Below are 57,671 nucleotides of genomic sequence, written 5' to 3' on the forward strand. Positions count from 1 at the left end.
TGCTGCACTAGTGTTTATTCCCATTTGTCTATGAGAGTTCATTGCGTTTAAATTGTGATTAATTATCATTATAAATTCCTCCTTGATTTTTACCATGCGCTTCCTTGCACATTATTTTAATATTGTAATTATTAGATTAAAATTAATAATTATCTAAGAAGTTGTAGTACTCCTTGTGGCTGCTGATTAGCTTGTGCAAGCATTGCTTGAGATGCTTGTTGTAAAATATTATTTTTAGAGAAATTCATCATTTCCTTAGCCATATCTACATCTCTTATTCTACTTTCTGCTGCTTGTAGGTTTTCAGATGAGTTATCTAAGTTTTTAATTGTATGTTCCAATCTGTTTTGATATGCACCTAGTTTTGCTCTTTCTGTTGATACGGTATTTATGGCTTTATTTACTGTATCTATTGCACCATCTGCACCTGTTTGTGAAGAAATATCAATAGTACTAATACCTATACCATTTGTCAACATTGAGCTTATTGTAAGTGTTATACTTTGACCTTTATCTGCACCTATGTGGAATTTATATCCATTAGTTGCAACTGCAGCATCCCCATTTAAAAGCGATTTTCCATTGAATTTTGTATCACTTCCAATTCTATCAACTTCTTTTAATAATTGACCAACTTCAGCTTGAAGTGCTTTTCTATCCACTCCATCATCATTTGTATCATTGGCTGATTGTACTGCTAATTCTCTCATTCTTTGAAGAATAGCATGAGTTTCATTTAACCCACCTTCTGCTGTTTGAATTAATGATATTCCATCTTGTGCATTTCTTGATGCTTGGTCTAGTCCTCTTACCTGTGCTCTCATCTTTTCAGAAATTGCAAGTCCTGCAGCGTCATCTCCAGCTCTGTTAATTCTTAAACCTGAGCTTAATTTTTCCATAGCCTTTCCTGCTGCATTATTGTTTATTCCCATTTGTCTATGAGAGTTCATTGCGTTTAAATTGTGATTAATTATCATTATAAATTCCTCCTTGATTTTTACGGACATCCTTGTCCTATTTTTTATTTAGAAACATTACCCTTAGGTAATAGATTTCCCTATATATAGTTTTTGCTTAAGCCTTATAATTAAATAATCGAATAACTTAATTATAACTTTATAATATCTATTTAATTTATTTATCGAAAAAAATATTACTTACTTTATACTTCCTTATTAATAAAATTAATGTTTTTAAAGTTAACTCCATAAGTTTTAGCTGCATTACGATTATTATTCAAGTTAAAAATCTCTTCTTTAATTTTATTCTTCTCAGCATTAAGTAATTTAGAAGCTCTTTCTTCCAACGTGATTAACTCTAAGTCTTTGGAAATTTCCGCAAATTCCTCTTTATCAAAATCCTTGGTTTTCAATTCACTTAGTAGAGTTTCTCTTTTGCTTAAAAGTTTATTTCCTTGAAGTTCATAGTTTTCTTCTTCCATAACTTTAATAAATTCTTCAGTAATTCCTTTATATTTTAATAACAACTCTTTTAATTCCATAGTCTACGCCATTCCTAATTGAGACATTAGATAGCTTTGTTGAGAATTTAATTTATTCATCATACTTTCTATAGTTGCCCACTTTGAGTATAATTGCTGTTCTCTTCTTGAAAAATCTTTCTCCATATCTATCATCTTTTTCTCATACTTTTCTATAGATTTTGTTAACTCATTATTAGCTACAGAGGCAGAACCTTCTATTCCAGCTTTTTTAATTAATAATGAAGAAACAGTTATAGTTTCATTATATAGTGTAGATTTTAATCTTTGGACAACGCCTGTTTTATTATATTTTTCTTGTTCCGTTAGTCCTTCTGTTGAAGGTGGGATACTTATAAAAAACTTCATTACTTCCTCTGAATTATTTTCTAATGCTTCTGTAAGTTTATATTCATCAATTACAAATGTCCCATTTTTAGTACCTTGATAATCTGCAACTGGTTTGATGCCAAACTTTTCTAAGTTTCCATCTACACCTTCTACAAGTCCCCTCATTGCACTTTTCATAGAATTTGCTATTCTTGATACATCAGAATCCTTATATAGCTGTCCTTTTTTAACTCTTTCATCCCAAAGTTTTATTTCGTTTTCAGACATTTCCTTCTTTTGCTCGTCAGTTAATGGCATGTAGTTTCTATTTCTTTTTTCTGTAGTTAGAGTATTTAGTTTTTCCATAAGTTTATTATAATCATTAATAAAATTTACAACCTTGTCTTTTACTGCTGTAACATCATTTTTACCATTTACACTTATACCCTCTGATGGTATTTCCCCTGTAAATTTAAAGGTTACTCCATCTAAAGTTAAAGTATTAGAAATACCAGTGTGAGTGTATACTCCACCTTTATCATCTTTTATTGTCATAGCTGCATCTATACCTTGTGATGGAATTATTGATCCACTATTTAGAATACTAATATCAACTTTACCATTGGCTCCTGCAACATTAGATTTGAATGTAATCTTATTATCTGCACCTATCTTTGCTGTTACACTTATATTTTGCTCTTTTAATAAATTGTTTAAATACTCTTCATCTTTGCCGGGTTCAGCTTTTGAGAAATCAACATTAAAGGCTTTACCGTTAATTGAAATTGTTTTACTATCTATTCCACCTATTTGGCTTTTATCTAATGTATTAGTAGCACTCTTAGCATTTTCACCATTCTTAAATATACCAGCTTTTTCATTTACTTCTAAAGAAAATTTAGCATTATCACCTAATTCACCCAGTACAGTGCTTTTAAAAGTTATTTCTCCAGACTCGCTAACTTCAGCTGATAACTTATACTCTTTTAATTTCTCATTTAATACAGTCTTTAATTTTTCACTATCAACTACATTATCAGTTTCTTCACTACCGTCTTTTTTAATACTCGCACCACTAATATCAACTGAAATCGACTTACCATCTACAGTTAAGGTTATTGTATTATTGGCGTCATATTTAAAATCACTTACTGAAAATTCCGTTACAGTTGCAGCCGTTGCATCTATTCCATCTACTATAGTTCCTACTAATGAACTTGTCCCCCCTATTGTAAAGGTACTATCCTTACCTAAAACTGTAGATTCAAAGATAAACCCACTTTGGTTACCAGTTGTTGTAGTTCCTGCAAAGTCACTATATCTAACAGCTACATTCATTCCTGCTGATTTTAATTCTTTATTTAAATTTTCAGCCCTTGCTTTTGCTGTATCACCTCGTAGAGTAAATTCTTTTCCATTAATTAAAAATGTGTTACCTACATCCAATCCATCTGTCACTACAGCTTTAGCTGCCGTAGCTGTATTTCCTGTTACTGTATAATTTCCTGGTTTTGCATCACTGCTACTAGTAACAGTTAATACATTTTCATTAGATGAAGTAAATTTTGCCGTTGACCAATTCTTACTTAAAAGTAAGCTATCTGTTTTAGCCACATCAAAATACTTATTGTAAAGCTCCCTAGATTCATTAATTACATCTCTGTAGAGTTGTTGCTTTATCTCAGTTATTTCCTTTTGTTGCTGTTGTTGCTGAATTTTAATTCTATAGGGTTGCATAGTTTCTTTAACTATTTGATCCATATCCATCCCTGTGGCAAGTCCTGTTATTCTCATACTTAGTCCTCCTTATCTTATTCCTTTTGAAACCTCATAAGCCTCCTGCCATGTGTTTCGTACTTCTTCTATAAGAGGCATAACTTCATCAAGAACTTTTACATCCTTTTTTAAATTTGCCTCAAAAAGTTTTTCCTTTATAAAATCATATATTTTATACATATTTACAGCCCATTCACCAGCATTTTGATCTATAGTAATCATTAACTCTGTGAATATATCCTGAGTCTTTATAAGATTCTCATGACTACTTTTTACATCATTATCTAATATAGCTTGTCTAGCCATTTTAGCAAATTTTACAGCTCCATCTAAAAGCATTAAAAGTAATTGCTCCTTAGAAGCATAATTCACACTATTATTTTTGTACGCGTTATATGCATTAGCACCTGCATTATACATTTTATCTCCTCCAGTTTAGGCCTTTTTGTCTACAAGTATCCCCACCATTTCACACATTTTAGCAACCATGTCTAGGATTTTTTTTGGTGGTACTTCCAGTAATACATCCTTGGTTTTATTATCTACTATTTTTATCATTATTTGGTTAAATTTATCATGCACCTCATACTCTGCATGGATATCTTCGTCTTCCATAAATTTATTAAGTTTATCAACAGCCTTATGAACCTCTTCTAATTTATAATTTTGATTTTTATCTATAGCTTCCTGTGTCGTTGCATTATTTTCTGAAACATGTTGAACTTCTCTTGCTGGAGTTACACCTTCCATGGTTCTTCCAACATTAACTCTACTAACTTCCATATTAATTCCCCCAAATTATAATATTTTATAATAAATGTTTCGGTAAATTATATTAATTATCTTCCCTGATATATATATAAACAGAGTTCTTAGCTTCTATGAAGCTTTAGAAATCGTTATCCAGGGACGTAGCAGCTCTTTGCTCCCACTTCGAAGAAGATGGAGTATTAGAGCTGGTAGTCATCGGACAAACCTCTCAACCCCGCACTATGACAACAACTAGTTAACTATTTAACTAGTTATATAGCTATATAGTTTTATATTTATATAGCTAACTATTTATATAGTCATATAGTTAAAAATATTTAACCATTTGGGGGTTATGTACAAAATTATTTTTTTATTTTAGGTAATAGCTCCATGTTTATTTTAGAAGCATTGATGTTTTCTTCTCCTACTTCTTTGTAAAGTTCACTTCTTAATATTTTAACTTCCTTAGGTGCATTGATAGATACCTTAACAGAGTTATCGTCAATTTTAACTATAGTTATCTCTACATCGTCTCCAATTTTAATTCCTTCACCTGGTTTTCTTGTTACCACTAGCATACTATCACTCCTTTATTAAGGGATGTTTAATGCTATAGTTTTCCCTATCTAGAATCATTTGATACCCTAAGTTATTTTTTGAATTTATTATAATAGGAGCCTTTAAATTAGTAGTTATCTTCTTAACATCACTATTAAGAGTAACCGTATTTAAAATCAAAACATCTTCAGGAGCTTCTATCTTAAGAGAATTTATAACAGCCTCCGTTAACTTAACTTCATAATCCACTTTAAAATCAAAGGGAACTATAGTAACAAAGCCAATATTCTCATCCTCTGTAGACTTAAGTGTCTTAAAAGGCTCTGACCCTTCTATCTCCTCGAGAACAAAAGTTTTTAAACTCTCAAACCCCGGCAACCCATTATTAAAGGTAATAACATTCTTATCTTTTTCCTCTGCAGTCATCATAACACCTCTTATCTTTTTTAGAGTCTCTTAATGTAAAATTTTGCTTCAAGCACTTATCCGATCACGGAAAATAATTTTCAATCCTATAAAAAGTCCAGAATTGATGGCTGAAGGACTTTGGAGCTAGTTTGTAGGGATGCTACGTAGATGGTTCTTGCTACAGCCATCTCCATACTCTTTTCCATGAAATCTATATCTTCATTTCCAGATAGTATTTCTGTAAGGTTTTCATTTTGTGCTGTATTTAGATCCTTAGCACTTTCCATCCTATTTTGCACAGTACCAACCTTAGCACTTATACTAAGCATATTATTTATAACCTTATCAATCTGATCTAAATTTTCTCCTACAACCTTAGACTTACCGTTTACATCACTCAAGTTATTTAGAAGGTCATCAAAGAATTTCATTACATCCATTTCCCCTGTTGGCACTCCGGCACCATCTACCACATTTCCATTACCATCTTTATCCGTAAACTTTAAAACTTCTACAGCATTTACATTGTAATCCACTGTAACCCCAGAAGATATCTCTACTTTTAGAGATTTATTTATAATATTTTCATCTCCTGCAATATCTATGGAATTTAGTCCTGTTCCATTATCTAAATTTACTTCTACTGGTTTTGAAGCTCCATCTTTACCACCAAAGATATACTTTCCATCAAAGCTAGTATTTAAGATTTGTCCAAATTCTGCTACTCTCTCATTTATCTCTTCTTTAATGGCAGTAAGTTCTGATGAACCATAGGCAGCATTTCCTGCGGATACCATAAGTTCTCGTATTCTTTGAAGACATTTAGTACCATTACTTAGTGCTGTGTCTGTGGTATCCATCCAGTTTATAGTATCCTTTATATTAGTGTTATATTGCTTATTAGCATTTATTTCTGAATACATCTGCATGGATCTTGCTACTTTAAAAGGGTCATCTGAAGGTTTTGAAAATACCTTACCAGTATTTAATTGCTTTTGTATTTTGTTTAAGCTATTTAAGTTAGTATTCATATCACCTAAAAAGCCACTAACCATTACACCATGAGTTATTCTCATTTTATCACCTCTATATCTTCACTATTTCTATCTAACTAGACCAATTACTACATCAAGGAGTTGATCTACCGTTGTTATTACCTTTGCATTAGCTTGGAAGGCATGTTGGAATTGCACAAGATTTATAGCTTCCTCATCAAGGGATACTCCTGAAGTTGAAAGTCTTCTTTCAAGAAGCCCCTTTAATAAAGTATTTTGGTTTTTAACAATTCTAGTAGCTTCCTCAGACTGAACTCCCAGTTTATTTATAGTATTCTTAAAGAAGCCTTCTACCTTAACTCCTCCATCTATAGTATTAAACTTTGGTACATCACCTTCAGCTGTAATGCCTAGATGTTCTTCTACAAAAGCGTCATAGTCATATACTGAACCATCCTTCTTTTTACCACTTTGAATACTATCTATATTAAGTCCAAAGTCTCTTAGGCTAGCCAATGCTAATGCTCTATCTCCATCAGTAGAACCTGAAACTTTACTTGCTCCAGCCTGAATTAGCATAACATTTTTTAGGATATCTGAATTCATTGTGATATTTCCTGCTGTAATACCATCATAATCAAGAGGGTCATTTCCTGAATTAACAAAGAAGGCATACTGTTCACCTGCTGGAATCCCCTCTGTATGAATTGCATTTACTGCAAATGCTAAAGTTTTTGCTAAGGTATTAGCTTGTTCAATGTAACTTTCAGCATCTTCATGAATTGATTGAAGTCCACCTAGTCTTCCTGAGGATGGATTAAATATTTGATCATTATTTAATGCTCCACCTGTAAGATTTACACTTCCATCTTCTTCAGTAACAAGTACTCTTCCATTATTTAAATTTTCATATTGCTCATCAGAAAGGGTAACTCCTGTTAAAGTAACCTTATTCTTATCTGAAGTCATATCTCCATTTTTATAGTATTCTATATCATAACTTCCATCTGGATTTTTTGTTAGTTTATTTACAAATCCTAATTTATTAATATCTTGAGAATCTTTATTTCTTATTAGATTCATAGAGTCATTATCTTCTGGCTTACAAGTAATTCCATTAAGTATTTGATTTCTAGTATCAATACCAAACTTTGTACTTAGCTCATCTAAAAGTAAATCTCTGCTATCTAATAAGTCATTAGGATTGTTCCCTGCAATGGTAACAGTTATTATTTCTTTATTTATAGAATTTAATTGATCAAGAATAGTGTTTACTTCAAAAAGGTTGCTCTGTATTTCTTTAGCTGCATTATCCTTAGTATCATTTAACTTCTTATAAGTATGATTTAGTTCATCTGCTAAAGCTTTTGCCTTTTGAGCTACTACTGTTCTAGCATCAGACTTTTCTGGATTCTTAGAAAGAGTTTGCCAGGCATCAAAAAATTCTGACATAAGCTCTGATATTCCTGTATCAGAAGGTTCATTAAAAATACCTTCAATTTCTGATAAGTAGTCTTGTCTAACACCATAATTACCAAGAAGTGAGCTTTCTTTTCTTATTTGATAGTCAAGAAACTGATTTCTTGTTCTTTCAATAGAGCTAACTGTTACACCTGTACCAATTTGACCTGCTCCCCCTGCTATGGTTTGCGGTCTTGCTGTTTGAAGTACAATATGTTGTCTTGAGAACCCTTCTGTATTGGCATTTGAAATATTATGGCTAGTTACATTAATATATTGCTGTTGAGCAAACATACCGCCCTTTGATGTATTTAATGTTGCAAATAATCCTGACATAATCTTCTCCTTATCTCTTTATTTTTCCATATCCATTATAAACTACCGGCTCTTTTTTAGGACTTATCATAGCTAACATAGAATTAGTATAGCTAAGACTTTGTTTTATTAGTAGTTCATTAGTTTCCTTTTGAATTACTAAAGCGTTAATAGCTTTAACCATTTCATCATATATATGGGTAATTTCCTTTTCATCTACTTCTTCTACTATTTTTTTAATAGATTCTTTTCCTGTTAAGCTTCTTCTCAAACCTTCAGCTCTTGCTAAGTTTCTACTACAATCATCTATATCTTTAGTTATAGCTTCTAATTTAAACACATCTTGAAGAACCAATAGTTCATGTTGAGCTTCTAAAATATCTGTAAGAGCCTTTATTGCCTTTAGCTCTTCTTCTAATATTCCTTTAAGCTGGTTTTTCATCTATTGTCCACCTTTCCCGTATGCCATCATAGCCTTAGCCAAAACCTGTGAATCCACAGTATAGGTTCCTTTAGAAACTCTACTTTTTATCTTTTCTACTTCTTTATCACTGATACCAACACTTTCTTCTTCTAATGCTAATTTATTCAAGCTCTTTCCTAAAGTTGAAAGCTGACAAGTATCCTTAACCATATCCTTGTTTGATTTAGTATTTTCTACTTTAGCATTTTCTTTAGTATTATAGCTATTTACATATAGAGCGTGAATATTTCCATTATTAATTTTCATGTTTTCACTCCCAACTATTTCTCTCTACCTTTATACTCGAACCTATTTAATTAAAGTTTATAGGGTTTTTTAGTAAATTTTTTACAAACTTGTTATTGTCTCATTAATAGAAAAAAAGTCTTTACTTAGAAAGACTTTTTACTCTATCTTCTCCACTAGCAATTTCAGTAATTTTAACACCAAAGTTTTCATCTACTACAACTACTTCACCATGGGCAATTCTTTTACCGTTGATAAAAATGTCTACTGGTTCCTCTGCTAGTTTGTTTAATTCAATTAAAGAACCTCTAGTAAGAGCTAGAATATCTCTTATATTCTTCTTTGTTCTACCAAGCTCTACTGATAATTCTAATGGAACATCTAATATTAAGTCTATATTTTTAGGCATTTCTGCACCTCTAATTTCTTCTAGTTGTCCAAAGGATGCTTGCTTCACATTAACAGGTTCTTCATGATTTTCTACAATCCCTTGACCTTGAACACTGTAATTATTATCATTTTTATAAATGTCTTTTGAAGCTATTTCATTAGCTACAACTTCATTATTCATAGAAATTTCTTTAGGCTCAGCTACAACTTTCACTTCAGTTGATGCCTTTGTAGATTCTGATACTGGTGCATCTTCCTCAGTTCCCATCATAATACTTACAATCTTCTTTGCTGTAGCAATTGGTAATATTTGAACAATATTACTATCTACTAGGTCACCTATGGTCATTCTAAAAGAAACATTCACTATTTCTTCGTCTGCAGATATATCTGTAGATATTTCCTCTGAATTTTCATCACAAACAGAAGATATAGGAGGTGATATATTTACCTCTCTACTGAACATAGTTGCCATGGAAGTTGCTGCTGAACCTATCATTTGGTTCATAGCCTCCTGAACAGCACTTATTTCTAATTCAGAAAGTTCACTTGGTGGCTCTACAACTCCATCTCCACCCATCATTAAGTTTGCTATAACAGCTGAATCTTCAATATTTATTATAAATAGGTTACCCCCAACTATTCCACTGACAAATTGAACATCTAATACTATATTAGGTGTTTTAAAGCTCTTTTTCAGCTTATTTAATGTACTAAGAGTTATAGTTGGAGTTGTAATATTTACAGGTTTACCAACTACAGCTGAAAGCGCTGTGGCTGCAGTACCCATAGATATATTTCCCACTTCACCTAATAAATCCTTTTCTAAATCTGATAATTCCTCAGCTGGTTCATTAACTGGTTCAACTTCAGAAGAACCACCATCTCCATTTAGAAGTGCATCTATTTCCTCTTGTGAAAGAAACGAATTATCCATCATTCTCAACTCCCTTGTCAATATATTCAATTATTTGAACTGCCTTATTCTTACCCTTTAATCCTGGTTTAGCTTTAAATAGAAGTTCATCTTCAACATAAATATCAACTGTGCTATCATAACTTCTATCTAGGGTAACAATGTCTCCTGTGAATAAATTCAAGAAGTCATTTACGGAAATCTTCGTTTCTCCAAGGACAGCCTTCATTGCTACGTCTACATTTTTTATAGTTTTGTTTATATTTGCTTTTACCTCTTCACCTTGTTCATTATCTGTGGTGCTGAACCAATTTTTTATAACCAAGTTGTCTAAAACTTTTTCTATGCTTAGATACGGAATACATATATTTATAAGTAAACTTGTATCAAACATATCTACACTAAAAGTTACTAATGCTACAGGCTCATTAGGAGCTAGAATTTGATTCAATGCTGGATTAGTTTCTATACTATCTAGAATTGGCTCTACTTCCATTACATCTTCCCAAGCTAACTTTAACTTAGAAATCATCTCCTGATTAACATGCTTAATAATGTTTTTTTCTATATCTGTGAGTTCCTTAAATTTAGGCTTTTTGTCTCCACTTCCTCCTGCTAGAACATCAAATATTCTAAGGACAAATTCCTCGTTAGTCTCTAATATTATTTGACCATCAAGGGGAGGCATTCTAAACAAGTTAAGCACAGTAGTGCTTGGAATAGAATGTATAAATTCTTCATAGGTTATTTGTTCTACACTTTCTATCTTCACCTTAACATTACTTCTAAGCTGAGCTGTTAAGTAGTTAGATACTATCCTCGCATAATTATCGTGGATAACTTCTACTGCTCTAATAACATCCTTAGAAAACTTTTGTGGTCTTTTAAAATCATAATTTTTAATTTTAACGTTTTCTTCATCTTTTTCAATGTCACTTGGTTCTAAGTCACCAGAAGACAAGGCAGATAAAAGTGCATCTATTTCACTTTGCGATAAGGTTTCTGCCATATTCTACCTCTTTCTACCCAGTGGGTCTATTGTAGTAGTTTATCAATATCAATCATAGTTAATATTCTATTTTCAAGATTAATAAGTCCTTTTATAAAAGGCTTATTTTTATCTTCATGAACTCTTTTAATCATATCTTCTTCTACATTCATGACTTCTTCTACATGGTCTACAGTTATTCCAACCTGCTCACCATCTAACTCTAAAACTATAATGTTATTATTGTTTTCATCACTTACATTCATACCTAAAAGAAGATTAATATCTAATACGGAAAGTATACTTCCCCTTAGATTTATAAGTCCTTTAATATATTTTTCCGCTTTGGGAACCTTTGTGATTTTCATTAGTCCGTTTATTCCTTGAACTTTGCTTGTCTCTACTGCGAATTCTTCGTCACCTATTTTAAAAACCACAACTTGCACTAAAATCCCCCCCATATTATCCTAATACTTTTTTTATAGCTTCAAGCACCCTGTCTGCTTGGAATGGTTTAACTATAAAATCCTTTGCTCCAGCTTTTATAGCATCCATAACCATGCTTTGTTGTCCCATTGCACTACACATAACAATTTTAGCACTTGGGTCAAATGCTTTTATTTGTTTAACTGCTTCTATTCCATCCATCTCAGGCATTGTAATATCCATGGTCACTATATCTGGTTTTTCTGCTTTATAGATCTCCACTGCCTTAATTCCGTTATTAGCTTCTCCAATAACTTCATATCCATTCTTCTCTAAAATATCCTTAACCATCATTCTCATAAAAGTCGCATCGTCTACTATTAATACTCTTGCCATTTTCTACATAACCTCCGTTAATTTAATCCTAATGATTCTAATATTCTTTCCAAAGACCCTGGCGCTGGGATAAAATAAAAATCACCTTTTAAGTCTTCATTCTCCTGAGAAAATCCTGTTTCTATATCTAATACATAGTCATTAAATTGACCAGATTCAATGAAAGTTGTGGAAAGCACTGCTGTAAGCATGTCCTTTGTTACCGCTGGTACCGATGGGAATAACCTTAAATTAGTCATTTGACTTATGGCATTCATATAGGTTGCAAATATTATGTTACCTATTTCTCCAAGGGCTGAATAACCTAGTTCATTTAACTCTTCTCCCTCTTGCTTTCCAACTAGCATTTCTGCAATCTTCATCATGGTAGCTGTATCAAACATAAATAATATATTTCCTGGGGCTTCACCAAGAACTCTTGCAATTACTGCATAAACTACAGTTTCTTCATCTACCCTTTCAAAAATATCCTCTAAGGAAATAACATTTACCCTGGGAACTGATATTTGTATCTCTTTCCCTAAGATTTGCGCCATGGCTGTAGCTGCATTTCCAAGACCTATATTGCCTATCTCTCTCAATGCATCTATTTGTAACTCGGTAAACTCCATAGCTCTCCTCCTAAATAAGTGCTGCTACATCTAAAATTAAGGTCACTAATCCATCACCTAATATGGTAGCTCCAATGTATTCTTTTGTGGATTTTAGTATATTTCCAAAGGTTTTAATAACTATTTCCTTTTGTCCTAATAATGAATCAACTACTAAGGCAACTTCATTTTCGCCAACCTTTGCAAGTATTACGTATTTTTTTCCATAATCCTTACTTTCTATATCTAATTTATCATTAATTCTTACTAATTTAAACACCTTATCATTATATACTACAATTTCTTTATTGTTTGTTCTTTTAATTTCCTCTGGATTATATTCCATAACTCTATCGATAAATCCTAAGGATATAGCCATAGTCTCTGTTCCAATCTTAACAAGTAAGGATTGAATTATTTGTAGAGTTAAAGGTAACTTTATTATAAAGGAGGTTCCTTTTCCTTCTTCACTGAATACATCTACGGTTCCTCCAAGGCTTGAAATTTTTGTTTTTACAACATCCATTCCAACTCCTCTTCCTGATATATCAGTAACTACTTCATTAGTACTAAACCCTTGAGAGAAAATAAGATTTTTTATATCATTATCACTCATCCCTTCAGTATTAATACCAACTTTCTCTGCCTTAGCCTTAACCTTTTCTACATTGATACCACTACCATCATCTTCTACCTTTATAACAGCCTTGGTACCTTCAGAATAGGCAATTAATTTTATCTTTCCTGCTGCTGGCTTACCTTGACTAATTCTTTTTTCTGCTGACTCAACTCCATGGTCTGCAGCATTTCTAAGTAAATGTATTAAAGGTTCACCTATCTCTTCAATTACAGTTCTATCAAGCTCTGTATCCTGTCCTTGAATTTCAAAATCAATCTCTTTATTTAGTTCCATTGATAAATCTCTTATCATTCTTGGGAATCTATTAAACACTACATCTAAAGGTAACATTCTAATCTTCATAACTAAATCTTGAAGATCAGTAGTAGTTCTCGCTACTTCTTCTAAGGTTTCATTTAATTCCACAATCTTATGATTAGCACTTATTTGCTCTAATCTAGTTCTATGAATTACTAGCTCAGATACCATATTCATAAAGTTATCTAATCTTTCTAAATCCACTCTAACAGATTGTCCAACACCTTTATTTTTGTGTTTTACTGGTTGTTTTTTATTTTCTTCTTTGGAACTAGGTGCTGTTTCTACAGTTTTTGCCTTAAGATTATTTTTTGAATCCTTTAGCTCTACTACTTTGTTAGAACTTTCTTTGTCTTTAGTAATTTCAGTAGTATTTGCAGCCTTAGTACTAGTAGCTAAAGCTGTGGCAGCAACTTCATTAGCTCCTTTATCATCGCTAACACTATTCCCATTTTTAACCAAGCCACTTATATCTCTTACATCAACTTGCCTTATTTCAGATATTCCATTAATAGAATTTCTTATTATGTCCTGAGATGCTTCTGTTACAAATACTAAATCAATATCAAAATCAAAATTTTCACTTTCTAAATCTTCAAGCTTTGGATTTGATTTTAGGATTTCTCCATTCTCCTCTAAAGTCTGAAATAAAATAAATGCTCTAGCAGATTTTAAAATAGTTTTTTCATCAAGTCCAACATGAACATGGAAGGTATTGAAATTATTCTTTAAAGCTTCCTTTAAGGTATCAATATCGTATTCATCAAGACCTAAGTCTACAATCTCCTCACTGCCCATTATATCTTGTACTACTTCTTTATCTTTATTCTGAATTACCTCTGATGAATTTTCTTCCTTTGGGATGTTTTCATTTCCCTCTGCTATCTTTACTAGTTGAGTTACAATGTTATTAATCTCTAAGTCTCCATCACCTCCATCAGTAATATCCCCTACCATGGATTCTAAAATATCTAAACAATTAAACAATACTGTTACCACTTCATGGGTTACTTTAAGTTGTCCCTCTCTAAACTTAGAAAGTACATCCTCCATCTTATGGGTAAGTTCTGCCATTTTAGTATAACCCATAGTAGCAGCCATTCCTTTAATGGTATGTGCAACTCTGAAAATCTGATTTAATATTTCCATATCTTCCGAATCATTTTCTAATATAAGTAATGATTCATTTAATAGTTGTAGATTATCACTTGACTCTTCTAAAAACATAGATAGATATTGAGAAGTGTCCATGTTACCCCTCCTTAAATTTTCTTATAGATAAATGTTGAAAGTTTCTCAAAACCAAAATTCTTATATCCATATATACTTTCTGTAGCACCTATAAATAATAAACCTCCTGGATTTAATGCTTTAGAAAACTTTTCATAAATTTTTTCTTTTACTTCATTAGTAAAATATATAACCACATTTCTACATACAATTATGTCAAAGCCACCTTCATAGCTATCTAATATAAGATCATGTTTTTTAAAGGTTACTAGATCTTTTACTTCCTGGTTAATTATAAATTTTTCCCCCTCATGTTTAAAATACTTATGAAGTTGGGTTTTAGGTATGTTTTTAATATCTCCACTTACATACTCTCCCGCTTTTGCTCTTATTAAGATGTTAGTATCTATATCCGTAGCTAATATCTTATGCCTAACACTAGGAGTCATCTCCTTTAGCATCATAGATATAGAATAAGGTTCTGCCCCAATAGAGCAAGCTGCACTCCATATTTTTAGTGGTCTGTTATAGGATAATTCACTTTTTATAAAATTTTCAAGTTCCTGAAATATTTGTGGGTTTCTATAGAACTCTGTTACATTTATCGTAACATAATCCAAAAACTTTTCCCTTATGACCTTATCTTTTTTTATTAATATCATATATTCATCTAAATCTTTAGCTCCAGCTCTAGACATAATAGTAAGTATTCTTCTATGTAACTGAGCTGATTTATAGCCAGACAAATCTAAATTAAACTCTCTTAATATAAAACTTTCAAACTTTGTAAAATCCATTAATTCTTCACATCCCCCAGTACTATATTAGCTATTCTTTTACTAATATCATAAAGTGGAATAACTTCGTCTATCATATTAGTGTCATAAGCTGCTTTAGGCATTCCATATATTATACAAGTAGACTCATCTTCTGATATAGTGGCTCCACCTGCTTTTTTAACTTCTATAATTCCATCAGCCCCATCTCTTCCCATACCAGTGAGGATAATCCCTAATAAATTCTCCCCATATACCTTAGCTCCTGATATAAACAGCTTGTCTACAGCCGGCCTTACTCCCCACATTGGAGGTTCTAAATTTAAGGTTATAGTTTTACTTCTACTTATCTCCATATGTTTACCACCAGGTGCTATATATACAACATCCTTTTCTATGGACATACCTTCCCTGGCTTCCACCACCTTAACCTTAGAAAATTTATCAAGTCTTTCAGCAAACGCTTTTGTAAAGCCTTCTGGCATATGCTGAACCACTAATATAGGAACTCCTAATTTTTCTGGAAGGTTTGTAATGACATTAAATAATGCCTTAGGACCACCTGTAGATGCCCCCATTACAATTGCTGAGATCTTTTTATTACCTATTCCTTTACTTCTTATAGCTTTAGGCATTGAGTCTCTTTCTCTTATTTTCAATACTGTAGAAACTCTATGTATTTCTCTTGTTTTATCTTCTTTAATGTCAACATCTTTTGTGTTACTAATGGAAGAAGTCTTTCTAACAAATCTGATGCCTCTTATTTTTGAAATTAAAATTTCTCTAACTACATTAATGTTTAAAGAAATTGAACCTGATGGTTTTGGTACAAAATCTATAGCTCCATTTTCTAAACATTCCATAGTTTCCTCGGCACCATCTTGTGTTAAACTACTTATCATAATAACTTTAGTAGGTATCTTTAACTCCATTATTTTCTTTAAAGCTTCTATCCCATTCATCTTTGGCATTTCAATATCTAAAGTGATAACATCTGGAACCTGCTTTTTTAACTTTTCTAAAAGATCTTCTCCATTTCTTGCAATGGCTATCACTTCCATGTCATCTTCCATATTTATCATGTCTGATATCATCTTTCGCATTAAAGCGGAGTCATCTACAACCATAACTGAAACCTTTTGTACCATATGTAATCACTCCAATCATTAATTTCTATATAATTTTAATACCTTCTCCTACAGTTTTTACATATAGCTCCCCTGTTACTGTATCAAAGGTTATTGTTCTTCCTTTAGTTCCTCCAATTTCTTCACTATCTATAGGTATTTTTTTAGCCTTTAATATATCCTTAACTGCTAGGCTATTTCTAGCACCTATATCCATATTAACCTTACTGTCTGCAAAGTTAAACATAGATGCCCCACCAGCAATCTTGGCTCTTAGATCCTTTTCTTTTGCACCATTTTCTATCATTTCTTTAATCAGAATAGGTATTGCAAGATTAGCAAACTTTATTTCATTTGCTATCTTATTAAACTTTTCACTGTCTGGAAGCATAATATGGGCAAGGCCTCCAATTCCACTTTTTTTATCTATTATGGCAATACCAATACAAGAACCTAGCCCAATTGTCATAAGTCTATCTGGACATTTGGCTATTTTATAATCTGCAATGCCTACTTTTATCTCCTTGTATTCCATAGCTTACCTTTCTATTTTCTCCTTTTCATCCTTTGAAAGAAGTTCATTTAAATTTAAAAGTAAAATAATAGTATTTTTGTTCTTGTCTTTTATTATCCCCTTCACATATCTCTTAGATATATTAGAAGATATATCTGGTGTGGGTTCTAAATCCTCAACTTTCCTAGATATAACTTCATTAACAGCTTCTACTATAACTCCCATGGCACCATCTTCGTTTCTAGCAACGATTATTGAACCATCCTTTTCTTTATCTTCCAGGTTATATATTCCAAATTTTTTAGCTAAACTAATAACTGGTAATATTCCATCTTGATAATTTATAACTCCCTGTAAAAAATCTTGTGAATCTGGAATTTTTGTTGGCTCTTCATAGTTTAGAATACGTTCTACCTCTCTAATATCTGCTGCAAAGCACTGGTCTCCTAATCTAAACACAAGTAATTTAAATTCCTCTGCCACTTTTACCCCTCCTAAATTTTAAACTTATCAACAATTAAATCTCTATTTTTATCTATATATACATGAACATTTTTGCATGTTTCATCCATTATAGTTTCCATATTTCCAACTATAAACTTAGTATTTAAGTAAGCAACATCACAATAAATATGCCCTTCCTTACCTACTACGACCTCTGTCATAACCCCCGAAGGTGAACCTACTACCTTAGCCTTAATTTCACTTTCCGCCTTAACTTTTCCACCTCGAAGCTCGCATTGACCTTCTCCTGTAAAATATATACCCTTTTCTGCATAAACATTGGATTTATAAATACCTTTTCCATTTATTGTCAAGCTCCCAGAGCAAAATACTGTACAATCTTGAATGTACCCTATTGTAGCATCTGAATTAATATCTTTCATAGCTTCTATGGCCTTTATTTTCTCTTCTGCCAAAGTCTTAACCTTAATTAGTTCTTCTACACCACTTATTAACATGTAGTTCTTATTAGCATATTTAATCTTTAATACCCTAAATAATTCATTGTTATTATCATTAATTTCAACCATTGTATTTAATACTTTATTAATTATCTTCGTTATCAAAGGAAATTTACTCTTTATAACAAGGCCTATAATATCACAATCTCTTATATTCCCCTTTATATCTCCACTTTCCTTAACAGCTATTACAGCCTTATACAAGCTATGAAAACTATCCACTATGGCAGATAACTCTTCTAAATATCCTTTAAACTCAGAGAACTCACTTCTAATCTTTATGGTAGATGAAATTGCACTACCAATAATTTGCATATCTCCCTCTGACCAAAGACTACATCTTACTGCATTTCCCTTTATAATTATGGCATTTCCTGATTTAACCTTCATACCTTCTTTAACATCAGCATTTATAATTACATCGCCTATAAAATTAATATCCCCTGTAGTTATATCTACATCACTAAGAACCTCATGAACATTATTAACCTGAAAAATGCATCCCTTTACTTGAGGTTTTCCCTCCATTGTTGACACTATAGTATCTTTATCCTTAAATTTACATCCTGATTTCACCATCATATCCTTAACTTTTCTTTTCTTTGGTTGGATAGGTTGTGAAAATAGGTTAATACCTATGGTACCTTCTTTTCCTACAGTACGCTTTGCAAGGATATCATCTTTCTTCACACTTGTTATACTACCTATAGATTTGAAATCTACATTACCACTTTGGTCACTTTTAAATCCTTTATGAGTACTAGTATCAAAATATACTTCTAATACATCATCTATAGGTTCAATCGGTTCCTTTCCCCTAGCAACTACAACATTTTCTATCTTGTCCATATTTTTTATGTCATCTAACATCTTATTGTCAATCCCATAAACTATGTTCTTATCTTTAAGTTCTTTTAATAATTCATCTCTTGTATATTTAGGTGGAAACTTCTCTCCTTTTACCTTTGCATTTAATGTAATCATAGGTGCATCTGGTGTATCTTCTAAAGTGTAAATAACTTCCGGACTATAGTTTATTGATATACTAGCTATCATTTTATCTTCACTAATATTTATATTCAATTCTCTTATTGCCTTAGATTCATTAAAAATTATATCTATCTTACTTTCAGAGCTAACTCTAGCTCTTCCCTTTACTTCTTGTTCATCTACAAATAAACTAACATCCTTGCCCTTTACAATCCAAGGACCTTCAGAAATATTTTCTTCATCAGTAATAATCAGTTTGCCATCAAGTACTTTTGCAGTTCCCCTTAATGTCTTATTTTCCACATTATCACCCCTAATACATAATACAGATCATTTCCTTCTAAAATACAAAAACAATACTATAATATATTATCGTATTGTTTTTGACATACTTTACTATTTACTTGTTTTATAATTCTTTAAGTTTCTTGTAATTAATTCTTCAAACTTATCTTTTATATCATAAATTCTTTGATAAATTTTATCATATTTTATAATACCTTCAACTTCATTTATAGGTAGCACCTTAGGAGAAGTTCCAGATATAAATAATCCATCTAAATTTTTTATATGTTCATAATGAATATTTTCTTCTCTTACCCTTAAGCCCAGTTCTTCACAAGCCTTTATTATCTCACTTCTAGTTATTCCTGGAAGTACCCCTTCTACTGGAGCTGTAATTATTTCATCACCTTTGATCATAAATATATTGGACTTGCTTCCCTCTGTAATGTACCCTTTACTATTTACTAAAATAGCTTCATAACTACCACTAGCATCTATTTTTTCATTAACTTTTCCCCTAAAGGAATTATCTATAACCTTTGCATTAGGATTATGTCTTTCTCCAAAATAAAGAATAGTCTTTACTCCCTTACTATACATATCCTTAGTTGGATAAGAATGCTTTATAAAAAATATAAATAGATTATCCATATTTATTACAAGCTTTAAATTACCATTGTCAACTCTATTTAGAGTTATTAACTTTCCTATGTACTCCTTTATCTTATCCATAGATATAAGTTCTTCTTTTTTTTCTAACTTTAAAGAATTTTCAAGCCTAGCTAAATGTTCATCTAAAAATAGAGGAGCTCCATCTATAACCCTTATAACTTCATATATGCACTTACCTTCTACCACATATATATCTTGAAATTCCTCCCTTTCATAAGCTTCATCATTTTTTATAAAGTAATCATTTATACAATTCTCCATAATTATCGCCACCTTAAAATCTCTAATTCATGATTCTTCTTATAATTTATTAAATATCCCTTGCCCACTAACTTTAAAAGAGGTAAATCCGAAAGAGAATCAGAAAACATATAGGAATTTTTAAAATCCACTTCTATATTGTCTTTTTTTAGTTCCTCCATTAATCTTTTTACCTTTGCTTCACCTTTGCAATTTTCCCCTAAAATTTTAGGATTAAATTTTCCCTCATCAATATGAAACTTAGTTCCAATAACCTTATCTACTTCTTTTATACTATAAAATTCATTAACATAAAACTCAGGAGAGGCAGAAATTAAATATATCTTATAGCCCTTTTCCTTAAAGTCCTTAATTGCTTTAATTGCATCTTCATACAATATACTCTCTATCTTTTCCTTATAAAAGCTTTTCACTAGCTTCTTTAAGTCTTCCTCACTGGTTCCTGCTAAAAATCTTAAAAAATTCTCCTTAGTTCTTCCAGCATTATAAACCTTTAAACCATAAAAAATACCAGTTATTATATGTGATGGTAAATACCTAAGTAACTTCCTATCCTTCTTAAGCATATATTTATATAATTCTATAGAAGTCTCCTTTTTAGTTAATGTATAATCAATATCAAATATAGCTAGTTTTTCCATGTGAAATTGACCTACTTTCATGTTATTCTTAACCCTTGATCATCCATTCCATATCCTTCTTAATATATTGTTTCCATAGGAGAATATGGAGTAGCTAAGCATAAAAGCCGCTATATAAATAGCGGCTCTTAAAAGTTTAATTAGTTTTCACTATTTTCATTTGCAAGTAATTCTTCGTAATATGCTTTTGCTGCATCATACTCTGAATCTTCTGGTACAACAAGTTCTCCTACTTCATCATCACCAACTACTTTAAATAAGTATATTGAACCATCATCTGGATTTTGTACTAAGGCATATTCATTTTCTTCAAATAAAAATCCATCAACTATTTCACATTGAGTTACATTTCCTTCTTCATCTTCTAACTCAACGAACATTGCTTCGTGCTCTCCGCAACCACAACCACACTCTTCGTGATCATGTTCATGGTCGTGTCCTCCACAACAGCATTCATGACTTTCTTGCTCATGTCCTCCGCAGCATCCTGTTTCTTTTTTATCTTCATTATTTCCACAACAGTTATTTCCCATATTAATAGCCTCCTTAAATAATACTCCTCTTCATTGTACCCTTAATCTTCATATTTTAGAAGTGTTTTATAATATTTTAATACAAAGTTTTTATTTTCATCCAACAATTATCCTAATTTTGCATAGAGAAAAGGGCTGCCCCAAAACGGAGACAACCCTTTAAATTATTTAAAACTATTATTGAGCTGCAAGTTTTTTATAAGATTCTAATCTTTCTTTTGCATCTTGTTCAGTCTTAACAAATAATTCCTCAGCTACTTCTGGGAACATTTTTTGAAGTGATGCATATCTTACTTCGTTTAATAAGAAGTCTCTGAAAGATTCAGTTGGCTCTTTAGAATCTAAGCTAAATGGATTCTTACCTTCTTCTTTAAGAGTTGGGTTGAATCTATATAATCCCCAATATCCGCAAGCAACAGCTTTTTTAGATTCTAATTGAGTATTACCCATTCCTGTCTTAATTCCATGGTTGATACATGGAGCATAAGCAATTATTAAAGATGGACCTGGATATGCCTCTGCTTCTCTTATAGCTTTAAGAGTTTGAGCTTGGTCAGCTCCCATAGCTATTTGAGCAACATATACATAGCCATAGCTCATTGCCATCATTCCAAGGTCTTTCTTCTTAGTTCTCTTACCTGAAGCTGCAAATTTAGCAATTGCTGCAGTTGGAGTAGCTTTAGAAGATTGTCCACCAGTGTTAGAGTAAACTTCTGTATCAAATACAAATACATTTACATCTTCTCCTGATGCTAGAACGTGGTCAACACCGCCATATCCAATGTCGTATGCCCAACCGTCTCCACCAAAGATCCATTGAGATCTCTTAACGAAGAAGTCTTTGAATTTATATAACTCTTCCATTGTTTCGCAGCAAGTTTTGTTTGCTTCGATTAATGGAAGTACTTTCTTAGTAGCAGCTTTTGAAGCTTCTGCATTATCTTTATTCTCTAACCATTCATTTAAAGCAGCTTTTAACTCTTCATTACAACTTGTTGATACTGCTTTTTTAACTAAGTCAGTAAGTTTTTCTCTTTGGTGATTAGCACCTAAGAACATACCTAAACCGAACTCAGCGTTATCTTCAAATAATGAGTTAGCCCAAGCTGGTCCTTTACCTTCTTGATTCTTAGTGTATGGAGTTGAAGGAGCACTTCCTCCCCAAATTGAAGAACATCCTGTAGCATTAGCTATCATCATTCTGTCTCCAAATAATTGAGTTATAAGCTTAGCATATGGAGTTTCTCCACAACCTGCACAAGCACCTGAGAACTCTAGAAGTGGAGTCTCAAATTGGCTACCTTTAACTGAAGCAACACCTAATGGATTTTCAGGTTTTTTCATTTTAACTGTGAAATTCCAAGGCTCTATTTGATCCTTTTGAGTATCAAGAGGTTTCATAACTAAAGCTTTTTGTTTAGCTGGACAAACTTGTGCGCAGTTTCCACAGCCTGTACAATCTTGAACAGCTACAGACATTGTGAATTTTAAGCCTTTAAGTTGTCCGCCTTTTGCATCTGCAAGCTTAATAGCTGCTGGTGCATTAGCAAAATCTTCTTCTGTTCCAATAGATGGTCTTATTGTAGCATGAGGACATACATAAGAACATTGGTTACATTGGATACAATTTTCTGGAATCCATTCTGGTACGTTAACAGCTATTTCTCTCTTTTCATAAGCAGCTGTTCCATGGTCAAAAGTACCATCTTCTCTTCCTTCAAAAGCACTTACAGGAAGTTTGTCTCCTTCTTGTCTATTCATAACTTCAACGATGTTTTTAATGAAGTCAGGAGTATCCTTCTTACATTCATTTATATCTTCTGCATTTTTCCAAGCTTCTGGAACGTTAACTTTAACTATAGCATTAACTCCAGCATCTATAGCATCGTTGTTCATTTTAACAACTTTTTCACCTTTTTTACCATAAGATGTTTGAACTGCATCTTTAAGGTATTTAATTGCTTCGTCTACTGGAATAATTTCAGCTAGTTTGAAGAAAGCAGCTTGACAAATCATGTTAATTCTTCCGCCAAGACCAATTTCTTGAGCAACTTTTACAGCGTTTATTGTGTAGAAGTTTATGTTATGCTCAGCAATATATCTCTTCATTGATGCTGGTAAATGTTCTTCTAAATCTTTCTCATCCCAAATACAGTTTAATAGGAATGTACCACCATCTTTAATTCCAGCTAATACATCATAGCTATTAACATAAGATTGGTTATGACATCCAATGTAGTTAGCTTGATTGATTAGGTATGGAGATTTAATCTCTTCTTTACCAAATCTTAAGTGAGACATTGTTACTCCACCAGATTTTTTAGAGTCATAAGCAAAGTATGCTTGAGCATACATGTCTGTATGGTCTCCTATGATTTTTATAGCACTCTTGTTAGCTCCAACTGTTCCGTCAGATCCTAATCCCCAGAATTTACACTCAACAGTTCCTGCTGGTGTAGTAGCTATAGTTCTTGTAATGTCTAGTGATGTATTTGTAACGTCATCAACTATTCCTATAGTGAATCCATTTTTAAGTTCTTCTTCTTTTAAGTGATCGAATACAGTAACTATTTGAGATGGAGTAGTATCTTTTGAACCTAATCCATATCTTCCACCAATAATAACTGGTCTTTCAGCTCTATCATAGAATGCATTTCTAACATCTTGATATAATGGCTCTCCAGCAGATCCTGGCTCTTTTGTTCTATCTAATACAGCAATCTTTTTAACTGTTGCTGGCATATGTTTAAAGAAGTGTTCTAATGAGAATGGTCTATATAAGTGAACTTTAACTAGTCCAACTTTTTCTCCCTGAGCTGTTAAGTAATCAACTGTTTCCTCAGCAACATCACATACTGAACCCATTGCAACAATTACTCTCTCTGCATCTGGTGCTCCATAGTAATTGAATAGGTGGTAATCAGTACCAATTTCTTTATTGATCATTTCCATATATTTTTCTACAACTCCTGGAATTGCATTGTAGAATGGGTTTGAAGCTTCTCTAGCTTGGAAGTATATATCAGGGTTTTGAGCTGTTCCTCTAGTTACAGGATTCTCTGGGTTTAAAGCACTTGCTCTATACGCATCTACTGCATCCCTATTTAAGAATTTTCCTAGAGTTTCATAGTCCCAAGTTTGAATTTTTTGTATTTCATGTGATGTTCTAAATCCATCGAAGAAATGTAAGAATGGAACTCTACCTTCAATAGATGCTAAGTGAGCTACTGGAGCAAGGTCCATAACTTCTTGAACGCTATTAGTAGCAAGTAAAGCAAAACCTGTTTGTCTTGTAGCCATAACGTCTTGATGATCTCCAAATATGGATAAAGCTTGTGCTGCTAATGCTCTAGCACTTACATGTAAAACACCTGGAAGTAATTCTCCAGCAATCTTGTACATGTTTGGAACCATAAGTAATAATCCTTGAGATGCTGTGAAAGTAGTTGTTAATGCACCTGCTTGTAGTGAACCGTGAACTGCTCCAGCTGCGCCTGCCTCTGATTGCATTTCCATTATCTTTAGCTTTTGTCCGAATACATTTTCTCTACCTTGTGCTGCCCACTCATCACAGTGTTCAGCCATTGGTGATGAAGGAGTAATTGGGTATATAGCTGCTACATCAGTATATGCATAGGCTACGTGAGCTGCGGCGGTGTTACCGTCCATAGTTTTCATTTTTCTCATTGTAAGCAACCCTCTTTCTTCTATAAATATTTTATTAGCAAACTCATAATCTTATTTTTTCTTTGTGAAAATGCTATCATGAATTCACTTATATTTAGCTATTTCTCTAAGACATATTAATGCCAAACTAAAGGTTTGGTAATGTTTAACATGACCTTACATTTAAATTATACCTTAATTTTATTAAAATTCAACCCTAAAAATTAACACACTTTGTTAAGTTTTTAATTAATTTCTAAGGGAAATTCATCCAGAAAATCCGGTATAACCACGGAATAATTTTCACTTTTTAATTTATTAGTGAAGGATTCAATATTTTTTCCTTCACCATGAACTAGAAATATTTTCTTAGGTTTTTCCTTCATACTACTTACCCAATTATATAGTCCTGCCTTATCTGCATGACCTGATAGTCCATCCATATAATAAACTTTTCCTTTAACCTCAATGTTCTCACCTTGGAGTTTAATTCTTTTATTTCCTTTTAATAATTTACTCCCAATGCTTTGGTTCCCTTGATAGGAGGTAATTAATACACCACACTCTGGTCTAGGAAGATTATTTCTTAGATGGTTAGCTATTCTCCCCCCATCATAAACTCCTCCAGCTACAATAATTATGGATTTTGATTTAACTTCATAAACCTTCTTTCCATCATCACTATTTTCAACAAAATGCAGTCCTTTAAAATTCAATGGATCATCACCTTTTTCTATAAGAGCCTTAGCCTTCTTATCAAAGTATTCTTCATACTTTCTAAATATTTTGGTAATTCCTGCTGCCAAAGGACTATCTATATATACATTACAGCCCTGCACCTGTCCACTTTCTATAAAACTATTTAGCATGTATATAATCTCCTGGGTTCTTCCTAAGGAAAAACAAGGAATTATTAAATTACCATCACCCTCCATGATATCCTTTACAATTTCTAGGAGTTTTGCATAATTATTTTTTTCTTCATGCATCTTATCTCCATATGTACTTTCAAGGATTAAAAAATCTCCCTGGAGTTCTTTTTCTGGATTATTTAAAATATCTCTATTAATATTTCCTATATCTCCAGTATATATCAATTTAATCCAACTTTCACCACAATTTTTGATTAAAATTTCACATATTGCAGAACCTAATATATGACCTGCATCTCTAAAAATAACTTTTATATCCTCTTCCAATAGGATTTCCTCATTATATCCGTAGGTATAAAAACTTTTTAGAGCTAGTTCCACATCCTCTTCATCATATAAAGAACTTAAAGCTTTAACTCCCTTACCATGTCTAGAAAGATTTTCAAAATAAGTTTCCTCCTGTTGAATTCTAGCAGCATCCTTAAGTAAATACCCACATAATTCCTTAGTAGGCTCAGTACAAATTACCTTCCCTTGAAATCCTAACTTAAAGAAAAGAGGTATCCTACCACTATGATCCACATGACTATGAGATAACACAATATAATCAATTTCCTTAGGATCCACATTCAATATATCATTACTATAAGACTTTAAATCATTACTTTGAAATAAGCCACAATCTAAAAGTATTTTTTTATTATTAACAGTAAGTAAATGACTAGAGCCAGTAACACACTTAGTAGCTCCTAAGAACTTTAACTTTATCTCCATAAACACTTCTCCTATCTTTCATATTGATTAATATATTTATTATTATTCACTAATACCATAGGATTTTATGTATGGAGCCTTCACTATATAAAAATATCCCTATATAACTATTTATATAGGGAAAATTTTATATATTTAACTATAAAACTATTTAACTAGTTAACTAGTTGTTGTCATAGTGCGGGTTTCAGGGTTTTTCTTATTTTCTTTTACAGCTTTCAATTAGATCTATTATTTTTCCAAGGCTGTCCCTTTGTTTGCTTTTGCTCATGTTTTTAATATAAGTTTCTTTGTCTCTATTAACTTCCTCAATAGCTTCTAAAAGAGTCAATGCATTTAAATTTTCTTCCTCTATAACTTTACTATATCCTGATTTACTAAAAGACTTGGCATTTAAAATTTGATCCCCTCTACTTGCCTTAGCTGATAGTGGTATTAAAATATTAGGTTTCTTTAAAGCTAAAAGTTCAAATATAGTATTAGACCCTGCTCTAGAAACTACTATATCTGCCAATTGCATTAAATCTGATAACTGTTCTTTAATATAATCAAACTGAGCATATCCCTCAACTACATTAAAACTCTTATCTAAATTACCTTTTCCACATAGATGTATTACATTAAAAGTTTTAAGTAGGTCCTGTAACGCTTCTCTAACACATTCATTTATAATTCTTGAACCTAAGCTGCCACCAGTAACTAAAATTACAGGCTTATCATCTTTAAATTTACAAAATTCCTTAGCCTTTGTTTTACTGCCCTTAAATAGTTCACTTCTAATTGGTGAACCTGTAAGTACAGCTTTCTTTTTATTAACATGGTCCATAGCCTCTTCAAAGGTAACACAAATCTTTGTTGCATAGGGCATGGATATTTTATTTGCTAGACCAGGTGTAATATCTGACTCATGTATTATAATTGGAATTTTATTAAAATAAGCTCCTAACACCACTGGAACTGATACAAATCCTCCCTTTGAAAAAACTATGGCCGGTTTTTCTTTTTTTATAATTGACTTTGCTTCAAAAACCCCTTTAATAACCTTAAAAGGATCTGTAAAGTTCTTTACATCAAAATATCTTCTTAACTTACCACTAGAAATACTATGATATTTAATTTTTTCTGCTTCTATAAGTTTTCTTTCTATTCCATGTTCAGTACCTATATACTGTATTTCATATCCTAGCTCCTTTAGCTTGGGCACAAGTGCGATATTGGGAGTTACATGTCCAGCTGTTCCTCCACCTGTCATAATGATTTTTTTGTTACTCAATTTAAAAGTCCTCCTAAAATTACCTAGTAAAAGCTTTAATAGCTTTAAAATATTAAAAATAAAAATATCTAAGCCTTAGACGAGTATATGTAATCTCGCTAAAGCTAAAAATAATGTTATTACTATATAGATTTTATAGATTTTTATTATGATATGTTTTTATTATATTAGATATATTATGCTCCTTATTAAGTTATGCCACATATGAAGACAAATGTAAATATAAAATATGAATTTTATATTAAAAACTATTGAATATATACATAAAAAGGTAATTGCTCATAATCTTTCATATGTTACCACCCATTCTCTTAAATAATCTTCTTATATCCGGGTACAATACTATTATCAAAACAAAGGAGGTGAAAATACATGTCAAACAATAATAATAATTCTAATCAACCAGCAGTACCTCAAGCTAAAGCAGGTTTAAACAAATTTAAAATGGAGGCTGCTCAAGAAGTAGGAGTTAATCTTAAAGAAGGATATAACGGAGACCTAACTTCTAGAGAAGCTGGATCAGTTGGTGGTCAAATGGTTAAAAAAATGGTTGAAGCTTACGAAAAAAATCTTTAATCAAACATTTGTAAGTAGCGTGTGGTAAGTTTATTATTTAAGAAGTTAGCAAAATTTGTTTAAATAATAAGAGGTTCACATTAATATGTTTGTTGACTTCTACTAATTTATTGGAGGAGGAATATAAAATGACAAGCAAAAGTAGATTATTAGTACCAGAAGCTAAAGCAGGTTTAGACAGATTTAAGATGGAAGCAGCTCAAGAAGTTGGAGTTAACCTAAAAGAAGGATATAATGGTGATTTAACTTCTAGAGAAGCTGGATCAATCGGCGGACAAATGGTTAAAAAAATGGTTGAAGCTTACGAAAGAAATTTATAGGATATATTAATATCTGAATAAATTATTTAATAGTAAGTAAACCCTAAATAGGAGATGCACCTTATAGGTGCATCTCTTTATTAATGGGATTTTAACTTTTAATTGACTTTCTTATATAAAACTTTTAATTACCTTTTACCTCTTATACTTTTAGTTGCATTTTATATCTTTAAGTTTTAATTGCACACTTCTTCTTCCCATATATTCATTTATATCTGGCTGAAATAATATATTTAGAAATAGAGCCTTTGGTCTTATATACCCATTTCCAATATCTCCATATTCATCACCATAGATATCTTTTAAAATCTCAATAACTTCATCTCTTTTATTGAAATATAAACCGTCTATCAGTTTATTGGTACCTTCCACATTAAATCTAAATTTAACATGCTGATATTCACTTCCTAAAAATCTTATATCTGCCACTAAAACTCTATTAGCCTTTAGAATTGGCGTTGGATTTCCCTTTCCAAAGGGCTCTAATAACTTGAATTCTTGTACAACCTGTTCTGTTACATAATTTAACTTTATGGGAGAATCTACTCTCATTTTAGAAGCAAGATCTTCCTCACTTAAATAACAGTTTTCATTTAATAATTGTCTAAACCTTGAAATGTTTTTTTCTTCTATGGAAAGTCCTGCTGCCATTGGGTGTCCACCAAACTTGCTTAGTAGATCCTTACATTTTAGCATTTCTTCAAACATATTATATTCTTCAATGGATCTACCTGAACCTTTTGGCATATCTTTTCCCTGGGTTAAAATGAAGGTTGGTTTTCCATACTTTTCCTTAACTCTGCCTGCTACAATTCCTGCAATACTCTCATGGATATGCTGGTTATATACTACAATGACTCTATCATTTATCAAAGAAGACCCTTCTATGTCAGCACAAACTTGCTCCACACTTTCTGTGGTAAGGTCTTGCCTTTCCTTATTAAGATTAAAAACCTTTGTAGCTATATCCATAGCCTGACCCATATCTTCACAAAGTAGTAGATCTAAGGATAGCTCAGCAGTTTCTAGCCTTCCTGTAGCATTGATACAAGGACCAATGTTAAAGCCTACATTATAACAAGTTACCTCATCCTTTATATCAATTATATGTTTTAAAGCTTTTATTCCTAAATTTCTTGTATTAGAAAGTATCTTTAGCCCTTCCTTTGCAATGATTCTATTTTCATCCATCAAATCTACCACATCACATATAGTGCCAATGGCAGCTAATTCTAGAAGATCATCAGTATTTTTATCCTTCATATTCATAGCTCCATATAAAGCTAAAGAAAACTTATAAGCCACACCGGCTCCACATAAAAGTTTAAAGGGATAATTACAATCCTCCTGCTTAGGGTTTATTAAGGCATCACTACTTGGAATTACCATCTTTCTTTCTCCATCTATCTCCTCAAAGGGAAGTTCGTGATGATCTGTGATAATAACCTTTAAGCCAAGTTCCTTAGCTCTTTTTACCTCTTCTATAGCAGAAATCCCATTATCGCAACTTATTATAAGATTAAAGCCTTCCTCTGCTATGGTCTCTATTCTAGAAATACTCATACCATAGCCTTCATTTTCCCTATGTGGTATATGATAAGCTACTATTCCACCACAGCTTTTTATAGCCTTATAAAGAATTGCAGTACTAGTAACTCCGTCTGCGTCATAATCTCCGTAGACCATAATTTTTTCCTTATTATTTATAGCCTCCACCATAATCTCTATGGCCCTATCCATATCCTTCATAAGATAAGGATTATATAGCTTATTCAAAGAAGAATTTAAAAATTCATCTGCCTTTTCCTTAGTATCTATTCCTCTATTCATAAGCACCCTAAGAGTAATAGGAGTAACCTTTATATCCTTAAGTAGCTCCTTTAAAACCTCCATAGAGCACTGACTATCTTTCCAAACAGTATTCACCAAATCACCTTACCTTTAATTCCTTATGATTCCTATTGTTTCCTTAATAAATACCTTATCTATCACACTAAGGATTTCTTCTTCTGTACAATTACTTAGGTTATAAAACTCATTTAAAAGTAATTCTCCACCACTGTGCATTATTTCATAGACAGCTAGGTGCATAGATAAAACTATGGATTTCTCTAGAGCTAACATTCTCTTTAAATTTTGACTCTTTATATATTTTTTAAAGAAATCTTCAGTAAATATGCCCTTTAAAGCTTTTACTTTATCAATGTTTTCTTTAATTATCTCTCTAACCAAATCAATATTTTCCTTAGAGGTAGATAAAGTTATGGTATATAGTTTTATGCCCTTTTCTCCCTTAACCTTTCCTTGAATATCATATACTAATCCTCTCTTAGTTCTGATTTCATCATAGAGCAAGGAGCTAGTGCCCCCTGCAAAATATTCATTAAATAATTGAAGTAAGGTAACTTCCCTTTCACTTAGGTTATGAATGGGAAATATATATTGAACCTTGCATCCATTAATTGAGAGATTCTCTTCAATATACACTCCAGCCTTGGGATTCTCGTAAAGTGAAAAAGTCTTTTCTTCTTGACTTTCCCTTGATGAAACTCTTTCAGAGCTCCTTTGGGTGAAGGATGATTTTACCCCTTCTAGGGCTTCTATTTCACAGGTGTTATGCGTTAATAAAGGTTTTGCATTTTTCAAGGATGCTATTTCACCTTCAATAATTTCAATAACCTCACTTAGGTCTAAAGAGGTTACTACAGAAATTACACAGTTATCTAGGGTGTAAAACTTCTCATGATACTCCCTTATCTCTTCTAAGGTTAGAGCCTTTATAGTTTCTTCTCTACCTATGATTAACTCCTTTATTCTTCTTTTTTCAAAGGTTTCATAGAATAAAAAATCTTCACAGTGCTGAACTACATCATCACTCCACTCCTTAAGTTCCTCTATGATAACTGCCATTTCTTCCTTAAAACCTTCTTCTTTAAAGGCTGGATTAAATACTATATCAAAATATATATTAAAGGCATTTTTAAAATCTTCCTTTAAGGAGCTTCCATAATAAACTACATAGGGATAATTAGTCATAGCATTATGAAATCCTAGGTACTCATTGCATATCTCATTGATTTCCTTCTCGCTTTTACTATGGGTACCCTTAAATACCATGTGTTCTACAGCATGGGCAATGCCAAGATTATTAGAATTTTCACTATTAGCTCCTGCTTCTAACCCTATGGTAAAAGAAGTTATATTTCCTGGAACTCTTTCATAAAGCAACCTAACTCCATGTTTTAAAAATATCTTATCCATGCTACCCCCACTTTACTTCTATTACTTAATTAGCTCTACCTTTTCTATAAAGTCATCATCCATAAATACAATGACATTTTTACCTCTACCAGCTCTATTTTGAATTGGTAAGGCTCCTAAATCCACTATGTTCTCTTGACCATTTTGGGTAGTTATTTTCAGGTTTTCTTCAAATAAATCTACGCATAATTCATTATTTTTATTTGAAATAGCACCGCTTCTTGCTTTTGCAAAGATAACTTTATCATCATCCTTTAAGCTAATTCCCATAACTCCAGTGGCATTTTTCCCCATGACATTTATAGCTTCTAAATCAAATTTAAGGCACATACCCTTTCTTGTGAAGAGTAACCCTTCTCCTTTGTCAGCTTCAACCTCTACTTTAATTAGCTTATCCTCCGGAGTCTTAAATTTATATGCTGAGATATTAGTAAAATCACCAGTGAATTCTTCTATATTAGTTTTCTTTACTACACCCTTTTCAGTAAAGAAGTAGAAATTTTCTTTAGAGCTTCCTCCATTATCTACAGATATTATTGCAATCACTGGATCCTTGGAATTATAACCTTCAAATAGCTTTTCCAGTTCAATACCCTTTTTATCTATGTTTTGTATCATTAAGGCTGACATTTTAAATAACTCTCCACCAGCTGTAAATAGGAATAACTCACCGTTAGAGTTTGATGTAGTTATAACCGGTTCTCCGCTTCTTCTACTGGAAGTTCTTAAGATCCCCTTTTTATTAACAGTTATATAGAACTCTTTATAATTAAATTCATCTACATAACTACACTGAGTTATACTATCTCCATGGGTTAAATTAACTATAGGTTTTCCAACTATACCTCTATCCACTGGCTCTACCTTAGGCTCCTGTGCAATGAAGTTTAATCCCTTAGCAGTAGTTATTTCAATAAATCTTTCTTCTCTATCTTTATCTACTAATTCAGCACTTATCAATTCTTCATCCTTTTTAAGCTTAATACCTTGAAGTCTTGAATTATTAGTAATAAACTTGCTAAGTTCAGTTTTCTTGATAAGACCTCTAGAGGTCATAAGAAGCACATCCCTAGTAATAGAGAAATCCTGTACTACAAAGGCATTTACTATGTGTTCCTTATCTAAATCTAGAGTTCTAATAAATCCTTGAATTCTCTCACCCTTGTCTCTCCACTTAAACTCAATTAAATTTGCAACCTTACATTGATACATATTTCCCTGATTTGTAAAGATACATAGGGTATCTCGAGTATTACATTCAAAGAAGAATCTATTAAAGTCTCCTTCTCTATATTCTATATCCTCAGTATTTTGTGTTGTTCTAATAAAGGATTTTAAAGCAGTTCTCTTAACATATCCATCCTTAGACATGGTTACTACCACATCTTCCTCTACTATAAGTTCTTCTAACTGAATATTAGCATCACTATCATCTTCTAAAATAGTAGTTCTCCTTGGGTCATCATATTTTTCCTTAACCTCTAGAAGCTCCTTTTTAATAACTTTAATAAGCTCCTTTTCACTACTTAATACCTTCTTAAGTCCCTTAATCTTAGTCTCTAATTCCTTATGTTCCTTTTGGAATATCTTAATTTCAAGACCTGTAAGTCTATAAAGCATCAACTCTAAAATAGCTTCTGCTTGAGGGTTAGTAAAGCCAAATTTGCTTATTAAATTTTCTCCTGCATCCTTTTTAGATTTAGATGCCCTAATAGTTTTAATTATTTCATCCATGATTTCAATAGCTTTAATAAAGCCTTCAACAATATGGAATCTCTTTTCTGCTATTTCTAGCTCTCTTTTTGTTCTTCTTGTAACAACTTCCTTTTGATGTTCTATATAGTATTTAATTATAGTCCTAAGTCCCATGGTCCTAGGCTTTCCACCAGCTAAAGCCACCATATTAAAGGATATATTACATTGAAGCTCAGTTCTCTTAAATAGATATTTAAGGACTCTATCTGCCGTTTCTTCTGTAGTGTTTTTCTTAAATTCTACAACGGCTCTAATACCATTTCTATCAGATTCATCTCTAATATCCGCAATGGCTTCCACTGCTTTGCTATGCTTTTTATCCCCTGTTAAATCAGATATGGCTTGAAGGAGTTTAGCCTTATTTTTTCTATAAGGAAACTCTGAAATAACAAGACCAAGTCTACCATTATCCAAGGTTTCAAAATGAGTTTTAGCTCTTAAAACCACTTTTCCTTCCCCAGTTTCATAGGCAGCCACTAAAGAATCCTTTCCCATTAGTATTCCACCAGTAGGTAAATCTGGTCCCTTTATGTATTCCATAAGTTCTCTAGTGGTTATTTCCTCATTATCTGCATAGGCAATGGCTCCATCAATAACCTCTCCTAAGTTATGGGGCGGAATATTGGTAGCCAATCCTACAGCAATACCAAAGGCTCCATTAACTAAAAGATTTGGATATTTTGCAGGTAAAACTGTAGGTTCCTTTTCTGTATCAGAGTAATTATCCATCATATCAACTACATCTTTATCAATATCTTTAAGCATTTCTAAGGCAATGCCAGATAGTCTAGCTTCTGTATAACGCATGGCAGCTGCACTATCTCCATCTATAGATCCCCAGTTTCCATGACCATCTATAAGGGGCTTTCTTGTAGTAAAATCCTGAGATAAAATTACCATGGCATCATAAACTGATGTATCTCCATGAGGATGGTACTTACCTAGAATATCTCCTACTATTCTGGCAGACTTATAATATGGCTTATCTGGGAATGCCTTAAGCATATAAGCTCCATATAAAATTCTTCTATGAACAGGCTTTAGTCCATCCCTTACGTCTGGAAGAGCTCTATCCTTTGATACTTCTACAGCATAGGGAAGATAGTTCTCTGGCATAGCCTCATCTATAGAAACATCTATAATATTATTATCTATTGGAATTGGTTCTTTTTTCTTTGCCATTGTAACACCTCCTAAAATTCACCGTGATTGTACATATAGTTTCTTCTTGGCTCTACCACATCTCCCATGAACAAGGAAATCATCTTTTCAGCCTTAGCAGCATCCTCAATGGTAACCCTTTGAAGAGTTCTAGTAGCCGGATTTAATGTAGTATCCCAAAGTTGGTCTGCATTCATCTCTCCTAACCCTTTGTACCTTTGAATCAATGCACCCTTACCAATTTCCTTCTTAGCCTTATCTAGCTCTTCATCATTATAAACGTACTTACTAACCTCACCATTTTTAGTGATTTTATAAACCTTATAAAGAGGTGGTAATGCAATAAATAAATTTCCATTTTGAATAAGTTGTCTCATATATCTATAAACATAAGTCATCCAAAGGGTTCTGATATGATATCCATCCACATCGGCATCACTTAGTATAATTATCTTTCCATACTTTAATTCCTCTGGTTTAAAGTTTTCTAAAACTCCAGTTCCTATGGCAGTATTAAAGATTCTAAGCTCTTCACTAGCAAGAACATTTTCCAATTTTTGTTTTTCCGTATTCATAATCTTACCCTTAGAAGGCATTATGGTTTGGAATCGTCTATCCCTTGCTTGTTTTGCAGAACCTCCCGCAGAATCTCCCTCCACCACTATAAACTCAGTAAATTCTCTGTCTTTCAAAGTACAGACAGCTATTTTTCCTGCCAGTGGTGCAGTACCATTTCCTATCTTTTTCTTCTCTGCTTCATTTATTTTCTTAATTTTCTCTCTTCTAGCTGCAGCTGAAATGGCATTATTAATAATTACAGTAGCTAGTTCTTTGTTATCCTCTATCCATTCACCTAGCTTAGTATAGGCAAGGTCATTCATTGCAGAATAGGCTTCAACATTTCCTAGCTTAGTTTTAGTTTGACCCTCAAAGACTGGATTTGTAATTCTTACCTTTACAATGGCAGTCATACCTTCTCTAATATCGTCCCCTTCAAAGTCCTTATCCTTTTCCTTTAAAAGATTTAACTTCTTACTACCTTCTTTAAAGGCTCTAGTCATACCAGTCTTAAATCCTGTTTCATGAGTACCAGCTTCCTTTGTGGGAATATTATTTACATAGCTAGCAATATGCTCTGCCGTAGAATCTGTAAACTGTATGCATATTTCTCCCGATACCATAAGTCCATTAATTTCTCTCTCTCCTTGAAAAATTATTGGCTCTTTGTGAAGGACGGTTTTACTTTCATTTAAATAATCTATAAAGTCTAAAAGGCCTCTCTCTGAATGATATACCTTTTCTACAACATCATCTTTCCTTGCATCTCTTAGAATTAAGGTAATCCCTTTATTTTGAAAGGATAGCTCCTTTAATCTTTCATCAATTATTTCAAACTTATAATCTACATTTCCGAAAATTTCACCATCTGCTAAAAAAGTTACTTTAGTACCAGTTTCATTAGACTTTCCTACAATCTTCAAAGGTGTAGCTGGGGTTCCCGGCATGTCCCTTTTAAGTTCTTTGTCATATCCATAGTGAAATTTTTGCAGATAAATATTTCCTTTTTGTTTAACTTCTACCTCTAACCACTTAGATAGAGCATTTACAACAGCAGCTCCAACTCCATGAAGTCCTCCTGAGGTCTTATAGTTATTATTATTGAATTTACCTCCTGTGTGAAGTTCTGTATAAACCATCTCCACCCCAGATTTATTTTTAACAGGATGTATTCCTGTAGGTATTCCTCTTCCATTATCTTCTATAGTAACAGTTTTATCCTTATTTAAAGTAACTATTATCCTGTCTCCAAATCCATTGGCAACTTCATCAATAGAGTTATCTAGTATTTCCCATATACAATGGTGCAGACCCTTAGTACCCGTTGAGCCAATGTACATTCCAGGCCTAACCCTTACTGGCTCTAATTTTTCAAGAGATGTGAGATCTGTAACTTCATAAGTACCTCTATTATTCTCCTTTTGCGCCATATTATCCCTCCTTAAAAGTTGAGTTACATTTGTTATTGTATAACTTTATTCCAAAGGAGTAAAGTTTTTTCTTGAAATTCCAAAACAAACGTTCTTATTTTTGCGGTATTTTTTTATTATTTTTCTAATTACTTGAATAAAATTCTATCCCTTTAATGAACCGCAAAGTTCTTTATTTAAAATATAGTAAATACTAAAATTTTACATGAAAAAGCCTATAATTACTGTTCTGCTATGCTTTCGTAAAATATATTGCTAATCTTATATGGAATATATAGCATGTGCTTTAATATTATTGTTAGGGAATAATATTAGTACGTGCTTAAGGTTTATTAGATTAGTTTATTTTACAAAAGTCTCATAAACATTAATTATAAGCTTTACTTAATATACATATTTTATTCTTCACATTTTAAATTATCTATAAAGCTTTTTAATTCTTCTACTCCTTCATCTATGGAGTTTATCATAAGCTTTTTGTCATATTCATACTTATCAGAGCTGTGAGTATATAGTGGGTCATAGTACCTTACCATAAGTTCCTTAACCACTTCTTCATACTGATCATTATTAACCATATCACAATATATTTCTATGTTTTTTTCACTGATGTGTTTCTTTAATCTTCTTAGTGCATCACAAATTTCTTCATTACAGCTATTATTTTTAGTGTATTCATCAATTATTATCTTACTTCTAAAATCTATTGGAGCATCTACAAATATGTGAAGTCCCCTTTTCATATCAGAATGTATATATTCCGGAATTAAAACCCTTCCTATCCTTCTACTTTCTGCTTCAATGAATACATATTTACCCTTAACAGCCTTTAATTCCTCATAGATATTAGATTCAAACTGCTTTTGACTAGTACCATCACCAAGGCCTACAGCACCTAATATGGAGCCTCTATGATTAGCACATCCTTCTAAATCCAATACATCATATCCATCAGCTCTAAGTTTTTTTAAAATCTCAGTTTTTCCAACTCCCGTATTACCATGAAGTACTATATAGGTAACTTTTTCATTAACCTTAGGCAACTCCTCATTTATGAAGGCTCTATAGCCTTTATAACCATCCTTGATTCTGCTAACTCTCATGCCAAGGGCACCTAAAAGATCTGTAATAGATGCACTTCTCATGCCACCTCTAGCACAAAATAATACTACATTTTTATGTTGTTTTTCAAGCTCATGAATTTTATCATATATATAAGGTAGTTTTTTAGATACTGTCTCTACCCCTAATCTCTTTGCTTCCTCAGTACTTTTTCTAGTATATATGGTTCCAATAATTGCTCTTTCTTCATCATTAAAAAGAGGAATACTTACTGCACCGTTAATAGTAGCCTCATTAAATTCTCCTGTACTTCTCACATCAACAAGGACATAGTCTCCAGTTAGATCTTTATATTCTATGGTTTTTGACATAATCATTCCTCCAAATTAAGTAACATCTTTCCATAAGAAGTCATTTGTTTTACAATGGCAAAACTTCCTATAATTTTCTCGTAAACAACACTTGCAAACCATAGTAAATTCAAATAACTACAACTCTATCTATTCTATATTGTAATGATTAATATGTCAAACTAGCGATAATCCTACTAATCTAATTATCCCCTTTAACCCAGCTATTTAAACATGCTTTAATATCTTCTGTAACCATATCCCTATTTATTTCATTTAATATTTCATGTCTTCCACCTTCATATAGTTTATACCTTAAATTTTTAATACCTAAACTTTTAAAAGTATCAACTAGAGATAATATTCCCTTGCCATAGTTTCCTACTGGGTCCTTATCACCACTAAACATGGTTATAGATAAGTTCTTTGGTATGCTAGCAAGATTGTCCTTTTTATGTATAGCCTTCATTCCCTTTAAAAAATCATAGAAAAAGGATACTGGAAACACTCCTCCACAATAGGGGTCTAGAATATATTTTTCTACTTCCTCTTCGTCCCTACTTAACCAATCATATTTAGTTTTTTGATTCTCTACTAGCTTATTATAATTCCCAAAGCCTAAATCATCCATTAACCTTCCACTAGCTCTTCTACCCCTAAGATTCATTATAACCTTTGACAAAAATATACCCATATTCATTGAAGCATTAGGTTTACCACCAGTTCCAGATAAAATTACACCCTTAACGGTGTCTCCATATATCTCCATATACCTTTGAGCTATGAAAGACCCCATACTGTGACTAAAAATATAAATATCTAGTGATGGGTTTTCTTCTTTTATAAAATTATTTATTTCACGTTGATCATGGACCATGTCATGGAATCCATCATTATCGCTAATATATCCTAAAGCACTTAGGTTTTCTGCAGATTTTCCATGGCCTCTATGGTCATCAGCATAAACTATAAAACCATCCTTAACTAATTCCTTTGCAAATCTATCATATCTGCTACCATATTCAGCCATACCATGAATAAGTTGTATAACTCCCTTAGGTTTAACACCTTCATCTAGCTCCCATTTGTATAAATAAATCTCTTTTCCATCTCGCATTTTTAACTTCATTTCTTTATATGTCATAATATACCCCACCCAAAATATTTTATTTAAATAATTTTCAAATAATTCCCTTATAATAAATTATATATAAATTTTTTTCGGCTGACAACAGTTCAATAAAAAAATCGGTATGATAATTGCTAAGCAACACATACCGATACACAAATGATTATATAGCTATTTCTATACTTTCCTTAGAAACTTCATTTACTATATTATTTATCCACTTGTTACTTCTATATCTTCTAACTACAATAATACATTTTACAATTTCCTCTGCTGCAGTAACTGAAACCACCAAATATATTGGAAGATGTAATATAAAAGCTGCAACAAAAGATAACGGGATTCCGATGCCCCATAGGGTTATACCCTGTACAATAGCACCATATTTAGCATCACCGCCTCCTCTTAAGATTCCAACTACCAAAATTACTGTAAATACTCTAAGAGGCATTAGAGCAGAGTATACATATAGAATCCTTAAAGAATTTCTTAGCACTTCCTCAGAAACTTTAAACACAGTTAAAACTATTGGTGAAGTTATAGCTAAAACTACAGCTAATATAACTCCTGTAATCAAAGAAACTACACATAGTCTTCTAGCATAAAGTAATCCTCGTTTTTCTCTTCCAGCTCCAATTTCTTTACCAATAACTACCACCGCCACATTGGCAAGTCCAAAGGTTATAATCATAAATAGATTAAAGATGGTTGTACATATTTGTATAGATGCCGTAGCTTGAGTTCCTATTCTTCCATAAATTACTGCATAGGTTAGGTTCCCCAACCCCCAACAAGCTTCATTTAAAAGCACTGGTATCATAGTTACAAATACACTTTTAGTCAACTCCCTTGTAATATTAAATAAATCTTTAGCTTTGGCAGCTAAAATATTCTTAGAAGTATAGGTATATAGAACTAAAAGTGCACATTCTGAACCTCTAGCTATTATGGTGGCAATAGCTGCCCCTCTAACTCCCATTGCTGGAAAACCTAATAAACCAAATATAAGGACAGTATTAAGAACTCCATTTACAACTAGCCCTAAAAAACTAGCTAACATTGGAAGTACAGTATTTTCTACACTCCTTAAGGCAGCTGCATAGTTAAAAGATATAGCTGTAAAGATATAACTAAAACAAACTATTTTTAAATAGCTAGCACCTATCTTAATAACTTGAGGATCTATGTTGAAAATTGAAATTATTTTCTCTGGAAATAATACTCCTACTAAATTAAAAACAGTGGTTATAAGAACACTACTTATAATTCCAATGCCTAAAACCTTCTGTATATTATTTTTATCTCTCTTCCCCCAAAGTTGAGCTATAAAAACTGCACATCCTGAACTTATTCCCATTATAAATAAGCTAAATATAAAATAAAATTGATTAGCAATACCTACTGCTGCTAACTCTACTTCTCCAACTCTTCCTATCATCAAAGTATCTAACATATTTACTGAGGAAGCTATTAGGTTCTGCAATATAATTGGTAAAGCTAGAAATAATACCATCTTATAAAATTTCTTATCATAAAATAATTCTTTTAAAGTTTTCTTAGTCATAGACATTCTCCTTTCCGGCAAAAAAAAATACCACTTTGAAGGTTATCAAAGTGGTTTGCTTCAGCACTTGTATAATTTAAAAAATTACACTTCTATTTAGTTTTACAAAACTTAATTTCCTATAAAATTATAGATAATTTAAACCATACTGTCAACTATTACGAGTTAAAAATTTATCCCTTTCAAGTTAAAAATTCATCCCTTTTACTTACACATCATCAAATTAAGGATAACTCTGTCTGCATCAGCCATTCCAACTACCCCTAAATCTGCCATGTTCTTTATAGTTCTCTCCACATCCTCATGAACAATTCCATCATGAGATGAAACTTCTACCCCTTCCAATGCAAGGGCTGCGCATAGCACTGATGTACCTACTGCTGTAGAAATTTTTAGAGCACATCCTGGCTTTGCTCCATCACAGACCATACCAGATACGTCTGCCACCATATTTTTTATAGCTTTATTTATAGCACATAGTTCTCCTCCTAGCATATAAACAATGGCACAGCTAGCTCCAATTGAAGCTGCAACTCCACATCCACATAGAGCTGAAAGTCTTCCTATAAAGCTTTTTACATGAATAGTTATAAGATCACTAAGGGCTACGGCTCTAACTAAAGTATCATCACTAACTCCTAGTTTTTCTGCCGCTGCAATTACAGGTAAAGTAGCTGTTAATCCTTGGTTTCCACTACCTGCTGTACTCATTACTGGAAGTGTACATCCATCCATTCTTGCATCAACACCTGCAGCAGTTAATCCCATAGCATAGGTTTGAAGTGAATCTGCAAACATCTTACTGTTCTTTCCATCTAATAAAATTTTTCCTGCTTTAAGTCCATATTCTTCATTTCTTCCGGCCTCTGAAACTCTACGATTCATCTCTATACCTTCCATTAAGAACTCTATATCCTCATAGGGTACAGTTTTTATGAATTCATATATATCTTTAACAGATAACTGTTCCTCGTCTCCATTACCCTCTGTAGCTACAGTCTTAACCTCTTCGATTTCAAACAATATCTCTTCATTTCTAGTAATTAAAACTATATTGTTATGTTTATTTTTAATTATTACAGAAGAGCTATCATGGCCCTTATGTCCAATAACCTCTACATAAAGTTTTTCTGGTGCTTTAGTAAGGTCTATTGTAACCTTACCCTCTGCTATATATTCCTTTGATTTTTCAATATCTGATTTAGTAACATCCTTTAAAACCTCTAATCCAGCCTCTGCATTGCCACCAATAGCTCCAAGGGCTGCTGCAATGTTTAAACCAACCATTCCTGTACCAGGTATTCCTACTCCCATACCATTTTTTAGAATATTACAGCTAACAAGAACCGTAACCCTATCTGGAACTCCTCCTAAAGCTTGACTACATTTCGCAGTTGCAAGGGCTAGAGCTATGGGCTCTGTACATCCTAAGGCTGGTATAACTTCTCTTTTAAGAATATTTATGTATGTATTTTTCATTATTAACATCCTTCCTTAATAGACTGTTTTTAATTTAACAGCTCTTTAATTTAAATAGTACATTAATATTTAGGCTCTGTTGAAATTAGGTAATGGTTTACATTATGTGCTAACCTTCTCCATTAGGTTTTAAAGTTTTTTAACATCCTAATTATATCAAAGGGAGGGCTTTATTTCAATATTATTAAAGCCCTCTAAAATATTCTGGTTTAAAGTTATTTTGTCCTGCTAAAAAACCTTCTATATCTGAAAGTAATCTTTCCTTTTCTTTACCTAATACTGCAGCTAGTGGTGCATAGTTTGATGCATGATTGCTTCTAAATATACAATTTGTAAGATCTAGTTCTTTAACAAGGTGATAAACCTCCTCCATTACTTCCCTAGGATTTAAAAGCATAAGAGCTCCTCTTTTTATTTCTTCATATATAGGTGCATCTTCAGGAGTCATAAGGGTTAAAAGGCCTAGATAATCTGGATCTATGGCATTAATAACCTTTGCTGAGTTTAAGGCATGATTTTTCCAGTTCTCTACCCCACCTAAGCCACTTATTAGAGTGCAAGATAGTTTTATTCCACTATCCTTAATTTTTCTTCCAGCCTGAATAAGTTCCTTTGAGGTTGCTCCCTTATTCACTTTAAGCAGAACCTCATCATCTCCGCTTTCTATACCTAGATATACCATTGCCAAACCCTTACTTTTTAAAAGCTTTAGTTCTTCTGGAGTTTTAAGTAAAATAGACTTGGGACTAGCATATACAGTAATGCTTTTACATTCTGAAAATAATTCTTTAATTTTATCCAAAATTGTAATAAGTCTTTCTGTAGGCATGATAAGAGCATCACCATCAGCTATAAATATTTTTTCTATATATCCATACCTCTCCCTAGCCCAAACTAAATCCTCAATTACCTCTTCTAAAGCTCTCATTCTAAACTGCTTTGCCTTATACATATTACAAAAACTACATTTGTTGTGAGAACAACCAATGGTAGCTTGAACTATTAAACTTCTTCCTTCACTAGGTGGTCTATAAACTGCACCTTCATATCTCATAAATTTTCCTCCTTCATATATAGAAATCCTTATCCTAGGATATATCAGCTCTTTCCTCCACCTTTAAATAAGAAGGGAATACTAGAGCTGATAGTCATGGAATAAAAAAGGAATACATCAAAATTTAACTAACCTTAATAGTTAGCCTTTAATTCTGATGGATCCCTTAATTTTTTAACAAATAGTCATGGTATACACTACTAATCATTAATATGTTCATGATTTTTCAAGTGATTCATGCAATATTCCTTATGTCCACTACATTTTGAACAATATCTAAACTCCATATTAGGGTCATCTCTTTCAGTTATTCCACATACAGTACATCTATGACGTACATAATCTTTCATCTCTATGACTTTAAATTTTTCCTTATTCCTCTTAACTTTCTTCTTAGTTTTAAATAACTCTATAAAGTCTTTTCCAAAGAAAATAAAGTAGTTAGCTAAAGAGGCAAGGATCATGAGTTTTATTCCAACTCCACCCATTATAAACTGTTGTGCCAAAAGCACTGCATTTAAAATTCCTAAATACTTAACTTTAACTGGTAAAATGAAAAATAGTAAAACTTCATGGTTAGGATATATAGATGCAAAGGCTAAAAATAAAGTTAAATTTATAAATATCCCTGTAGCAGGACTACCTCCAATTAAAGATACAATTATGGTAGCAATCATCCCTACTAAATAATATATATTAAATTTAAAGCTTCCCCAAGCCTGTTCTAACCCCATACCTATAATATAATAGAAATAAAGGGTAAACAGTATCCAAAAGGCACTGGTTGCTGGTGGAATTAAAATAAAGGTAACTAACCTCCACAATTGACCTGCCATTACTGCCTGAGGTATTAACATTAGGTTTGCCTCTAACCCTGGATTTATAACCTCTAATAAAAATACAGCCAAATTAGCTGCTACAATGTATTTCATCAATCCACTAATGGCATACCTGCCATATTTTCTCTCTAATTTATTTAACCACTTCAATATAATCACTCCTATAAAAATGCAATGAAATTTATCAGCTTTCTTACATTTTACCATATTTTCTCTCTATAGCCTATTCCCTAATAAAATCTTTCATGTAAACATATTATTAAGTTTGTAATTAGTATTGGCTATGAAAAAAGGTATGGAATATAACATTTTTTATATTATATCTCATACCTTAATAATATACCATAATCTATTATTATATACTAAATTTATTTTAACATTCCAAGGAAGTTATCAGCAAATTCATCTGCTAGCTTAAGTTCTTCTTCACTTGGTACAAAGTTAAATTTAAACCCTGGATCAATTACATTAAATTTAAGGCTCTTTAATCTCTCTGAAAGCATAGGCACACTTTCTCCACTCCAACCATAAGATCCAAAAGCTCCAGCAATTTTACCTCTATTTACAATAGCACTAACATGAGCAAGTAAATTCCAAGCTGGCTCCACTGCATCTTGATTTATAGTAGGAGAACCTACTAATATACCACTTGACTTTTCTACAAGAGATACAAGTTCCTCTAAAGGTGTAGTTGTAATTTCATGAACTCCAGCCTTAATTCCTCTTTTTTCAATGGCATCCTTTAAATGATTTGCAACCTTTTCTGTATTTCCATAGGCAGAAACATAGAATATTTGGATGTTTTTTTCTTCAATAACAGCTTCCTTAGCCCAAGTTTTATATAAATTTTTATAATACTCTCTATCATCAATATGAATTGGACCATGGCTAGGAGCAATAATTTCAGTTTCTATATTTTCAATCTTATCAAGGGCCGTATTAATAAATTTTTTGAAAGGTCCCATGATAACATCAAAATAGTATTTCATTTCAGTTTCATAGTTTCCAGAACAACTATCAGTAATGCACCCACTTGGTGAATAGTGACATCCCATAAAATCACATGTAAATAATATCTTTTCATCTGGTAAATAAGTAAATATACTATCAGGCCAGTGAAGATTTGGTGCATTTACGAATCTTAAGGTCTTCTTTCCTATAGATAGCTCTCCTGAAGCATCTATAGAATTAAATTCCATGTTTATAATTCCTTTAAGATATCTTACTGCAGCCTTTGATCCAACAACCTGAGCTTCTGGATATTCCTTTAATAGCTCCTTTAATGAACCACTATGATCAAGTTCTGTATGCTGAACTACAATATAATCTATTTTTTTATCACCAATAATAGATTTAATATTCTTTAAATATTGTTCAAAGTATCCATCCTTAACTGTGTCAACAATAGTGATCTTTTCATCTTCAATTAAATAGGAATTATATGTAGTTCCCATTTTTGTTTCCATTATTATGTCAAATACTCTAAGTTCAGGATTATTAACCCCAACCCAATGAACTGAATTAGTTAATTTTAAAGGTTCCATTTCATTACCTCCGCATTCATATTATCTTCCATACTTACATATTAACAAACAATTATTATCTATTGCAAGATATTCTGCATTATTTTAAAAATTTTTTATAATACAGAAAGAATATATTCAAACCATTTAAATCTCTTATCTTTTGATAATATATATTATTCTGTTTTAATTATCAACTAATACAGTGTATCAGCATCTTGTATGTTTCTCCCCCAAATATATTTCTCTTATATATATATTTTCCTTATTTGTATTTCTCTTATATATATTTCCCTTATTTATATTTCTCTTATATATATTGTTCCTCTTTCACTATATATTATAAGAGAACATATAAATATAGAATTAAAATTTTAATCCAGATATCTTATCTAGATATTTTATCCATATATTTTTATCTAGATATTTTTATTCAGATATATTTTATCCAAATATTTCAAATTTTATATTTACACAAACTAACGTTTGTGTTAAAATTTTTTTATCAGTTATGTTTCCACTTTTTCAAAAAAATGCATATATATTATTAAAGTATTTTAGGGGGTTATATCTATGGATTATTCCAATTTAAAGAATCTTATATTAAAAGCAAAAAATAAAGACCAAACTGCAATGGAAGAATTGATTAATGAATACAAATACCTAATAATTAAACAAGCTTCAAAGGTTCATGTCCGAGGCTATGAAATGGAAGACTTAATTCAAATGGGAAACATAACCTTAATGCGTTGCCTTGAAAAATACACTCCGGAAAAAGGCAATTTTACAGCTTATGTATCCTATGCAATAAAAAATAATTTTAATTACCTAATTAGGCAAAGAGCAAAAGATAATGAAGTACAAACCATCGAAGCCCCAATTGAAACTAACCTTAGAATAGAGGATACTTTAATAGCTGATGCATCAACTGAAGATAGTTTTATAGAAAAAGAAATGTATAAACTTATAAAAAGAGAAGTGGACAACCTCCAAGATAACTTAAGAGATCTAATAACCTTCATATACATAAATTGTGAAGGCAACCTAAAAGATTATTCAAAATCCAGAAACCTAAACTATTCAACAGCAGCAAAAAGAAGAACCGTAGCTCTTAACAAGCTAAGGTCCTCACTTAATTCTTTATGTGTATAAATACTTTCAAAATAATAAGCAATTTAAATAATTCCTAATGAAAATTATTATTCATGACAAGTTAATCATTTGAAACCAAAATTTAATGGTTTCTGCATTGATTAACTTTTGTCATTTCTAAGAATTTTCATATATATCACAAAACTACAATATTATTATGCATATCTACTTTAGCATATCTACGTTAGCATATATACTATGTGTATCCACTTTAGTATATCCTACTTAAATATCTCCTTTAAACCTTCGCTGATAGTCTTGGCTACTTTTTCGTTTCCAGCTTCATTTAGGTTCATATTATCTACAGTATAATCAGCTATGTTTTCTGCTTCTATTCCACTTTCATTAAATAAGTCTATTACTGGTATAGAATTTTTATTACATACTTCTTTAATTGCCATGCAGTAATCCTCTAGACCAAGATCAATGTCATTTTTATCAGGATAGCTTGGCTGTCCTTCAATATATCCATGCTTTAATGGAGTTAGAAATACTAGTTTTGCCTCAGGCTTAGCCTTTTGTGCTGTATTTATAACCGCTTGCACATCTCCGTAAAAGGATTCAACTTCTCCCCCATCATCTTTAGTTCCTAGAGCTCTTCCTTTAGTGTAGTCATTAGTACCTACCATAATAATTATAATATCTGTATCCTTAAGGGCTTCTCCATTAATTAAGTTAAGCATACTACTCATACCTAAGCCATTATTAGAGTTATTTGTTACACTTTTTAAATTCAAAAGAGTTTTTACCTTTTCTTGATATGTACTTCCTTTTGAAACTCCATCTCCAAGAGAAAGTAGATTTTTTCCTTCCAAAATGAACTTTTCTTCACTTCCTTTGATTTCTCCCTCTACATTACCTTCTTTTTTCTCTTCTTCCGGTTTAGATGTTTGATTTATTGAGCTTTCATATAGCTTCTTACTTTCTAAAATCTTTTCTTTTTCCTTCTTAGATCTATTTATACCTAAAGCCAAGGTAGCAATTAACGCAACGGATAATACTATGCATAATATGGTTTGTATCCTATCTTTTCTCATATATTCCCCTCCTTACCAGTATATTATATCCTATATTTGTATGTTTTCAAAGTAATATTTGAACCCATAAAATGGAACGGGGTCAGACCCCCTCCCATTTTATGGGTGGGGGTCTGACCCCGTGGTATTAAATGGTATTTACTGTGCTATGCAGCTTTTTAATGAGTTTACTGCTTTATCTGCAATTCCGCCACCAGTTCTGATGATTATATTTCCAAATCTCTTATCTAACACAGTTTTTTGTTCTGTTGTTAAATCAACTCCTGATAAAACTACTGGTGATCCATTTAGTGCTGCAACTGGACCTGCTGCTAGAGCATCTATTAGTTGTAGTCCTTTTGCTATATATGTTTTATTTACAACACTTCCATAGAATTTATCTATAACCATGGCATTAGTTGCATATCTATCTTTTCCACCTAATCTATTTTTTGATATATTTGCTGAAGTGATTCCATTAACTTTGTTTAAAACACTGTCAGCTACAACGGTAGTACCACCTATGATATAAGCATTTTCTAGGGTCTCTCCTTGTAGCCAACTATAAACTTTAGTTGGAACTTTATCCTTTTCAACTAAAACTATTGCCATCTTATCTCTACCTGCTACTGAAGCTATGGATAGAGCATCTGCTTGACCAAGTCCATTACTTATAACTACTTTACTTACATCATAGCAGTTTTTATCAATATATTTAGCAATCTCTAAAGATGTATCATATCTATCTGTTCCACCAATTCTTTCTACATTAGTTACGCCTAGTGCTTTTAATTCCTTTATTACATTATCATTTACTACAGTTGCTCCACCTACGATAATAGCATTTTTAGCGCCTAATCTCTTTATTTCACCTTTAGTTCCTTCTGGAAGGCTACTTGCTCCTGTTAAAAGTAAAGGTGCTTTTTTAAAGGTTGCTAGTGGTGTTGCAGCTAATCCATCTGCTAAAGCTCCACCATTTGCTATCATTACAGTGTTTGCAGTTGTAAATTGACCTTTACTTAGTCTAACTGCTGTATCATATCTATCAGTACCTATTAATGCATTAACTTGTACATTTCTTGCAACTACATTAATAACTCTAGGTATACTCACTTTATTTCCATCGCTATCTGTTACTGTATAAGTTAAAGTGTATTTACCTACTTTATTTGTATTTATGGTTCCACTAACAGCTATTTTAGAAGTTAAACTTCCATCTTCAAGATCAGCAGCTGTAACTCCAGCCTTTGTATCAAAGACATTTCCTACTGTTACATTCTTAGCTGTAGCTCCTGAAATAACTGGCTTTTGTCCTTTATATGCCACTCCAGTTGAAGCAAAACTATTCTTTATTGCAGTAATCTCATTAGATCCTTTTCCATATAAGTCTGCAGCAGCTTGTGCAAGGCAATATGCCGCTTGCTGAAAATTAGTATCCGGATGCATGTACTGAGTTAATGCTCTGTAATATATCTTTGCAGTCTTATCCATTCCTATATTTTTAGCTATATTATATGCTGCTTTATTGGGAATTCCTGAATTATCATGAACTCCACCATAATCACCATCTTCTGTATTAGGAAGACCAGTAACGTAATTATCCATATGAGCTGGTTGACCATATAGGGTAGGGTCTGCTAAACTTCTTAAGGCATCCCCCTGAATGTTAGGAGTATAAATGTCATCTCCTACAACCCAATCAGCTGGATCAAATTTCCAAGTTCCTCCATTAGCAACATTATACTTATTATAACTTGAAATAAGAACTCCAAACACGTCAGCCATAGATTCATCTAATGCACCTGGTTGATACTCATAGACAAGCCCAGCTGTATACTCTACTATTCCATGAGTCATTTCATGACCAACTACATCTAAATCTCCACTTAGATATGTAAATTCTTCTCCATCTCCATCACCGTAAAACATAGAACCACTAACACTTACACCATCAATAATTGCATTACCTAGCCAAAAAGCATTGTTGTAATCAGAGTTAAAGTGGGTATGAGATTCAATAATCATACCATTATCATCAATACTATTCCTATTAAATAAATTTTTATAAAAACTAAGTACCTTATCTGCATTATAATGAGCGCTAACTGGAGCTTTATCATCTTCGTTTGTAAACTGTCCTGTACTATTTGAAACTACCGTTCTTTTAGTAATATCAATATCTTTCTTCATATCATAGTTATATATGTTACCATGATTGGTTAAATTAATCATTTGATATTGATCTCCTGATTGATTTAAATTTAGCTCTCTAGTTTCTCCTAGAACATCAGTACCTGTTCCAGTTACTGCAGTGTTAAATCTTATCTTATTTTCTGTTTTAATTACCTTGCCAGAATTTACTTCAACAAAGACATCGTAATTTCCTATGGTTGGCTCCATAAAGAAAATATTTATCTTGTAAACTTCATAATTCACGCCATCTTTGGTTACTATTATCTTATCAGTAACTTTTGGTGTATTTTTTATTGTTTTATCTTTAAATTGACCTTTTGCTATTTTAATAGCTTCTTCAGGAGAAATATCCTTACTACCAAGAGTAGTGATTTCTTTATTTTCTTCTAGATTACCATTAACACTAACTATAACTCCGTTTTTATCATAGTGCACATTTATTAAGCTGTTATCCACTTCTGTTCCCTCAATAACTTGTGCAAACTTTACAAAAGTATCTCCTATGTCATCTTTATTTACTTCAAGAACCTTTAGTTCCTCTTTTGCATTGTCAATTCCAAAGATGTCTTTGTTCTCCTGTAAAAATTTAGTCGCTGAGCTTTCGCTTGGAACTTTTTTATCAGAAAGCTCTCCTGATAAAAAGACTTGTCCATCATTTTCCTTTAGTTCTACTGTCTCATCACTTAACTTCTCAAGTTTCTCTATAGCTTGTACTTTTTTTGCTTCTTTATCTACCTTTAATTCTGCAGCAAAGGCAGGTGCCGAAACAGTACAAGTTAATGATAAGCCTAAAATAAGTGAAATAAGTTTTTTTCCCATAATTATCCCCCATCTCTCTAGTAAGTTGTATAACCTTCATAATAGAATTAAACTCCATATTTACAATATTATCATAAATACATAAAGCATATAACCACTTTTAGGATACTTTCAGGTTGATTTTAAGACATTTTAAGAATTTTTAGGATATCTTTGGGCTATTTTTAGGCTATTTTTAGAATCTATTAGGCTTTTGGGGTTAGACCTTTTAGACTTTTTTGTTTTTATAGGCAATATATAAACCTATATCTAGTATCAATTTCAAAAAATTTTAGAATTGCTAGCTAATAAATAATAATTTAATTGGTTACTCTATATATGGAGGTGAAATTTATGAAAGTAAAAGAAATCATGTCAAAAGATGTTGCTTGTTTAACCCCAGAGGATTCTATTGAAAAAGCTGCTCAACTTATGAAACAATATAATGTTGGTTCCATACCAGTATGTAGTAACAAAATGATAAATGGTATAGTTACTGATCGTGATATTGCTTTAAGATCTGTAGCCTCAGGTCAGGATTCAGCCCAAACAAAAGTGAGAAATATCATGACTTCAAACCCTACTGTTGGGAACCCAGAAATGGATGTTCATGATGCTGCTGAAATAATGAGTAGAGAACAGATACGTAGACTTCCAATCGTAGAAAATAATAGTCTTGTAGGTATTGTTTCACTAGGAGATATTTCCCTTGAACCTATTCTTTCTGACAATGCCCAAGATGCTCTTAAGAGTATATCTGAACATACAGGTAACCAAATGTAATTTAAAGTTGGGGTCGCACCCTTTTTTTGGAAGGGGGTCAGACCCCCTTCCAAAAACTGTTAGGGGGTCTGACCCCATTACATTTTTTTGACCCCATTACATTTTATTACATCCTATCTAATACCATTATCAATAAATACCTTGTATGATTTTCTTGCATTTATTTCTCCAAAGTAAGAAAGTATTCTTTCTGTATTTATTATTTTTTCCTTTGATAATCCCAAATACGTACTATAACTACTCCATTTATAATCTTGGACATTTGTTACCATATTTGCTCTTAAGGGATTTAAGTGTATGTATCTACTAACCTCTAATATATACTTATCTTCTTGTATTAATTCAGATCTGTATCTTACTTGAAATAGGTGTCCTATCAAATCATACTTTCTATTAAAGTAAATAGAATACAGCATGTTTATCTTTTTTACGATTTCCTCTGCACATAACATGATATATTGCTCCAGTATACCAAATACGAAGTTTTCTAGCCATATATAATCTCCTTTTATGGAATTTTATTCCTTTAGATTATATCCTTGGATATTTGTTTTAAACATTTAAAACAAATATCTTTAAATAGAAAAAAGAAGAATATTAAAAAATATCCTTCTTCGAATTGGAAAAAAAATCCTCGGGGTCTGACCCCCTGGATTTTTTTTCCTTGGGGTCTGACCCCCTTACAAATTTTGTTAGGGGGTCAGACCCCCTTACATAAACTTGACGTCCTTACATAAATTTACTATTAGCTCCACTACTCTTTCAGTGGATTTACCATCTTGATATTTAAAGTATTTATTTTTAAATTCTTCTACTTTATCAGAATAAGGAACTTCACTTAAAGTGCTTAAAATAGCCTGTACTATTTCTTCTTCAGTTTTACAGATAGGGCCTGGCATAGTTTCTTCGTAGTCCATGTATATTCCACGTTCTTTTTTGTATTGTTCTAAATCTGGTACAAAGAATATCATTGGCTTTTTCATTATTGAGAAATCAAAAATCACTGATGAATAATCTGAAATCAAGTAATCTGCAATGGAAAATAATCTTTTTATACTTTCACCGTTTCCATCAATAATACTTTCATCATTGGCAATTACTCTGTCTCCCAAGGAAGGATGAAGCTTGTATATTATTACATACTCATCTCCCAACTGTTCCTTTAGATATTGCAAATTTATATCTTGATATTTTATATCATATATTGGGTCTCCTCTGAATGTAGGTGCATAGACTATAACTTTTTTCCCTTTTATACTTGGGAATTTCTTAAGCATATGTCTTTTGTACTTTCTCATCTTTTCTTTAGAAAAAAGATTGTCTGTTAAAGGAATTCCTATAGGGAGAACACTATCTTCACTAACCCCAAAGGCAGTTGAGTAATGCTTTTTCCACTCTTCTGAAGTAGCTAAAACATAGTCATAATTTTTTATTGGATATTCTCTCTCTATATCATTCCCAAACTTTTTAATAGCACCACAAGCATGCCAAACTTGTATTACCTTTACTTCCTTTTTCTTAAAATTAGATACAACAAAATTATTATAATCTAAAAGCACTACCTTTGATGTATTTACATGATACACTTGCTTCATACAATTAAATAAATATGCTATATTTCCCTTTAGTGAATTTTCATAATTAGTGAGTATATATACTAATTCATAGGAGTTCTCTTTCTCTAATTTCTTTGAAATAAGTTTAAAATCCCTCTTCAATTTATCACTACAATAACATATGAAGGTAATTTTATTGCTTTTCACTTTAAGGGGATATGTTATTAAATTCACCACAGCCAATATACAATACACTATTATATTTTTCATTTTAATCTTTCCTTTATGATTAATTTCTCAACCACCTTTTGAGAAGCATGTCCATCTTCAAACTCATGGTATTGATCAATAAATTTCTGAAGAGTATCCTTATAAGTTTCAAATATGTTCTTGTCTTTTATTGCTTCTATTAACTCATTTTCATTTTCAAATATTGGTCCTGGCAAATCCTTGTTTACATCTAAATAAAAACCTCTTAATTCCTCTTCATACTCTTTTTTATCATACATATAGAAGAGTATAGGTCTATTTAAAATAGAGTAATCAAAAAATGTGCTTGAATAATCCGTTATTAAAATATCACTTACTACATATAATTCATTAATATCATAATTTTCCGGGAAAATATATAGGAAATCCTCTAAACCCTTAGAATCAAACTTATTAGCAATTAAGTAGTGTGGTTTGAAAATTACTACCCAGTCTTTGCCTAAGTTTTCATGCCACATATTAAAGTTTACCTTTAGCTCAAAATAATAACCTTTATCATTAAACTTATTATCCCTCCAAGTTGGACAATATAATATTACCTTCTTATCTTTAGGTATATTTAGTCTATTTTTAATTTCTTCTATTTTCTCTTCAGTTATATTAACTAAAAAATCATTTCTTGGATATCCAGTTTCAATTACTCTTTCTCTTTCAATATTAAAACAACTCATAAATTTTTCAGTAGAATGTCTATTAGGAGAAAGTAAATAATTATATCTAGCTACATCTACATCGTAGGACTTTAACATCTCATCTCTAGTTTGCTTAGATCTAAAAAATGTTGTTTCCTCTGCCACAGAAATATCGTGGGCCAATCTCTTTAAAGGAGTCCCATGCCAGCATTGAATATATACTTGATTTTTCTTCTTAATGCAGTACTCAGGCAATTTAGAATTTATTACCCAAAACTTAGATTTTGCAAGATAATAAAAATACTTAAGGCCTCTATACTTAATTACCTTGGCACCTTTAATTTCTATATTTGGATTTTTTAATGCCCAAACATATTTAAAGTCATTAAATTCCTCTTTTCCTTGCATATATTCATATACATACTTAGGATTGCACAAATAGCCTCTACCCAAGTGAGCCACAAATAGTATTGTTTTTTCATCAACCTTTATATGCTTATAAAGACTTTTATAAACACATGTTACAAAAAAGAATACTACCTTCTTTAATGTTTTAACTATATTCATATCTCTTCGTCTCCTAACTCTTTAACATAATTATACAATATTTTATTCATATTACAACCATTATTGTAAATTTTATGAAACTCTTAAAGAGGGTTGTCTATAACAACCCTCATCTTTAAAATATTCCCATATGAGACAATTCTTCATAGATATTTTCATACACCTTTTTATCATCAATTGTATCAAAGATAGTGTATCTACCTTTTCTTGTTTCAGGTGCATAGTCCATAACCCTTAAAAATTCTTCTCTTGTCAATTTAGGAAGACTAATTTCTAATCTCTTATATATATCTATTATGTTTGAATAATCTTCCTTATATAGCATTAAGGAAATTATTGTACCCAAGGCTACTTGAATTCCATGGGGCGCCCTTCCACCTAATACGTAATCAATGGAATGACTAATCATATGTTCTGAACCACTACAAGGTCTGCTAGTACCTGCCATTTCCATAGCTACTCCACTCATTATTAATGCATAACTTAAAGTCTCCAAAAACTTATAATCATCCAATGACATTTCTTCTCTAGTTATTATAGATGCAATTGAACTTTTTGATAGCATTACAGCAAAATCATTAATTTTTTCACCATTATATTTCTTTGCCAATTTCCAATCCTTCAATGCCACTATATTAGATATTAAATCTCCCACCCCTGATTGTTTTAATATAAGAGGTGAACTTTTAATTATATCTAAATCAATTAAAATTGCAGTAGCAGGTTCACAACCACAACTATTTGTAATTCCGGTTTTATCTTTTAGAACAGCTATAGGTGATGCTATTCCATCATGAGCTAAAGCAGTTGGCATACTTATAAATTTAACTCTACTCATAAAAGAAACGTACTTACATATATCTAATACTCTACCTCCACCAAATCCTATTATTAAATCTGCCTTAAAATTAAATACTTTTTCATTTAACTTACTAACTTCCTTTATACTATTATCAGTGACACAGAAAATATAATTATCTTCTCCTAATTGGTTAATTATAAAATCTATCTTATCCTTATAAACATTAATTAGATTCTCATCAACAACAAATATATACTTAGAATATTTAATATTTTCTTCTTCTAAAATACTTTTTATATCACTAATAACGTTTCGTTCAACTTTAAGTAGATTTGGTAATTGAAACTTATTTTCCAACGTAATCGCCTCTTTATTCTTATTTTATGTTAAATTGTACTACACTATCTAGTACTCTCTTATAATCTTCTTCAGTATCTATTTCAGTACATTTAAATTCATTTACTTCTTTTGCATTAACTTTAATATTATCAAGTATATTATTTATTGCATCTTCGTAATAAATATTAACCTCTCCATTATTAACAAGTCTTTTTATCTCTTCAAATGTAGCTTGTGCTTCATTCTTTTCAAATTTTAAAATTCCTATATATTCACCAAAACCTTCTTTAGGTGCTATTTTCTTACTAACTTCTACTATTCTATTACCATTTACTTTTACTTTCATTTCTTCTTCATCTAAAACTATATTTGTGTTTACAATCATAAAGCTATCATTAGTTTTATCAATATCCTTTAATATTAATGGATTGTATATGATATCACAATTAAATAATATAAATCCATCTTTTAATTCTTCTTCACAAAGATGAACTGAGTAAATATTATTACTTGTATTGTACTCTGCATTATATCTTAAAGTAATATTTAATTCAGAAAAGTTTTCACTAACATATTCACTTATTTTTTCTGATTTATAACCTGTTATTATTAAGATTTCTTCAATACTTTCCATTGCTTTAATATCATTTAATATTCTTCCTAATAAAGTTGTATTCTCAACTGGCAATAAAGCCTTTGGAATTTCCTTAGTTATATCTCCTAATCTACTTCCCATGCCTGCTGCTAAAATTACTGCTTTCATTTATTTCTCCTCCAATAAATCCATTTTATATTTATATTTTACATTTATATTTTATTTAAATACTGTCTCATAAACACGCTTAGCTGCGTATCCATCATCTAGGTGACAGAATTTATTATAGAACGCTTCTTCTTTTTCTCTATATTCTTCTTTTACTTTTGATATATTTTCTAAAGACTCAATAACTGCTTCAGTAGTCTTTACCACTGGACCTGGTGCCACTTCTGGTAAACTAAAGTAAGCTCCTCTTAAATCATTTGTATACTTATCTAAATCATAGGCAAAGAAAACCATTGGTCTTCTTAAGTTTGCATAATCAAACATAGTTGACGAATAATCTGTAATCATTACATCTGATACTAAATAAAGCTCTTGTATGTCACAGCCTTGAGACATATCATACACAAACCCAGCATAATCAGAAACATTAATTGTATTCGCAATTAAGTAATGCATTCTTAGAATTAAGATATACTCATCACCTAGAGCTTTCATCATCTTATCCAGCTCTAATTCCATAGTCATTTTATAATGACCTTTTCTATAAAAATTATCCTCACGCCATGTTGGTGCATACATTACCACTTTTTTATCCTTAGGTAAATTGAATTTATCCTTTAATTGATTAATGTATTTTTCATTATTTCCTTTATATAAAATATCATTTGCCGGATATCCATAAGGAAGCATTACCTTATCAAAGGAAAAGGCTCTTTTAAATATCTCTGCAGA

The 57,671-nt window shown here is 31.8% G+C and carries 51 protein-coding genes (1 of these 51 running past the window's edge); 4 read left to right on the forward strand and 47 right to left on the reverse strand.

Annotation, left to right across the window (positions count from 1 at the left end):
• Positions 1-149: 149 nt before the first annotated feature.
• The 28 genes from ACTNBA_RS16805 to murG all read right to left on the reverse strand — a co-directional run bounded on the left by ACTNBA_RS16805 (position 150) and on the right by murG (position 28,007).
• Entirely contained in the window at positions 150-977 is an 828-nt protein-coding gene (locus ACTNBA_RS16805) for a flagellin N-terminal helical domain-containing protein (protein WP_441075458.1), read from the reverse strand.
• Between the two features lie 185 nt (positions 978-1,162).
• Positions 1,163-1,501 carry a flagellar protein FliT gene (fliT, locus tag ACTNBA_RS16810; protein WP_441075459.1) on the reverse strand — a complete coding sequence of 113 codons (339 nt, stop codon included), beginning with the start codon at positions 1,499-1,501 and terminating at the stop codon, positions 1,163-1,165.
• A 3-nt stretch (positions 1,502-1,504) separates the two neighbouring features.
• Entirely contained in the window at positions 1,505-3,604 is a 2,100-nt protein-coding gene (fliD, locus tag ACTNBA_RS16815) for a flagellar filament capping protein FliD (RefSeq protein ID WP_441075460.1), read from the reverse strand.
• A gap of 12 nt (positions 3,605-3,616) precedes the next feature.
• A complete protein-coding gene (fliS, locus tag ACTNBA_RS16820; RefSeq protein ID WP_441075461.1) occupies positions 3,617-4,006 on the reverse strand; it encodes a flagellar export chaperone FliS in 390 nt (129 codons plus the stop codon).
• A gap of 15 nt (positions 4,007-4,021) precedes the next feature.
• Positions 4,022-4,369: a flagellar protein FlaG gene (locus tag ACTNBA_RS16825; protein WP_441075462.1), complete on the reverse strand. Its 348-nt coding sequence runs from the start codon at positions 4,367-4,369 to the stop codon at positions 4,022-4,024.
• A gap of 332 nt (positions 4,370-4,701) precedes the next feature.
• Positions 4,702-4,917, reverse strand: a complete 216-nt coding sequence (gene csrA, locus ACTNBA_RS16830; RefSeq protein WP_147519768.1) for a carbon storage regulator CsrA — start codon at positions 4,915-4,917, stop codon at positions 4,702-4,704.
• Positions 4,918-4,921: 4 nt separating this feature from the next.
• Positions 4,922-5,326, reverse strand: coding sequence for a flagellar assembly protein FliW (fliW, locus tag ACTNBA_RS16835; RefSeq protein ID WP_441075463.1), 405 nt, complete (start codon positions 5,324-5,326; stop codon positions 4,922-4,924).
• A gap of 83 nt (positions 5,327-5,409) precedes the next feature.
• The gene (flgL, locus tag ACTNBA_RS16840) at positions 5,410-6,381 is read right to left on the reverse strand and encodes a flagellar hook-associated protein FlgL (RefSeq protein WP_441075464.1); all 972 of its coding nucleotides are present in this window, start codon (positions 6,379-6,381) and stop codon (positions 5,410-5,412) included.
• A gap of 27 nt (positions 6,382-6,408) precedes the next feature.
• Positions 6,409-8,097, reverse strand: coding sequence for a flagellar hook-associated protein FlgK (flgK, locus tag ACTNBA_RS16845; protein WP_441075465.1), 1,689 nt, complete (start codon positions 8,095-8,097; stop codon positions 6,409-6,411).
• 10 nt (positions 8,098-8,107) lie between these two features.
• A complete protein-coding gene (locus tag ACTNBA_RS16850; protein WP_441075466.1) occupies positions 8,108-8,518 on the reverse strand; it encodes a flagellar protein FlgN in 411 nt (136 codons plus the stop codon).
• The gene (gene flgM / locus ACTNBA_RS16855; RefSeq protein ID WP_441075467.1) at positions 8,519-8,806 is read right to left on the reverse strand and encodes a flagellar biosynthesis anti-sigma factor FlgM; all 288 of its coding nucleotides are present in this window, start codon (positions 8,804-8,806) and stop codon (positions 8,519-8,521) included.
• 121 nt (positions 8,807-8,927) lie between these two features.
• Complete coding sequence (fliY, locus tag ACTNBA_RS16860) at positions 8,928-10,112, reverse strand: flagellar motor switch phosphatase FliY (RefSeq protein ID WP_441075468.1); 1,185 nt, start codon at positions 10,110-10,112, stop codon at positions 8,928-8,930.
• On the reverse strand, positions 10,105-11,100 hold the full coding sequence (gene fliM / locus ACTNBA_RS16865; protein WP_441075469.1) for a flagellar motor switch protein FliM: 996 nt from the start codon (positions 11,098-11,100) through the stop codon (positions 10,105-10,107). The genes fliY and fliM overlap by 8 nt, the downstream gene beginning before the upstream one ends.
• A gap of 26 nt (positions 11,101-11,126) precedes the next feature.
• Positions 11,127-11,525, reverse strand: a complete 399-nt coding sequence (locus ACTNBA_RS16870) for a chemotaxis protein CheW (protein WP_441075470.1) — start codon at positions 11,523-11,525, stop codon at positions 11,127-11,129.
• A 16-nt stretch (positions 11,526-11,541) separates the two neighbouring features.
• Positions 11,542-11,901 (reverse strand): response regulator, encoded by a 360-nt coding sequence (locus ACTNBA_RS16875; RefSeq protein ID WP_346847857.1) that lies wholly within the window; start codon positions 11,899-11,901, stop codon positions 11,542-11,544.
• Positions 11,902-11,918: 17 nt separating this feature from the next.
• The gene (locus tag ACTNBA_RS16880; RefSeq protein WP_441075471.1) at positions 11,919-12,512 is read right to left on the reverse strand and encodes a chemotaxis protein CheC; all 594 of its coding nucleotides are present in this window, start codon (positions 12,510-12,512) and stop codon (positions 11,919-11,921) included.
• A 10-nt stretch (positions 12,513-12,522) separates the two neighbouring features.
• Positions 12,523-14,679, reverse strand: coding sequence for a chemotaxis protein CheW (locus tag ACTNBA_RS16885; protein ID WP_441075472.1), 2,157 nt, complete (start codon positions 14,677-14,679; stop codon positions 12,523-12,525).
• Positions 14,680-14,690: 11 nt separating this feature from the next.
• Positions 14,691-15,455 carry a CheR family methyltransferase gene (locus ACTNBA_RS16890; RefSeq protein ID WP_441075473.1) on the reverse strand — a complete coding sequence of 255 codons (765 nt, stop codon included), beginning with the start codon at positions 15,453-15,455 and terminating at the stop codon, positions 14,691-14,693.
• On the reverse strand, positions 15,455-16,582 hold the full coding sequence (locus tag ACTNBA_RS16895; protein ID WP_441075474.1) for a protein-glutamate methylesterase/protein-glutamine glutaminase: 1,128 nt from the start codon (positions 16,580-16,582) through the stop codon (positions 15,455-15,457). Before ACTNBA_RS16895 ends, ACTNBA_RS16890 begins: the two co-directional genes overlap by 1 nt.
• A 25-nt stretch (positions 16,583-16,607) precedes the next feature.
• On the reverse strand, positions 16,608-17,096 hold the full coding sequence (locus tag ACTNBA_RS16900) for a chemotaxis protein CheD (RefSeq protein ID WP_441075475.1): 489 nt from the start codon (positions 17,094-17,096) through the stop codon (positions 16,608-16,610).
• Between the two features lie 3 nt (positions 17,097-17,099).
• Positions 17,100-17,558: a chemotaxis protein CheW gene (locus ACTNBA_RS16905; RefSeq protein WP_346867717.1), complete on the reverse strand. Its 459-nt coding sequence runs from the start codon at positions 17,556-17,558 to the stop codon at positions 17,100-17,102.
• 11 nt (positions 17,559-17,569) lie between these two features.
• On the reverse strand, positions 17,570-19,333 hold the full coding sequence (locus ACTNBA_RS16910) for a flagellar assembly protein A (protein WP_441075476.1): 1,764 nt from the start codon (positions 19,331-19,333) through the stop codon (positions 17,570-17,572).
• A 93-nt stretch (positions 19,334-19,426) separates the two neighbouring features.
• A complete protein-coding gene (locus ACTNBA_RS16915) occupies positions 19,427-20,248 on the reverse strand; it encodes an aminotransferase class IV (protein WP_441075477.1) in 822 nt (273 codons plus the stop codon).
• 2 nt (positions 20,249-20,250) lie between these two features.
• Positions 20,251-20,889 (reverse strand): HAD-IB family hydrolase, encoded by a 639-nt coding sequence (locus ACTNBA_RS16920; protein WP_346867714.1) that lies wholly within the window; start codon positions 20,887-20,889, stop codon positions 20,251-20,253.
• 140 nt (positions 20,890-21,029) lie between these two features.
• Entirely contained in the window at positions 21,030-21,422 is a 393-nt protein-coding gene (locus tag ACTNBA_RS16925; protein WP_441075478.1) for a DUF1292 domain-containing protein, read from the reverse strand.
• 177 nt (positions 21,423-21,599) lie between these two features.
• Positions 21,600-25,109 carry a pyruvate:ferredoxin (flavodoxin) oxidoreductase gene (gene nifJ / locus ACTNBA_RS16930; protein WP_441075479.1) on the reverse strand — a complete coding sequence of 1,170 codons (3,510 nt, stop codon included), beginning with the start codon at positions 25,107-25,109 and terminating at the stop codon, positions 21,600-21,602.
• Positions 25,110-25,333: 224 nt separating this feature from the next.
• On the reverse strand, positions 25,334-26,734 hold the full coding sequence (locus ACTNBA_RS16935) for an MBL fold metallo-hydrolase RNA specificity domain-containing protein (protein ID WP_441075480.1): 1,401 nt from the start codon (positions 26,732-26,734) through the stop codon (positions 25,334-25,336).
• A gap of 199 nt (positions 26,735-26,933) precedes the next feature.
• Positions 26,934-28,007 (reverse strand): undecaprenyldiphospho-muramoylpentapeptide beta-N-acetylglucosaminyltransferase, encoded by a 1,074-nt coding sequence (gene murG / locus ACTNBA_RS16940; RefSeq protein ID WP_441075481.1) that lies wholly within the window; start codon positions 28,005-28,007, stop codon positions 26,934-26,936.
• Positions 28,008-28,379: 372 nt separating this feature from the next.
• On the opposite strand from murG, the gene ACTNBA_RS16945 reads away from it, so the two are divergent.
• Both ACTNBA_RS16945 and ACTNBA_RS16950 read left to right on the forward strand, forming a co-directional pair.
• A complete protein-coding gene (locus ACTNBA_RS16945; protein WP_150845036.1) occupies positions 28,380-28,583 on the forward strand; it encodes a small, acid-soluble spore protein, alpha/beta type in 204 nt (67 codons plus the stop codon).
• 128 nt (positions 28,584-28,711) lie between these two features.
• A complete protein-coding gene (locus ACTNBA_RS16950) occupies positions 28,712-28,903 on the forward strand; it encodes an alpha/beta-type small acid-soluble spore protein (RefSeq protein ID WP_035129176.1) in 192 nt (63 codons plus the stop codon).
• 150 nt (positions 28,904-29,053) lie between these two features.
• Here the strand turns inward: ACTNBA_RS16950 and recJ are convergent, their stop codons facing one another.
• From recJ to ACTNBA_RS17005, 11 genes are all read right to left on the reverse strand, one after another.
• Positions 29,054-30,829, reverse strand: coding sequence for a single-stranded-DNA-specific exonuclease RecJ (gene recJ / locus ACTNBA_RS16955; protein ID WP_441075482.1), 1,776 nt, complete (start codon positions 30,827-30,829; stop codon positions 29,054-29,056).
• A gap of 15 nt (positions 30,830-30,844) precedes the next feature.
• Positions 30,845-32,164 carry a M16 family metallopeptidase gene (locus tag ACTNBA_RS16960; RefSeq protein ID WP_441075483.1) on the reverse strand — a complete coding sequence of 440 codons (1,320 nt, stop codon included), beginning with the start codon at positions 32,162-32,164 and terminating at the stop codon, positions 30,845-30,847.
• A 21-nt stretch (positions 32,165-32,185) separates the two neighbouring features.
• Positions 32,186-35,101, reverse strand: coding sequence for a DNA topoisomerase IV subunit A (locus tag ACTNBA_RS16965; RefSeq protein ID WP_441075484.1), 2,916 nt, complete (start codon positions 35,099-35,101; stop codon positions 32,186-32,188).
• Positions 35,102-35,112: 11 nt separating this feature from the next.
• Entirely contained in the window at positions 35,113-37,068 is a 1,956-nt protein-coding gene (locus tag ACTNBA_RS16970; RefSeq protein WP_441075485.1) for a DNA gyrase/topoisomerase IV subunit B, read from the reverse strand.
• Positions 37,069-37,466: 398 nt separating this feature from the next.
• Positions 37,467-38,501 (reverse strand): tRNA 2-selenouridine(34) synthase MnmH, encoded by a 1,035-nt coding sequence (gene mnmH, locus ACTNBA_RS16975; protein ID WP_035129166.1) that lies wholly within the window; start codon positions 38,499-38,501, stop codon positions 37,467-37,469.
• A gap of 181 nt (positions 38,502-38,682) precedes the next feature.
• Positions 38,683-39,624, reverse strand: a complete 942-nt coding sequence (locus ACTNBA_RS16980; protein ID WP_441075486.1) for an alpha/beta hydrolase — start codon at positions 39,622-39,624, stop codon at positions 38,683-38,685.
• 148 nt (positions 39,625-39,772) lie between these two features.
• Entirely contained in the window at positions 39,773-41,173 is a 1,401-nt protein-coding gene (locus tag ACTNBA_RS16985; RefSeq protein ID WP_441075487.1) for an MATE family efflux transporter, read from the reverse strand.
• A gap of 204 nt (positions 41,174-41,377) precedes the next feature.
• Positions 41,378-42,652 carry an L-cysteine desulfidase family protein gene (locus ACTNBA_RS16990; RefSeq protein ID WP_441075488.1) on the reverse strand — a complete coding sequence of 425 codons (1,275 nt, stop codon included), beginning with the start codon at positions 42,650-42,652 and terminating at the stop codon, positions 41,378-41,380.
• Between the two features lie 184 nt (positions 42,653-42,836).
• Positions 42,837-43,706: a radical SAM protein gene (locus tag ACTNBA_RS16995; RefSeq protein WP_441075489.1), complete on the reverse strand. Its 870-nt coding sequence runs from the start codon at positions 43,704-43,706 to the stop codon at positions 42,837-42,839.
• A gap of 200 nt (positions 43,707-43,906) precedes the next feature.
• A complete protein-coding gene (locus ACTNBA_RS17000) occupies positions 43,907-44,704 on the reverse strand; it encodes a rhomboid family intramembrane serine protease (RefSeq protein ID WP_441075506.1) in 798 nt (265 codons plus the stop codon).
• Between the two features lie 209 nt (positions 44,705-44,913).
• Positions 44,914-46,089, reverse strand: coding sequence for an FprA family A-type flavoprotein (locus ACTNBA_RS17005; protein WP_441075490.1), 1,176 nt, complete (start codon positions 46,087-46,089; stop codon positions 44,914-44,916).
• A gap of 552 nt (positions 46,090-46,641) precedes the next feature.
• Here ACTNBA_RS17005 and ACTNBA_RS17010 point away from each other — a divergent pair.
• The gene (locus ACTNBA_RS17010; protein ID WP_441075491.1) at positions 46,642-47,220 is read left to right on the forward strand and encodes a sigma-70 family RNA polymerase sigma factor; all 579 of its coding nucleotides are present in this window, start codon (positions 46,642-46,644) and stop codon (positions 47,218-47,220) included.
• A gap of 221 nt (positions 47,221-47,441) precedes the next feature.
• On the opposite strand, the gene ACTNBA_RS17015 is transcribed toward ACTNBA_RS17010, so the two are convergent.
• The gene (locus tag ACTNBA_RS17015; protein ID WP_441075492.1) at positions 47,442-48,257 is read right to left on the reverse strand and encodes an SGNH/GDSL hydrolase family protein; all 816 of its coding nucleotides are present in this window, start codon (positions 48,255-48,257) and stop codon (positions 47,442-47,444) included.
• Positions 48,258-48,395: 138 nt separating this feature from the next.
• Positions 48,396-51,248, reverse strand: coding sequence for a M4 family metallopeptidase (locus ACTNBA_RS17020; protein ID WP_441075493.1), 2,853 nt, complete (start codon positions 51,246-51,248; stop codon positions 48,396-48,398).
• Between the two features lie 333 nt (positions 51,249-51,581).
• Here ACTNBA_RS17020 and ACTNBA_RS17025 point away from each other — a divergent pair, with 333 nt between their 5' ends.
• The gene (locus tag ACTNBA_RS17025; RefSeq protein ID WP_150844273.1) at positions 51,582-52,010 is read left to right on the forward strand and encodes a CBS domain-containing protein; all 429 of its coding nucleotides are present in this window, start codon (positions 51,582-51,584) and stop codon (positions 52,008-52,010) included.
• Between the two features lie 113 nt (positions 52,011-52,123).
• Here the strand turns inward: ACTNBA_RS17025 and ACTNBA_RS17030 are convergent, their stop codons facing one another.
• The 6 genes from ACTNBA_RS17030 to ACTNBA_RS17055 form a co-directional block, all read right to left on the reverse strand.
• Positions 52,124-52,462, reverse strand: a complete 339-nt coding sequence (locus ACTNBA_RS17030) for a transposase (protein WP_441075494.1) — start codon at positions 52,460-52,462, stop codon at positions 52,124-52,126.
• A 258-nt stretch (positions 52,463-52,720) separates the two neighbouring features.
• Positions 52,721-53,836 carry a CDP-glycerol glycerophosphotransferase family protein gene (locus tag ACTNBA_RS17035; protein ID WP_441075495.1) on the reverse strand — a complete coding sequence of 372 codons (1,116 nt, stop codon included), beginning with the start codon at positions 53,834-53,836 and terminating at the stop codon, positions 52,721-52,723.
• Entirely contained in the window at positions 53,833-55,035 is a 1,203-nt protein-coding gene (locus ACTNBA_RS17040) for a CDP-glycerol glycerophosphotransferase family protein (protein ID WP_441075496.1), read from the reverse strand. The genes ACTNBA_RS17035 and ACTNBA_RS17040 overlap by 4 nt, the downstream gene beginning before the upstream one ends.
• Positions 55,036-55,150: 115 nt before the next feature.
• A complete protein-coding gene (locus ACTNBA_RS17045; protein WP_441075497.1) occupies positions 55,151-56,194 on the reverse strand; it encodes an iron-containing alcohol dehydrogenase family protein in 1,044 nt (347 codons plus the stop codon).
• Between the two features lie 19 nt (positions 56,195-56,213).
• Positions 56,214-56,939, reverse strand: coding sequence for a phosphocholine cytidylyltransferase family protein (locus tag ACTNBA_RS17050; protein ID WP_441075498.1), 726 nt, complete (start codon positions 56,937-56,939; stop codon positions 56,214-56,216).
• Positions 56,940-56,990: 51 nt separating this feature from the next.
• On the reverse strand, positions 56,991-57,671 hold the 3' end of the coding sequence (locus tag ACTNBA_RS17055) for a CDP-glycerol glycerophosphotransferase family protein (protein ID WP_441075499.1). Its footprint extends 2,028 nt past the window's final position; only the last 681 of its 2,709 coding nucleotides appear in the window; its start codon lies beyond the right edge, outside the window — the gene reads right to left on this strand; the stop codon is at positions 56,991-56,993.

Source organism: Clostridium sulfidigenes, assembly GCF_052067195.1.
Lineage (GTDB): Bacteria > Bacillota > Clostridia > Clostridiales > Clostridiaceae > Clostridium_J > Clostridium_J sulfidigenes.

What these genes read in the sequence shown, in the direction of transcription:
- ACTNBA_RS16950 (WP_035129176.1), top strand. Translation starts at nt 28,712, where the DNA reads ATGACAAGCAAAAGTAGATTATTAGTACCAGAAGCTAAAGCAGGTTTA.
- ACTNBA_RS16925 (WP_441075478.1), bottom strand. Translation starts at nt 21,422, where the DNA reads ATGGGAAATAACTGTTGTGGAAATAATGAAGATAAAAAAGAAACAGGA.
- ACTNBA_RS17025 (WP_150844273.1), top strand. Translation starts at nt 51,582, where the DNA reads ATGAAAGTAAAAGAAATCATGTCAAAAGATGTTGCTTGTTTAACCCCA.
- ACTNBA_RS17050 (WP_441075498.1), bottom strand. Translation starts at nt 56,939, where the DNA reads ATGAAAGCAGTAATTTTAGCAGCAGGCATGGGAAGTAGATTAGGAGAT.
- ACTNBA_RS16995 (WP_441075489.1), bottom strand. Translation starts at nt 43,706, where the DNA reads ATGAGATATGAAGGTGCAGTTTATAGACCACCTAGTGAAGGAAGAAGT.
- fliM (WP_441075469.1), bottom strand. Translation starts at nt 11,100, where the DNA reads ATGGCAGAAACCTTATCGCAAAGTGAAATAGATGCACTTTTATCTGCC.
- nifJ (WP_441075479.1), bottom strand. Translation starts at nt 25,109, where the DNA reads ATGAGAAAAATGAAAACTATGGACGGTAACACCGCCGCAGCTCACGTA.
- ACTNBA_RS17040 (WP_441075496.1), bottom strand. Translation starts at nt 55,035, where the DNA reads ATGAATATAGTTAAAACATTAAAGAAGGTAGTATTCTTTTTTGTAACA.
- ACTNBA_RS16890 (WP_441075473.1), bottom strand. Translation starts at nt 15,455, where the DNA reads ATGGATTTTACAAAGTTTGAAAGTTTTATATTAAGAGAGTTTAATTTA.
- fliT (WP_441075459.1), bottom strand. Translation starts at nt 1,501, where the DNA reads ATGGAATTAAAAGAGTTGTTATTAAAATATAAAGGAATTACTGAAGAA.
- ACTNBA_RS16850 (WP_441075466.1), bottom strand. Translation starts at nt 8,518, where the DNA reads ATGAAAAACCAGCTTAAAGGAATATTAGAAGAAGAGCTAAAGGCAATA.
- ACTNBA_RS16875 (WP_346847857.1), bottom strand. Translation starts at nt 11,901, where the DNA reads ATGGCAAGAGTATTAATAGTAGACGATGCGACTTTTATGAGAATGATG.
- ACTNBA_RS17035 (WP_441075495.1), bottom strand. Translation starts at nt 53,836, where the DNA reads ATGAAAAATATAATAGTGTATTGTATATTGGCTGTGGTGAATTTAATA.
- flgL (WP_441075464.1), bottom strand. Translation starts at nt 6,381, where the DNA reads ATGAGAATAACTCATGGTGTAATGGTTAGTGGCTTTTTAGGTGATATG.
- ACTNBA_RS17030 (WP_441075494.1), bottom strand. Translation starts at nt 52,462, where the DNA reads ATGTTATGTGCAGAGGAAATCGTAAAAAAGATAAACATGCTGTATTCT.
- ACTNBA_RS16945 (WP_150845036.1), top strand. Translation starts at nt 28,380, where the DNA reads ATGTCAAACAATAATAATAATTCTAATCAACCAGCAGTACCTCAAGCT.
- ACTNBA_RS16960 (WP_441075483.1), bottom strand. Translation starts at nt 32,164, where the DNA reads ATGGATAAGATATTTTTAAAACATGGAGTTAGGTTGCTTTATGAAAGA.
- flgK (WP_441075465.1), bottom strand. Translation starts at nt 8,097, where the DNA reads ATGTCAGGATTATTTGCAACATTAAATACATCAAAGGGCGGTATGTTT.
- mnmH (WP_035129166.1), bottom strand. Translation starts at nt 38,501, where the DNA reads ATGTCAAAAACCATAGAATATAAAGATCTAACTGGAGACTATGTCCTT.
- fliS (WP_441075461.1), bottom strand. Translation starts at nt 4,006, where the DNA reads ATGTATAATGCAGGTGCTAATGCATATAACGCGTACAAAAATAATAGT.
- ACTNBA_RS17020 (WP_441075493.1), bottom strand. Translation starts at nt 51,248, where the DNA reads ATGGGAAAAAAACTTATTTCACTTATTTTAGGCTTATCATTAACTTGT.
- ACTNBA_RS16980 (WP_441075486.1), bottom strand. Translation starts at nt 39,624, where the DNA reads ATGACATATAAAGAAATGAAGTTAAAAATGCGAGATGGAAAAGAGATT.
- ACTNBA_RS16990 (WP_441075488.1), bottom strand. Translation starts at nt 42,652, where the DNA reads ATGAAAAATACATACATAAATATTCTTAAAAGAGAAGTTATACCAGCC.
- ACTNBA_RS16985 (WP_441075487.1), bottom strand. Translation starts at nt 41,173, where the DNA reads ATGACTAAGAAAACTTTAAAAGAATTATTTTATGATAAGAAATTTTAT.
- ACTNBA_RS16965 (WP_441075484.1), bottom strand. Translation starts at nt 35,101, where the DNA reads ATGGCAAAGAAAAAAGAACCAATTCCAATAGATAATAATATTATAGAT.
- ACTNBA_RS17010 (WP_441075491.1), top strand. Translation starts at nt 46,642, where the DNA reads ATGGATTATTCCAATTTAAAGAATCTTATATTAAAAGCAAAAAATAAA.
- ACTNBA_RS16885 (WP_441075472.1), bottom strand. Translation starts at nt 14,679, where the DNA reads ATGGACACTTCTCAATATCTATCTATGTTTTTAGAAGAGTCAAGTGAT.
- ACTNBA_RS17015 (WP_441075492.1), bottom strand. Translation starts at nt 48,257, where the DNA reads ATGAGAAAAGATAGGATACAAACCATATTATGCATAGTATTATCCGTT.
- ACTNBA_RS16920 (WP_346867714.1), bottom strand. Translation starts at nt 20,889, where the DNA reads ATGGAAAAACTAGCTATATTTGATATTGATTATACATTAACTAAAAAG.
- fliW (WP_441075463.1), bottom strand. Translation starts at nt 5,326, where the DNA reads ATGATGACTGCAGAGGAAAAAGATAAGAATGTTATTACCTTTAATAAT.
- fliY (WP_441075468.1), bottom strand. Translation starts at nt 10,112, where the DNA reads ATGGATAATTCGTTTCTTTCACAAGAGGAAATAGATGCACTTCTAAAT.
- ACTNBA_RS16970 (WP_441075485.1), bottom strand. Translation starts at nt 37,068, where the DNA reads ATGGCGCAAAAGGAGAATAATAGAGGTACTTATGAAGTTACAGATCTC.
- ACTNBA_RS16895 (WP_441075474.1), bottom strand. Translation starts at nt 16,582, where the DNA reads ATGGTACAAAAGGTTTCAGTTATGGTTGTAGATGACTCCGCTTTAATG.
- ACTNBA_RS16915 (WP_441075477.1), bottom strand. Translation starts at nt 20,248, where the DNA reads ATGGAGAATTGTATAAATGATTACTTTATAAAAAATGATGAAGCTTAT.
- ACTNBA_RS17005 (WP_441075490.1), bottom strand. Translation starts at nt 46,089, where the DNA reads ATGGAACCTTTAAAATTAACTAATTCAGTTCATTGGGTTGGGGTTAAT.
- ACTNBA_RS16825 (WP_441075462.1), bottom strand. Translation starts at nt 4,369, where the DNA reads ATGGAAGTTAGTAGAGTTAATGTTGGAAGAACCATGGAAGGTGTAACT.
- ACTNBA_RS16900 (WP_441075475.1), bottom strand. Translation starts at nt 17,096, where the DNA reads ATGGAATACAAGGAGATAAAAGTAGGCATTGCAGATTATAAAATAGCC.
- ACTNBA_RS16805 (WP_441075458.1), bottom strand. Translation starts at nt 977, where the DNA reads ATGATAATTAATCACAATTTAAACGCAATGAACTCTCATAGACAAATG.
- csrA (WP_147519768.1), bottom strand. Translation starts at nt 4,917, where the DNA reads ATGCTAGTGGTAACAAGAAAACCAGGTGAAGGAATTAAAATTGGAGAC.
- fliD (WP_441075460.1), bottom strand. Translation starts at nt 3,604, where the DNA reads ATGAGAATAACAGGACTTGCCACAGGGATGGATATGGATCAAATAGTT.
- ACTNBA_RS16935 (WP_441075480.1), bottom strand. Translation starts at nt 26,734, where the DNA reads ATGGAGATAAAGTTAAAGTTCTTAGGAGCTACTAAGTGTGTTACTGGC.
- flgM (WP_441075467.1), bottom strand. Translation starts at nt 8,806, where the DNA reads ATGAAAATTAATAATGGAAATATTCACGCTCTATATGTAAATAGCTAT.
- ACTNBA_RS16880 (WP_441075471.1), bottom strand. Translation starts at nt 12,512, where the DNA reads ATGGAGTTTACCGAGTTACAAATAGATGCATTGAGAGAGATAGGCAAT.